We start from the raw sequence: 57,671 nt of genomic DNA, 5'->3' as shown, positions 1-57,671 counted from the left end.
CGAGATGACCGTCGCCAGGCTCTCGGCGGGCGCGGTCGGCGTCACGGCGATCCTCCTCGCCACGCTGGTCCAGCACCGCAACCTGCAGCCCCTGGTCACCCTCTCCTTCTGCCTCGGCGCCTCCGCGATCGCGCCCGCGCTCGTCTACGGACTCTTCTGGCGCCGGTACACCCGTACGGGCCTGATGTGGACCCTCGTCGGCGGCAGCCTCTCCGTCCTCGTCCTCATGACCGGCACCAACCTCGTCTCCGGCTCCCCCTACTCGGCCTTCCCGCGCGCCGACTTCAACTGGTTCCCGTTCACCACGACCGGCCTCGTCTCCATCCCGCTGGGCTTCCTCGCGGGCTGGCTGGGCACGGTCGCCTCCGGCCGGGAGCGGGCGGCGGAGCAGCGTCGGCAGTACGAGGCGGTGGAGGGCTGGATCCTGGCGGGGGCGGTGCGTCGGGATCGGGACGGGGGCGCCTGAGGGGGTGGGGGTTCGGGATTCGTCGGCGGTGCGGGTCCGGTGGGGGAGCTGGTCCGGTGGGGAGTTGGTCGCGCAGTTCCCCGCGCCCCTGAAAACCCAGGCGCCCCTGCGGGCCTGAAAGACCAGGCCCTTCGGCCTGAAAGCCGACGGCCCTGCGGGCCTGATAAGCACGGGCGCTGCCCCGGCTTTTCAGGGGCGCGGGGAACCGCGCGAGAAGCCCCACCGGACCCGCACCCGACCACGCACCCCGAGAACCCCGCCCCCTAGTCCGTCAGCGCCGACAGACTGTCCCGGATGCAGTCCATCTGCGCCCGCACCTCGTCCCACCTCTCCCCGTGCTCCCGCAACACCCGCTCCGTCTCCCGGGCCACCCACTCCTCCCGCCGCCGCGCCTCCGCCAGCGCCTCCGCCGCCCGCTCCTCCGCGTCGTCCTGCATCCGCACGGCATCCGCCTCCGCCGCCGCGAAGTCCCGCTCCGCCTCGGCGAGGGCGGCCTCCGCCCGAGCCACCCGATCGGCCAGCCCCGCGTCGAACGCGGCCTCCCGTTCGGCCACTTCCCGCTCGATACCGGCCACCCGCTCGTCGTACTCCTTGGCCAGCTCCGTGAGCATCCCCTCGGTGCGCTCCCGCACCTCCCGCAGCGCGGCCAGCGCCTCGCCCCGTCCCTCCTTCACCCCGCGCCGGGCCTCGATCCGCAGTTCGTCGGCCTCGGCCCGGGCGGCCAGCACCACCTGCCGGGCCCGCTCCTCGGCCTCGCCCCGCACCTCGTCGGCGTACGCCCGCGCCGCCTCCCGCAGCCGCAGCCCCGCCTCCTCCGCCTCGGAGACGGTCCGCCGGGCACCCTCCCGGGCGCGCTCGCGCACGGCCGCGGCCTCCTCGACGCCGAGGGAGAACAACTGCCGGGCCCCCTCGCCGAGCGCCTCGTAGGTCTGCGGGGGCAGCCCGGCGACCTCCTCGCGCAGCTGGGCGAGGTCCAGGCCCATGTCCCGGGCCAGCACGGTCAGCCGGGCGGCCCGCTCCCACGCGGCGTCCCGGTCCCGTGAGAGGGCCGCCGTGTGGGCGTCGACCTGGTCGGTGCGGTAGCCGCGCCGTACGACGTCGAACTCGAAGCCATGGGGTGCCGTCGGTGCGCTGCTCATGCTGGGCCCTCTCCGCCGGACGCACACGAAATGATGATTTCGCGCACATCTTGATGTATCGGACAGAAAGGTTCATAACGCGACACTCCGTGCGGGGGTCACGGGAGGACCGGCCGGGACGAGGCAGGAGCGGCGACCCCGGCAGGGGCGGCGGGCGCACACGAAGGGCCCGGCCGGTCGTCCAGACCGGGCCGGGCCCTGTGCACACACGCGTGGCGCGGCGGCCGTCAGCCGCGACGGATCACAGCAACCCGTCCCACATCTGCTCCAGCAGCACCGACCACCAGCTCTCCGGCGAGGCGAGCGCCGCCGGGTCGAGGGCGGCGAGCTGCGCCTGGAAGTCGACGGTCCAGCGGCCCGCCTGCTCCTGGTTGAGCCCGAACCGCAGCCGCCACATACGGCCGAGCAGGGCCAGGCAGCGCGCGAACTCCGGCAGACCGGTGTTCACGAACTGCGGCGGCACGGGCGCACCGCCCGGCCCCGCCTCCACCGGCACGGCCACGATGTTCGCCGTGCCGTACTGCACGCACAGCGCCTTGCCGAAGTCACTGCCCATCACCAGGTACGAACCCGCGTCGGCGGCCGGCTGCACCCCCCGCTCCTGCGCCAGCTCCGCCAGCGTCGGCACCGGACGGCCCGGCTGGGCCTGCGCCCAGAAGAACGGGCCCATGTCGACCGGCAGTCCGGCCACGACCAGCGTATGCGCCACGATCGGCGGCACCCCCTGCCGCGACACCGCCTGCTGGTCGAACCGGAACACCCCCGGCCCGAACGCCGCCGCCAGCTCCTGCCCGATCGCCTCCGGCGGGACCGGCGGCGCCGGCTGCACCGGATGCAGGGGCGCCCGCACCGGCGCGTGCCGGGCCGGACCGTCCGCCACCTGGTGCAACTCGCCCTGGTGCGCGATGAGCTGGGCCATGCCCTGCTGCCGGCTCGCATGGTCCTTGCCGTACGGGGCGATGGACGTGATGCGGGCGTTCGGCCACTGCTCACGGATCATCCGCGCGCAGTACGCCCCCGGCAGCTCGCACGACTCCAGCTCCGTGTGCAGCTCCAGCACCGCCTCCGGCGGGATGTTCATACTGCGCAGCTCATGGAAGATCTGCCACTCCGGGTGCGGCGTACCGGGCGCCGAACGCCGGATCACCTGCTGCTCGGAGCCGTCCGGCGCCCGGAACCGCAGCACCGCCTGGTAGCCGGGCCCGACGGCCGGCTGACCGACGGGCGGCTGCGGATAGCCGTACGCCGGCGGGGCACCCATCGGCGGACCGGGCACCGGCCCCGGACGGCCGGGCATCCCGGGATGGGCCCCCGGCGGCATCCCGGGCGCACCCGGACCGCCTACCGGCGGCCCGGCCAGCATCGTCTCGGCGTGGTGCACGGGCCCGGGACCTCCAGGGCCGCCGGGCTGACCGGGAGCACCGGGGTGACCAGGAGCGCCGGGCACACCGGGAGCACCCGGCCGGCCCGGAGCCCCGGGCGGACCCGGCGGCAGCGGCGCACCCGGACCGCCCACGGCGGGCCCGGCGAGCATCGTCGCCGCATGGTGCATACCGCCGGCGGGCGTGCCCCCGGGCGGGTTCGGCACCCCCGGGGCGCCGGGCGCGCCCGGACCGCCGGGCTGTCCCGGGGCACCGGGAAGACTCTCCGGCCCGTTCGGGCCGAGGGCGGAGACCAGCTGGGTCGGCACGTACCCGCCCGCCGGGGTGCCCGGCGCACCGGGCCCGGACGGCGGCGGCGTACCGCCCGGAGCACCCGGCGTACCGGGCGGAGCCGGAGGCGGCGGCACACCGGGCCCACCGCCCCGGCGCGGCGGCGGTGCCGCCTTGCTCGTGGCGGCGTCGGCGATGTCACCGGCGTGAGGCGCCGGCGCACGCCCCGGCGGCGGCGTCCCCGGACCCTGCGGACCTCCCGGCCCCTGCGGATACCCGTACGCCTGCCCGCCCGGCGGCGGCGTCCCCGGACCCGACGGCGATTGCTGCTGCTGTGGGCCGTCCGGCGTGCCCGGCGCGGAGCCGGGGCCGCCCAGGACCGGCGACACGGCCGTCCGGGGAAGCCGGCTGCCGCCGGAGATCAGCGCGGTCTGCGCGTCCGGCAGCGCGTTGGGCACCGGAGCGTCGTCCTCGTCGCTCACCTCGGTCAGCTGCCGTGCGAACACCGTCTCGGGCAGCGGCACCGAACGGTCGTCCCCGGCATCGGCGTTGGTGTCCGTGCCCGCCCACGGGGTCGCCCCGTCGGGCGCCCCCGGCACCGCGTCCTGCGGCTCGGCGTCCCTCGGCGGCGGCACCGCGTCCCGCACCTCGTCCTCCGCCGCCGCGGCGGGCCACGGCGTGGCGTCGGCCGGCGCGTCGGACACCCCGCGACCGGCCGAGGGCGCCTGCCCCACCGGCCCCGCCAGCGTCTCGGGCAGCGAACCACCGCCCCCGGACGCCCCGCCGACGCCCACCGGGCCGGACCCGCCCGTACCGTCGGCCGCCGCGGCCGCACGGGACCCCGCGCCGTCGGAAGCACCGCCCCCGGCCCCCGCACGGTGGTCCGGGATCCCCATCCGGTCCGCCGCTTCCTGCAGCCACTCCGGCGGAGTCAGCAGGAACGACGTCTGGTTCAGATCCACCCGGGCCGCGGGCGCCGGCGCGGCGGCCGGAACCTCGTCCGCCCGGCCGTACTCCTCCTCGAACCGGCGGATCACCTCACCCACCGGCAGCGAAGGCCACAGCGTGGCGTCCCCGCTGTCCCGGGCGATCACCAGCCGCTGCGCGCCGCCGTCGGACCGCGGACCGTCCGCGCGGTCCTCGGCCCACACCACGAACCCGAGATCGAACTCCCGCACCCGCACCTCACGGTGCTGATAGGCCGGCAGATCACCATTGATCCACTCCTCGGCGCGCTGCTGCGCCTGAGCGAACGTCACCATCGAAAACTCACTCCCCCACCGCGGACGCGGCAGCGCCCGCCGCGACCGGCACGGCCTGCGCGAAGCCGCCGTCCACCATCAGGTTGGCCACCGTCTCCAACTCCGGCGGATTGCCCGCCAGCCGGGACAGGAACGCGTCGAAGTCCGCACCGGCGGGGAGCAGCAGCCGCTCCACCCGCTCGGCCGGCGGCCACGACGGATCGACGTCACGGGCGTCGTCGTACGCACAGAACCAGACCGACCCGATCCGGTCGCCCTTCACCTTCACCGCGAGGATCCCGCCCTGCGCGAACGCGACGGCCAGGTAGTCCTTGGTGAGATGGTCCCGCAGACACTTGTTGACGTACACCAGGTCGTTGACCGCGGCCTCGTCCCGCACCGTGAAGAACGGCTGGTCGACCAACAGCCCCAGCTCCGCGTCCAGCGCCGCCCCGACGGGGGCGCAGCCACCCGCCGCCTTCAGGAACGACCGGTACGCGCCCGGCAGCCGATACCCGAGATCCTCCTCGACCCCCTGCACCTGCGCCTCGGTCACCGCCACCGCAGACGACTTCGGCAGCCCGAAGTGCGCCGGCCGGGTCTCCTGCAACGGCCGCGTGCCCCGCTTGTGCTGGTCCACGCGCGTCGTCGCGATACCGCCGTGATGCCGCAGCAGCGCCTTCACCTCGACCGGCACCAGCTCCAGCCGCCGGCCGCCCGGCGCGTGGTGCCACGTCCAGCCGTGCGGCGTCGCCACCGGCGGGATCGTGTCCCACAGTTCATGTCCGGTCGCCGCCAGCGCCGCGTTCGCGGACACGTAGTCCGTCAACCGGAGCTCGTCCACGCCGAACCCCTCCGGAGGATCGGCGATCTCCGCCGCGGCACGCGCGTAGGGCGAGAAGTCCGGAAAGCCGTGCGCGTCAACACGGACACCCCTCGGATGACGCGCTGCCCGGACGGGATCCGGGAACTGCACGACCTGCCCGGCGTAGGCCGCGTTCGGCGGCGCGGCTTGCTGCCCGAGCCGACCTGTCGTCATGGCGGTAGCCCCCTGCGGCGTTCTGTGTGACCTGCTCTGGCTGCGATGATGTCGCTCTGTCGTACCGCTCTCCGGAGCGGAAAAGGCCCTGCTACGGCCCGTTCCGCCCGCCCTCGATCGCAAGACCGAAAGGATCGCGGTGGTCGACAGCCTATGCGGTACGGCGACACCGGTCACCGGGCCTCCGCTACCGTGACCAGCCGTCACACCACCCTCACGGAACGCCGAAGCCCGGGCGTGTCGAACTGCCCCAGCTTCCGCACGGGCCACGCCGTTTGGCACTCTGTGTCCCCTGGCGGGGTAGGTCACAGGAGGGGATCACGTTCATGAGCGCGACGCAGGCGGGACCTTCGGGCGACCCCCGCATCGGCTGGAGCACCGCGGAACAGCCGCACGCCCCCGCCCTCCTCCACCGCCGCGACGGCATCCTGCCGACCGTGGCCGCCGCCCTCTCCGTACGCGGCGAGACCCTCACCGGCACCGCCGCCCGCGGCGACCACGCCCCACCCCTGCACCCCCTGGTCCAGGAGTTCCTCGACTCCCTCGCCAGCGCCCAACGCGACCGCTTCACCGGCCGCTGCGCCGAGGCCATCCTCATCTCCCGCCACATCACCACCGCCGACGCGGCCCGCAGCAGGCGCGCCGCCCGCAGACCCATGTCCAACGGCGAGGCCCGCAAAGCCCTCAAGCAGGCCAAACTCACCACCCGCCACATCCGCGAGGACGGCGACCCCCTCCACGGCGCCTTCGCCACCCCCTGCCGCTCCTGTGCGGCCCTCAGCGCCCACTTCGGCGTCCGCGTCGTGGACCCGGCACAGGAGAACTGAGCGAGGTCCATCCCACCAGGACCCACCGGAAGCCTCCTGGCCAGGAACCTCTCCCCCCGGAGAACGCGTCAGAACACACGAAACCGCTCCGGGACAGCGGGCCACCTGATACGCCGGAACCCCGGCCCCCTCCCGACCCGAACGCGAACCACCGACGAACCCCCGACGAACAAAGGGCAGATGCACACCGACCGCACCTCCACCACCCGCTTCTCCGTCCCCGTCGACGCCGCCCTGCGCGCCGCCGGGTGGCAGCCCGGCCGCTGGGACATAAAGCAGGCCGAGATCTGGGCCGACACCCTGCGCGAGCACACCTCCCCGGCCGGACACCGCCACGCGGTCTTCCCGGCCGCCGTCGAGGCATGGGCCGAGTTCGGCGGCCTCCACCTCACCGCCCAGGGCCCCGGGCGCCGGCTCGCCCCCGCCGACCTCCACCTCGACCCGCTGCACGGCCTCCACATGGCCCGCACCCTCGGGGACCTCGGCCGCGCCCTCGACACCGAGGTCTGCCCCCTCGGCCACGAGACCGCCACCCGCTCCCTCGTCGCCATCGACGCCGAGGGCCGCACCTACGCCCTCGACCACACCGGCGACTGGTACCTCGGCCCCACCATCGACGCGGCCCTCACCACCCTGCTGACCGGCACCGACCCCACCCGCCTGACGGCACACTGAACACGAACCGACGACACCAGAGCCCCTCCGCGAACCCCTACGACGCCGGAATCACCGCCGACACCCGGAACCCCCCGGCCTCCGTGGGCCCCGACACGAAAACGCCCCCCAGCTCCGCCACCCGCTCCTTCATCCCGAGCAACCCGTTCCCCCCGCTCGGCAACCGCGCCGCACTCGCCGCACCCGGCACCGGCGGCGCCCCGTTCTCCACCTGCATCGCTATCTCCGCCGCCCGATGCGCCAGCCGCACCTGCGTCTTCGCCCCCGCCGCGTGCTTGTGCACGTTCGTCAGCGCCTCCTGCACCACCCGGTACGCCGTCTGCTCCACCTCCGCCGCGTACACCCGCACCTCCCCCTCCACCGACAGCTCGACCACCATCCCCGCCGCCGCCGACTGCCCCACCAGCGCCTCCAGCTCGGCCAGACACGGCCCCTCACCGGCCTCGTCCTCGGCCCGCGAAGCCGCGGCCGCCGCGGCGGCGCCCACCGCCGCCAACGGCACGGACACCGGCGCCGGCTCCGCCCGCGCCATCGACGAGAACCCCTCACCCGAGCGCAGCACCCCGAGCATCTCCCGCAGCTCGGTCAACGCCTGGCGCCCCATGTCCCCCACGAGCGCCGCGTTCCGCACGGCCTTCTCCGGATCCTTCCGCGCCACGGCCTGCAACGCCGCCGCGTGCACCACCATCAACGACACCCGGTGCGCCACCACGTCGTGCATCTCCCGCGCGATCCGGGTCCGCTCCTCGCCCCGGGCCCACTCCGCCCGCTCCTCCGCCCGCTCCGCGAGCAGCTGCAACTCCCGCTCCAGCGAATCCGCCCGCTCCCGCAGGCTCTCCATCAGCCGCCGCCGCGCACCGACGTACAACCCCAGCAGCACGGGCGGCGCGGTCAGCCCGATCGCCATCGTCGACGCCAGGAACGGCGCGAACGCCTCACCGCCCCCGACCGCCCCGTCCCCCTGCAGATCACTCTGCGTCGCCTGCACGAACCACACGATGAACACACCGGCGAACGCCATCCCCGACAACGCCCCGATGATCCGCCGCGGCGCCTCCGACGCCGCCAGCGTGTAGAGGCCCACGAGCCCCATCAGATAGCCCATCTGGGCGGGCGCCACGGCGATGAACACCAGCACGACGGCGACGGGCCACATCCGCCGCACCAGCAGCACGGAACCGGCGAGCGCCCCGAACCCGACCCCCACGACCTCCGGCAGCCCGGCGTTCCGCGCGAACGTGACACCCTCCACCGCGCACTCGACCGCCGACACCAACGCCAGCCCACCGTCGAGGAACGCCCCCCGACGCCGCTCCCACCACCACGGCCCGGCCCCGTCCCCCGTCCCGGCCGCGGTGTGGTCTTCCCCCGTCGTGGTCATGGCCCAAGCCTACGTTCGAGCGCCCCCGCTTTTCCGGCGAGTTTCCCGTACCGGCCTACACCACGCCACACATTCGAACAGAAGCGAAACAGCCCGGTATCCCTCGAACTGCTGAATCGCCCACCGTTCGATCCCGGAACCTCTCATTCCACCCGAACGGTATGCCCATGGCACATCCACAGAGCAAGTACGCCGACTTCGAGGCCCTGCGGGAGCGGGCAGTGGCCCTGCGCCGCGAGGGCCTGAGCCGCCGCCAGATCCGCGACCGCCTCCTCGTCCACAACAACGACATCCTCAACCGCCTCCTGGAGGGCGAACCCCCTCCCGAGTGGACCAAGCGCCCCAACGCCAAGGACGACCTCCGGGTCAGGGCGAGGGAGCTACGTCTGCAGGGCTGGACGGACGACCAGATCCAGGTCGAGCTGGGCTGCTCGAAGAGCTCGATCTCCCTGTGGGTACGCGATCTGCCGAGACCGGAGCGCAAGCGCACTACCGAAGAGGCGGCCGCGATCGCCCGACGAGGCTGGCAGGCGAAACTCGCCATCCGCGACGGGGAACGACAGCACACCAAGGACGTCGCCAGAAACGCGATCGGCGATCTCTCACCTCGCGAACTGTTCCTGGCGGGCGTGGCCCTCTACTGGGCCGAGGGCAGCAAGGACAAACCCTACGACCGCCGTGAGAACGTCACCTTCGTCAACAGCGACCCGGGCGTGATCGAAGTCTTCCTCGCATGGCTCGACCTGCTCGGCATCGAACGCGAGCGCCGACGCTTCTGCGTGATGATCCACGAGACCGCGGACGCGAAGGGGGCCGAACGATACTGGGCCGAACTCGTGGGTGCCGACCCGTCTGCGTTCAACAAGACGACGATCAAGAAACACAACCCGAAGACGGTCCGGAAGAACATCGGCGACTCCTGCAAGGGCTGCCTGGCGGTCAAGGTCCTGCAGGGCGCCGACTTGTACCGTCGCATCGAGGGCTCCTGGTACGGCATAGTGGTGTCCGCGCGAGAAGCCGATCGGCCGAATCGGACATAATGCGCAAGCCATCCCGGATCGTCTAAGGGCAGGACAAACGGTTTTGGTCCGTTGAATGAGGGTTCGAATCCTTCTCCGGGAGCCATAGCAAACAAATCCTCAGTTCGGGTCCTGCCCCCAAGCAAACCGGGTCAGGGCCCACTCACATTTCCCCCTCACGACGCCCCGGTATCCTGCGGATGACAACCCCCTCCTCATCCACAGCCGAAGGGCATCCCCGTGAGCGCAACCCGCCCGGCAGCCGTCGTCGTACTCGCAGCGGGTGAGGGCACCCGTATGAAGTCGGCCACACCCAAGGTTCTGCACAGCATCTGCGGCCGTTCGCTGGTCGGTCACGTCCTCGCCGCCGCGCGGGAGCTGGAGCCGGAGCACCTGGTCGTCGTCGTGGGGCACGCCCGCGAGAAGGTCACCGCGCACCTCGCTGAGGCCGACCCCGGCGTACGCACGGCCGTGCAGGCGGAGCAGAACGGCACGGGGCACGCCGTGCGGATGGGGCTGGAGGAGCTGGGCGGGGTCGTGGACGGGACCGTGGTCGTCGTCTGCGGCGACACCCCGCTGCTGACCGGGGCGACGCTGCGGGCCCTGGCCGCCACCCACACGGCGGACGGGAACGCGGTGACCGTGCTGACGGCCGAGGTCCCGGACGCCACCGGTTACGGCCGGATCGTGCGCGACGGTGCCTCCGGCGCCGTGACCGCGATCGTGGAGCACAAGGACGCCACCGAGTCGCAGCGCGCGATCCGGGAGATCAACTCCGGGGTCTTCGCGTTCGACGGGCAGCTCCTCGCGGACGCCCTCGGGAAGGTGCGGACGGACAACAGCCAGGGTGAGGAGTACCTCACGGACGTGCTCGGGATCCTGCGTGAGGCCGGGCACCGGGTGGGGGCCTCGGTCGCCGGGGACCACCGGGAGATCGCCGGGATCAACAACCGTGTGCAGCTCTCCGAGGCCCGGCGGATCCTGAACGACCGGCTGCTCACCGAGGCCATGCTCGCGGGTGTGACCGTGATCGATCCCGCGACCACGTGGGTCGACGTCACCGTCACGTTCGAGCAGGACGCGCTGATCCACCCGGGTACTCAGCTCCTGGGTGCCACGCATCTGGCCGAGGGCGCGGAGGTCGGGCCGAACACGCGGCTGAAGGACACGCGGGTCGGGGCCGGCGCGCGGGTGGACAACACGGTGGCGGATGGTGCGGAGGTCGGGCCGCAGGCGAGCGTGGGGCCGTTCGCGTACATGCGTCCCGGGACGCGTCTGGGGCTGAAGTCCAAGCTCGGCACGTACGTCGAGACCAAGAACGCGACCATCGGCGAGGGCACGAAGATCCCGCATCTGTCGTACGTGGGTGACGCCACGATCGGCGAGTACTCGAACATCGGTGCGGCGAGTGTGTTCGTGAACTACGACGGCGAGAGCAAGCACCACACGACCGTCGGGTCGCACTGCAAGACGGGCTCGGACAACATGTTTGTGGCGCCTGTCACGGTCGGGGACGGCGCGTACACCGCCGCGGGGTCCGTGATCACCAAGGATGTGCCGCCCGGTTCGCTGGCCGTGGCCCGCGGCCAGCAGCGGAATATCGAGGGTTGGGTGGCTCGTAAGCGTCCGGGGAGCGCGGCGGCCAGGGCCGCCGAGGCGGCTGCCCGGGAAGACGAAAGCGCAAGCTGACCGGAAACAGGTGCGCCAAGGACGTCGTACCGTGATAAGTGCACACCCGCACCCCAGCTGAGCGAGCGGCTTCCGCGTGCCTGGCTGAGAACCTCTGAGGAGACAGTGCTGTGACCGGGATCAAGACGACCGGCGAGAAGAAGATGATGTTCTTCTCCGGCCGCGCCCACCCCGAGCTTGCCGAGGAGATCGCCCAGCAGTTGGGTGTCGGGGTCGTCCCGACGAAGGCCTTCGACTTCGCGAACGGCGAGATCTACGTCCGCTACCAGGAGTCGGCGCGTGGTGCGGACTGCTTCCTGATCCAGAGCCACACGGCTCCGATCAACAAGTGGGTCATGGAGCAGCTGATCATGATCGACGCGCTGAAGCGCGCGTCGGCCCGTTCGATCACGGTGATCGTGCCGTTCTACGGTTACGCGCGCCAGGACAAGAAGCACCGTGGGCGTGAACCGATCTCGGCGCGGCTGATCGCGGATCTGATGAAGACGGCGGGTGCGGACCGGATTCTCGCGGTCGATCTGCACACGGACCAGATCCAGGGCTTCTTCGACGGGCCTGTCGATCACCTGTTCGCGCTGCCGCTGTTGGCGGACTACGTGGGCGCGAAGGTGGACCGGGACAAGCTGACGGTGGTGTCCCCGGACGCGGGCCGTGTCCGGGTGGCGGACCGCTGGTGCGACCGGCTGGGCGCGCCGCTGGCGATCGTGCACAAGCGGCGTGACAAGGACGTGGCGAACCAGGTGACCGTCCACGAGGTCGTGGGTGAGGTCAAGGGTCGGGTGTGTGTGCTGGTGGACGACATGATCGACACCGGTGGCACCATCTGTGCGGCGGCGGACGCGTTGTTCGCGCACGGCGCGGAGGACGTCATCGTGACGGCGACGCACGGTGTGCTGTCGGGTCCGGCGGCCGATCGGCTGAAGAACTCGAAGGTGAGCGAGTTCGTGTTCACCAACTCGCTGCCGACGCCGAACGAGTTGGAGCTGGACAAGATCACGGTGCTGTCGATCGCTCCGACGATCGCGAGCGCGGTGCGTGAGGTGTTCGAGGACGGTTCGGTGACGAGCCTCTTCGACGAGCAGTAGGGCTCACCGGCGTTCGCCGGAGATCGTTTTGGGTACGGCCTTCCTCTCCGAGTAGACTGCTGCAGTTGCTCGGCGAGGGAGGCCGTACCCGTGTGTACGGCGGTCCGTTATCGACGCGCTCTTCGTAGCAGGCCGATTGTGTGGCCGGGTGACCACCTTTCCCCCGTTCTACGAGGAGTGTTCATGTCCGAGGTAAAGCTCGCCGCGTCGACCCGTTCCGAGTTCGGCAAGGGCGCCGCCCGCCGTATCCGCCGTGACGCCAAGGTTCCCGGTGTTCTCTACGGTCACGGTTCCGACCCGCTGCACCTGACCCTTCCGGGTCACGAGCTGCTGCTCGCCCTGCGTACGCCGAACGTCCTGATCTCGCTGGACATCGACGGCAAGACCAGCGAGCTGGCGATCCCGAAGTCGGTGCAGCGTGACCCGATCAAGGGTTTCCTGGAGCACGTCGACCTGCTGCTCGTGAAGAAGGGCGAGAAGGTCAACGTCGAGATCCCCGTGCACACCGAGGGTGAGCTGGCGGCGGGTGGCAACCTGCTGGAGCACGTCCTGAACGCGCTGCCGGTCGAGGCCGAGGCCACGCACATCCCCGAGTCGGTCACGGTCTCCGTCGAGGGCCTGGTGGCCGGCGCGTCCGTCCTCGCGAAGGACATCACGCTGCCGAAGGGCACCACCCTGGCCGTCGACGGCGACGCCGTCGTCCTGCAGGTCCTGGCCGCGCAGGCGGAGGAGCCGTCGGAGGAGTCCGCCGAGGGTGACGAGGCCGCGGAGGCCTGAGCCCCCGCTCTGTCATCGGTTCGTCAGCCGCTGCTTCCCTCCGGGGGGCGGCGGCTGGCGCGTATCAAGGAGACATGCACGTGACGACCGATCCGAGTGCGCCCTGGCTCGTGGCCGGCCTCGGGAATCCCGGGCCCGAGTACGCGGCGAACCGGCACAACGTGGGGTTCATGGTGGCCGATCTGCTGGCCGAGCGGATCGGGGGGAGGTTCAAGCGGGCCGGGAAGGCGCAGGCGCAGGTCGTGGAGGGGCGGATCGGCCCACCCGGGCCGGCGAACCGCCGGGTGATCCTGGCCAAGCCGATGTCGTTCATGAACCTGTCGGGCGGGCCGGTGACGGCTCTGCGGGACTTCTACAAGGTGCCGGTGGCGAACATCGTCGCGATCCATGACGAGTTGGACATCGACTACGGCGCGCTGCGGCTGAAGCTCGGCGGTGGTGACAACGGTCACAACGGACTCAAGTCGATGACGAAGGCGATGGGCCCGGACTACCACCGGGTGCGGTTCGGGATCGGTCGTCCGCCGGGCCGGATGCAGGTCGCGGACTTCGTGCTGAGGGACTTTTCGGCCACCGAGCGCAGGGAGTTGGACTATTTCGTGGACCGGGCGGCGGACGCGGTGGAGTGCCTGGTGATCGAGGGGCTGGAGCGGGCACAGGGGACGTACAACTCCTGAGCTGATCCGGACAAGTCCCGATTCGTTCCCTCGTGGGCGCCGGCCTGCGGGAGTTGACCGACCGCGGGGGCATGGCCAATGATCCCCGCCATGCCCGCCACCAAAGCACCCGCTCACCGCGCCCGGCGCCGTCCGCGCCCGCGCGGCGGCCCGTCGGTCGCGCTGCGGTACGGGCGGCTGGCGGCGATGGGCGTGATCGCGGTGGTGATCCTGATCGCCGGGGTGTGGGGTTCCTGGGGCTGCGCGCAGCACGTGATGCTGAGCAAGGGGCGCGAGCAGGGCACGATGACGGTGTCCCGGTGCGTCGGTGAGACCTGCTGGGGGCCGTACGAGCCGGTGTCGGTGGGGTCGCGGGCCCGGGACCGGGTCGACATCGAGCGGTCGGTGGCGGTGGAGACGGGCGAGACGTACACCGTCGTCGTGAAGCCGGGCAGCGGTGATGTCGTACGGACGGGCCCGGCGGGCCTGCTCCACGCGTGGGTGCCGCTGGGTGGAGCTCTGTTGCTGGCGGCGGTGGTCGTGGCGGGTGGGCTGCGGATGGTGCGGTCGGCGTGGGTGCTGGGCGGGTTGGGCTTCGCGCTCATCACCGCGGCGTGGGTGGCGCTCTGATCGGGGCGGCGCAGGGCGGACTGTCGGCTGACGGCCGGTGGGGCTTCTCGCGCAATTCCCCGCGCCCCTGAAGGACCAGGCCCCTGCGGGCCTGAAAAGCACGGGGCGCAGCCCTGCTTTTCAGGGGCGCGGAGCTGCGCGAGAAGCCCCCACCGGGCCGCCCGCCGCGAACGAACTCTCCGAAGTCAGCCCGTGTTGCGCAACCCCGCGGCGACACCGTTGACCGTGAGCAGCAACGCCCGCGCGAGCAACGGATCCGCCTCCTCCCCCGCCGCGGCGGCGTCCCGCTGGCGCTTGAGCAGGGCGACCTGGAGGTAGGAGATCGGGTCGAGGTAGGCGTCGCGGATGGAGAACGTCTGCTGCAGCACGGGGTTCGCGTCGAGCAGCGTGTCCTCGCCGGTGACGCGCAGCACCTCGCGGACGGTCAGCTCGTGTTCGGCCCGGATCGTGTCGAAGACGTGCTTGAGCTCGTCGGGGACGAGGGTGTCGACGTAGTGCTGGGCGATCCGCAGGTCCGTCTTGGCCAGCGTCATCTCGACGTTGGAGAGGAAGTTGCGGAAGAAGTGCCACTGCTCGTGCATCTCGTCGAGCACGGTGTCCAGGCCGGCTTCACGCAGTGCCTTCAGGCCGGAGCCGACGCCGAACCAGCCGGGGACGATCTGCCGGGACTGGGTCCAGCCGAACACCCACGGGATGGCGCGCAGTCCGTCGAGGGAGACGCCCGAGCCGGGACGGCGGGAGGGCCGTGAGCCGAGGTGCAGGTCGGCGAGCTGGTCCACCGGCGTCGACGCGAGGAAGTACGTCGGCAGGTCCGGGTCCTCGACCAGCCGGCGGTAGGCCGCGTGGGCGGCGTCGCTGACCAGGTCCATGGCCGCGTCCCAGCGGGCGAGGGCGTCCTCGGACTGGCGGGGAGCGGTGTGCAGGGCGGAGGCCTGGAGGGTGGCGGCGACCGTCAGTTCCAGGTTCTCGCGGGCCAGGGAGGGGACGAGGTACTTGTCGGAGATGACCTCGCCCTGCTCGGTCACCTTGATCTCGCCCTCCAGGGTGCCCCAGGGCTGGGCGAGGATCGCGTCGTGCGAGGGGCCGCCGCCGCGGCCGACGGTGCCGCCGCGGCCGTGGAAGAGACGCAGCCGTACGCCGTACCGGTGGGCGACGTCACGCAGGCGGCGCTGCGCCCGGTGGATCTCCCACTGCGAGGTCGTGATGCCGCCGAACTTCGACGAGTCCGAGTAGCCGAGCATGACCTCCTGCACGTCACCGCGCAGGGCGACGAGCCGTCGGTAGGAGGGATCGGCGAGCATCTCCTCCAGGATCGTGTCGGCCGCCTTGAGCTCGTCGGTGGTCTCCAGCAGCGGGACGATGCCGATCCTGGCCCAGCCGGCGTGCAGGTCGATGAGGCCGGCCTCGCGGGCGAGGACGGTGGCGGCGAAGACGTCGTCGGCGCCCTGGCACATCGAGATGATGTAGGACTCGATGACCTCGGGGCCGAAGACGGAGAGGGCCTTCTTGACGGTCTCGAACACGCCGAGGGTCTTGGCCCCGGCGGCGTCCAGCGGTGCGGGGGTGGGGGCGAGCGGGCGGCGGGAGCGCAGTTCGCGGGCGAGGAGCTTGTGGCGGTACTCGCGGGGCATGTCCTCGTAGCGCCAGGACTCCTCGCCGAGCCGGTCGAACAGTTGACCGAGGGCGTGGTGATGGGCGTCGGCGTGCTCGCGGACGTCCATGGTGGCGAGCTGGAGGCCGAAGGCGGCCAGGGTGCGGATGGTGCGGTTCATCCGGCCGTCGGCGAAGAGGCCGCCGCGGTGTTCGCGCAGCGAGGTCTGGATGAGGGTGAGGTCGCGCAGCAGTTCGGCGGTGCCGAGGTAGTCGCGGCCGTCCTCGTGGGGGATGCCCCTGGCCAGGCGCTGCTTGGTGTTCTCCAGCTTCTGCCGGATGCAGGTGGCCTTGAGGCGGTAGGGCTCCTCCGCGTTGAGGCGCTTGTAGCGGGGGCTGATCTCGGGGAGGGCTTCGAGGTCGGCCCGCAGCGACGTCAGCAGTTCCTCGGTGGCGCCCGTGTAGCGGATGGAGTTGGAGAGGAAGCCGCGCAGTTCGTCGATGAGTTCGAGGGCGTCGTTGATGCCGTGTTCGTGCTGGAGGATGAGGACGTCCCAGGTCACCTGGGGGGTGACGTTGGGGTTGCCGTCGCGGTCGCCGCCGATCCAGGTGCCGAAGGTGAGGGGGCGGGTGGAGTCGGGGATGGTGACGCCGACCCGCTCCAGCTCGGCCGTGAGGTCCTCCAGGACGTCGCCGACCGCGCCGGCGTGCAGTTCGTCCAGGTAGTAGATGGCGTTGCGGGCCTCGTCGGCGGGCTCGGGGCGCACGACGCGCAGTTCGTCCGTCTGCCAGACGAGGTCGATGTTCTCGGCCAGCCGGGTGTCGTGGCGGCGGCGGTCGGAGTCGATGACGGGGGTCTCCAGCAGCGCGGCGATGCGCCGGAGCTTGTTGAGGACCGACCGGCGCGCCGCTTCGGTGGGGTGGGCGGTGAAGACGGGGCGGACGTTGAGGTTCCCGACGGTCTCGCGCACGTGTTCGGGGTCGGCGTCCTTCAGGCGATCGGCCGTACGGGCGAGCAGACCGCCCTCGGCGGCACGGCGTGCCCTCAGCTCACGGCCGCGGTGCACCTGTTCGGTGACGTTGGCCAGGTGGAAGTAGGTGGAGAAGGCGCGGACGAGCTTGGCGGCGGTCTCCAGCTCGGTGCCGCGCAGCAGGTCGGCGGCGGCTTCACCGTCCTCGCGGGTCAGGCGGCGGACGCGCTCGACCAGCTCCAGGAGTTCGGGGCCCTCCTGCCGTACGAGGGTCTCGCCCAGCAGATCGCCCAGGCGCCGGATGTCGGCGCGCAGCTCGCTGCTGACCGTGGTGGTCTGGTCGTCGGCACTGCTCACAGGTGCGGCTCCTTGCAGTGTTGAAGCTCGTCCGGAGGGGAACCCGGGCGGGGGCCCGGCGGCCGGCGAGCCCTCGGGGGCCCTGGCGTCCGGGCGGGATTCAGAGCGGACCGCGCTGTCCGACCGAGTCCAGGATAGGCGTCCGTGCGGGCGCCTCCGGCGACGGGTGCCACTTTTGCGGCACTGAGTGCCACCTGTCCATCGAGCGCGCCCGCTACACCTGGACGCGCAGAGAGGTGGACTCTTGCCGCCCGGCACCGCGCTGCCATACTTACGATGCCGTAGGTTACGGAACCGTAGGGAAAGCCGTCAGGTCGCCCTCGCACGCTGTCACCGTCGGCACTTCCCCCCTCCCTCCCTCCCTCCTCGACCCCCCAGGGGACGCCCATGAGCACAAGGCCCGATGTGATCGAAGACGCGCCGAACGCACACGGTTCGCCAGGTTCCGCGGCGGCCGGCACGCCCGCGCCGTCGGCCACGCTGGGCGGCGAACAGAAGCGTTCGATCGAGCAGATCACGCTGCTCCTCTTCATCACCGTCCCGTTCCTCGCACTCGTCGCGGCGGTGCCGCTGGCCTGGAACTTCGGGGGCGTGAGCTGGCTGGACCTCGGTCTGCTGGTGTTCTTCTACTACCTGGGGTGCCACGGCATCACGATCGGCTTCCACCGGCACTTCACGCACGGTTCGTTCAAGGCCAGACGCCCGCTGAAGATCGCGCTGGCGATCGCCGGCTCGATGGCCGTCGAGGGCCCGCTGGTCCGCTGGGTGGCCGACCACCGCAAGCACCACAAGTTCTCCGACGCCGAGGGTGACCCGCACTCGCCGTGGCGCTTCGGCGAGACGCTCCCCGCACTGCTGAAGGGCCTGTGGTGGGCGCACATCGGCTGGATGTTCGACGAGGAGCAGACCTCGCAGGAGAAGTACGCCCCGGACCTGATCAAGGACCCGGCGCTCCGGGCGATCTCCCGCCAGTTCATCTACTGGACGATGCTCTCCCTGGCCCTGCCGCCGCTGATCGGCGGTCTGGTCACGATGTCCTGGTGGGGCGCGTTCACGGCGTTCTTCTGGGGCTCGCTCGTCCGGGTGGCGCTGCTGCACCACGTGACCTGGTCGATCAACTCGATCTGTCACGCGGTCGGCAAGCGCCCCTTCAAGTCCCGCGACCGCTCGGGCAACGTGTGGTGGCTGGCCGTCCTCTCCTGCGGCGAGTCCTGGCACAACCTCCACCACGCCGATCCCACCTCCGCCCGGCACGGTGTGGAGCGCGGACAGCTGGACTCCTCCGCGCGGCTGATCCGCTGGTTCGAGGTGTTCGGCTGGGCGTACGACGTCCGCTGGCCGTCACGCTCGCGTATCGATTCCAGGCGCAAGACGGGTGAGGAAGGCTCCGAGCACCGGACGGCGGCCGCCGAGGCGGCATGATTGACGCCGTGGCGACCGACTCCAGCAGCACCCCGAGCAACGAGAAGCCGCGGCGTGTGCGCCGCACCCGGATGACGGGCGCCGAGCGCCGGGCGCAGTTGCTGGAGGTCGGCCGGGCCCTGTTCGCCGCGAAGGGCTTCGAGGCGACGTCGGTGGAGGAGATCGCGGCGAAGGCCGGGGTGTCCAAGCCGGTGGTGTACGAGCACTTCGGCGGCAAGGAGGGCCTGTACGCGGTGGTGGTGGACCGTGAGATGAGCCGCCTGCTGGACATGGTGACCAGCTCCCTGACGGCCGGTCACCCCCGCGAGCTGCTGGAGCAGGCCGCCTTCGCGCTCCTGGACTTCATCGAGGAGTACACGGACGGCTTCCGCATCCTGGTCCGTGACTCCCCCATCCCCCAGTCCACGGGATCCTTCGCGTCCCTGATCTCCGACATCGCCACGCAGGTGGAGGACATCCTCGGCCGCGAGTTCAAGAGCCGCGGCTTCGACCCGAAGCTCGCGCCGCTGTACGCGCAGGCCCTGGTCGGCATGGTCGCCCTGACGGGGCAGTGGTGGCTGGACGTACGGCGCCCGAAGAAGGCGGAGGTCGCCGCGCATCTGGTGAATCTGGCGTGGCACGGCCTGGACGGCCTCAACCAGAAGCCGCGGCTGATCGGGCACCGGAAGAGTTGAGCGGGGCGGGGGTGCGTTCTCGGGTGCGGGTGCGTGAGGGCTGGTCGCGCAGCTCCCCGCGCCCCTGAGAACCCCGCCCCGCGCCCCGTGCCGTCCAGGGGCGCGGGGAACTGCGCGAGAAGCCCCACCGGGCCGCACCCGCCGACGAGACCCGCGCCCCCGAGCTGTCAGGCGCCCTCGTCCACATCCCTCGCGCTGAGCGCCAGCTCGTTGTGCACCGTGAAGTACGGCCGCACCCGGGTCCGCCCCCGCCCCTCGTGCGTGAACACCCGCCCCGGCACCAGATCGGTCTTGCGCCGCTCCACCACGTCCCCGCCGATCCGCCCCACCGGCACACCCGCCACCCGCAGGTCCCACAGATCGTGCTCGACCGCGCGCCGGGCCATGACCTCGCCGTACGGAACGGTGAACCGTACCCCCCGCTCCCCCACGACGCGGGCGGTCACGGCGAAGTCGTACGCGGCGTCGGTCCGCGAGACGGCCCGGACCTCGGCCCCCTCCCGCACGGCGTCGGCGGCCCCGTAGAGCGTCGCGGTGACCGTCACCGACTCCTCGCCGACGTCGACGGTGTCGATCTCCGCGTGGGCCGGCCGCAGCCAGGTCCGCAGCGCGAGGAACCCGTCGGCGGTCGGGTAGGGGATCCACGCCCCCACGCCGCCCCGGCCGACGCTCGGTGGACGTCCGACGAGCGCGGCCTGCTCGACCAGCCGTGCGGTCAGCCGCAGCCGCTCGTTCGTGCCGCGCGGCGTGACGTAGCAGTCCCAGCGGCCCTCGGCGAGGGTGTGCTCCGCGGTACGGAGCACCGCCCGCACCTCGGTGCCGGGCGCGTCCGCGCTCGGCAGGACCGGGACGCTGATCTGCCGTTTTCCGGGGTCGCGGCGGAGCCGGGCGACGAGGTCGAGGGGCCCGGCAGGCAGCTCCGCCGGGTCGAGGCGGACGACGAGACCACCGTCGCCGGTGGCGCGGGCGTGCGCGGCGGGCGTGGAAGCGTTCTCCCCGCTGCCGACGGCGGACGCGGCCTTCGCGCGGCGGGGGCGTACGGCCCGGACGGCGAGCCGGCCCAGCCGGGCGATGCCGTCCCGGCGGCGGCGCCGGGAGCCGGCCAGTTCCTCGAAGAGGTTCTCGTAGCGGCGGGCGACGGCGGCCGGCGCGTACGCCTCGGCCTTCGCGAGCGCCTCCTTGCCGAGCCGTTCCCGCAGGGCCCCGTCGGCGACGACACGGTTCAGGGCGTCGGCGTAGGCGTCGACGTCCCCGTCGAGCGGGACGAGGACGCCGTCCCGGCCGTCGGTGATGATCTCGCCGGGGCCGTGCGGGCAGTCGGTGGCGACGACGGGCACCCCGCAGTGCATGGCCTCGACGATGGTCATGCCGAAGGACTCCATGTCGGAGGAGACGGCGGCGACGGCGCCCTTGGCCCACTCGGTCTCGATCGGTGAGACCGCCCCCATGAGGAAGACCCGGTCGTGCAGCCCGAGCCGGTCGATCTGCTCCCGCAGGTTTTCCTTCTGGGGGCCGCGCCCGTAGATGCGCAGGGTCCAGCCGGGGTGGTCGGCGGCCACCTTGGCGAAGGCGTTCACCAGCCGGTCGTACCGCTTGATGGGGATGAGCCGGCCGGCGGCGACGATGACCTGGGAGTCGAGGGTGGAGCGTGCGACGGCGGAGGCGCGGACACCGTTGGGCACGCACACGATGACGGTGCCGACGTGGGGCAGGGCGGCGCGGTACTGGGCGGCGTCGGCCTCGGAGACGGTGACGTAGGCGTCGAGTCCGGCGATGGCCTTCGTCTGGTCGGTGCGCAGCGGTTCGCGGTACTGGTCGAGGCTCAGGTGCTCCTGGCCGACGCGGAGGTAACGGCGGCGGCCGTCGCGGGCGAGGTAGCCGTTGAGGTCCGGGCGGGTGGCGATGACCACGTCGGCCTCGGTGCGGGCGAGGAAACCGCCGATGCGTTCGTCCTGGAGCCCGGTGTAGGGCAGGTTTCCGGTGGCCCCGCTGTACGGGAACATCGTGCCCGGCCGTGCGGTGAGCGGATGGTCGCCCTCGTAGCCGGGGGTTCCCTCCCGCAGGTCGATCAGTGAGGTCAGACGGACGCGGGGGTCGAACTCGAGTGCGGGTTCGGCGCGCGAGCGGTGGACGCTGACGACCTCGACGTCGTGCCGGTCGGCGAACGCGGACGACAGGTTCGCCGTCGAGCGGATGGTCCCACCGATACCGAAGGCGTTGTTGATCAGAAAAGCGATCTTCATATGTGTTTCCCCTGGAAACCGCCCGGGCGCGGGCAGCATCGCGCCCGCGCGACAAACGAAAGAATGAGGGAAAGAAAAGATGAATGAAGGGAGGAACGAGCGAAGGAGGGAATGGGGAAATGAACGGGCGTCGGGGCATCACCCGAACGGGAATCCACGAAGGGACGCGTACACGGACTCACGGCCCGGAAGCGCGTCGCGCGATGGCATCCCCGCCGGACGGCGAAAAGCCTATGCGGCTCGCGTCATGAAGCCCGTCAAACGCGCCGGGAGGCTCAGCGGATCCTCACCGGCACCGGATCACACCTGATCGCGGCGGGCTTGATCGCGAATACGTTCATCCGAAAGGAGAACCCGAGAATCATCTCGCCTGCTCTCGCAGCGAGGGCACTGACCGCAGACCGCGGAATTCCGAAAACCGCCCCTACCGACTACAGGGCTTCGATCGGGGCGGGCCGCAGCGGAATGGTTTCCAGCACGTCCGCCGCCATCCGTGCGGCCGGGCCCGCCGTCCGCGCGGCGATACGCCGGAACGTGTCCTGGGCCTGTCGCGCGGGCCATTCCGCGGGCAGATGCCGCACGGGCAGGCGCGGGTCGGTACGGATGACGCGCAGCCATTCGGCGACGAGCCGCAGCCGGGTGGCGATCGGGTCGGCGTCGGCCAGGTCGGCGGTGGTCCACCGTTTGTCGAAGGCGACGTAGCGCGCGGCCAGGCCTTCCAGGTCCCAGCTCTCGCGGATCATCAGGCCGACGTCGGTGAACGCGTCGGCCCGGGCGTGGAACACCTTCACGTGCGCGTCCAGGCCCAGCTCGGAGACGATCTCCCGTACGTCCACCCGGCCCGGCGCGATCCACAGACCGCTGTAGAGGGCGCCGAATCCGGACCAGGTGAGCCGGGAGCGCAGATCGTGCCGCTGACGCTGCCAGGACTCGGGGAGGGAAAAGCCGAGGAGGGTCCAGGTGCCGTCCCAGTCCTCGTTCACCGCGCCGTCGCGCCAGATGCGCTGTCCGCCGTCGCGCAGTATGTCTCCCGCGTGTGGGGTGAGCCCGAAGAACATCCTCCGGCCGTCCCGCTGCCGCCGCAGCAGTCCCCGGTTCACCATCCGTGTCAGGGTGGACCGAACGGCCTGCTCCCCCGTGCCGACCCGCCCCAGCACGTCGATGATGCTCCCCGAGTACACCCCGAGGTCGCCTTCTCCCAGGTCGAGCACGTGATTGCCGAAAAAGGAGAGCACCAACGACTGCGGCCGCAACTGCGCACCGGCGACATCGACTTCCAGGATCTCGTCCTCCACAGCGGTAAGGGTACGGGGGCTGAGCGGGCCTGGTCAGGGACCGGGCGCCGCGACCGCGGACGGGCGGCACCACCCGGTGCCGGAGCCCCTCGGCGCCGGGGTCGGCCGCGGACCCGGCCTATGGCGGACCCTGTGAGAACCGCCGCCCTCGTGCAGCAGCCGGGTGCGGCTAGGACAACGGGCCCGCCGCAATGGGGACCATCAACTGCCGAGCGCGCCTCACCACCGCAACCGGCGACCGCGCCCCGCAAAGGGGCGCGAGGAACTGCGCGAGAAGCCCCACCGGACCCGCACCCGCACCTCCCCCGCTAGAGCGCGGGCGCAGCCCACCCCGCATCCACCCCCCTACGAAGCCACCCCCTCCTTGGCCGCGCCCTCCCGGAGGGACACCTCGCCGAGTGAGTCCCGGTGGGTCTCGCGGACGAACCACACGGTCGCGGCGGTGATGGCCGCACCCCCGCAGATCAGCAGCGAGATCGGCGTGCTGGACCCCCCGTTGGCCGCCACCAGACTCCCCGCGATCATCGGCGAGAACCCGGCACCGATCAGCGTGGCGAGCTGGTACCCGAGCGACGCCCCGGTGTAGCGCACCTTCGTCCCGAACATCTCGGTGAGCAGCGCCCCCAGCGGCCCGTACATCACGGACTGGGCGAACCCGTGGCCGAGGACGACCGCGAGGATCAGCAGTCCGGGCGACCGGGAGTCCACCAGCGCGAGCACGGGGAAGGCGAGCGCGACGGAGGCGACGGCTCCGGCGAGGACGACCGGGCGGCGGCCGACGCGGTCGGAGAGCGCCGACGCGCACGGCAGCACGACCAGGGCGACGGACGCGGAGACGGTGAGCGCGGTGAGCACCTGCGGCCGGGGGTAGCCGATCCCGGTGGCGTACGCGATCAGGTAGCTGGTCAGCAGCGACTGTGCCGTGAACGCGCCGATACCGACGCACGCGGCCAGCACCAGCGCCCGCGGCCGGCGCAGCACGTCCACGATCGGCAGTCGCGCCTCGGTCCGGTCCTTCTTGACCTGGGCGAAGAGCGGGCTCTCGACGACCTTCAGCCGGACGAAGAGGCCGACGCCGAGCAGGACGACGCTGAGCAGGAACGGCACACGCCAGCCCCACGCGGCGAACTCGTCCCGGGGCATGGCCACGACGAAGGTCACCACGAGCGAGGAGAGCAGGGAGCCGAGGGGTGCTCCCATCTGCGTGAAGCTGGACCACAGTCCGCGCCGCTTCTCGCCGGCGTGCTCGACGACCATCAGCGTGGCTCCGCCCCATTCGCCGCCGATGGCGATGCCCTGGAGCACGCGCAGGGTGATCAGGAGGACGGGGGCCCAGACGCCGATGGTGTCGTACGTGGGCAGCAGACCGATGAGGAAGCTGGCGCCGCCCATCAGGCCCATGGTCAGCAGCAGCATGGACTTGCGGCCGAGCCGGTCGCCGAAGTGCCCGAAGACGATGCCGCCGAGCGGGCGGGCGACGTATCCGGCGGCGAACGTGCCGAACGCGGCGATCGTACCGACGGCCGGGTCGGCGCCCGGGAAGAACAGTTCGCCGAAGACGAGCGCGGCGACGGTGCCGTAGACGAGGAAGTCGTAGAACTCGACGGCCGTACCGAGCAGCCCGGACAGCGCGACGCGGCGCAACTGCTTGGCACGCAGGGCCTGTTCGGTTTGGTCGGGCTGGTCGGCGGAGACGGGGAGGGGGGACGGGGGCATGCGGTTCTCCCTGGAGCGAGGGGGGACGAGGGAGGGAACAACCGCGAAGGTAGGCGCGCACTTGCCTGCCGTCAATATTCTGCACAACATCGACATCGGCGCCACGCCGCCCCCGCCTCGGCATCGACACCGCACCGGCCCCTCCGCCCGCCCCGGCGCCTCAGTCCGCTTCCAGGAACTCCAGCCGGTTCCCCACCGGATCCTCGGAGTAGAACCGCCGGTGTCCCGGCAGCTCCTCGTCCCAGATCACGGGCACCCCGTGTCCGGCCAGACGGGCGGCGTAGGCGTCGATGCCCCGGACCCGCAACCCCGGGTGCGCCTTCCGGGGCGGCCGGAAGCCCGGCTCGACCCCGAGGTGCAGGATCGCGGCCCCGGCCCCGAACCAGCACCCTCCCCGCACCGCGAGCGCCGGCGGCTTCGGGATCTCCGTCATGCCGAGGACCCCGACGTAGTACGCCCGCAGCCGGTCCTCCGCGCCGGGCGGGGCGGCGAGGAGGACGTGATCGACGGCGGTGATCACCGGCCCGTCTCCGGCTTGCGGGCGACGACGAAGATGCGGCGGAACGGGAACGGCGTGCCGTGGGCGGTGGGCGGGTAGGCCGCGCGGAGGGCCGCCCGGTACTCGTCGACGAACGGCTCGGCGTCCGCGCCCAGTTCGGTGAGGACCGGCCGCAGTCCCGTACCCCTCACCCAGTCGAGCACCGGGTCCTCGCCCTGGAGGAGGTGGACGTACGTCGTCTCCCACGCGTCGGCCTCGCAGCCCAGGTCCGCGAGGGCGGCGAGGTAGCCGGCCGGGGTGTGGACCGCGTCGTCGTGGCGCAGGGTGTCGCCGAGCCGGTCCTTCCAGCGGGCGGAGTGGGCGAGTTCGCGCATGAGGCGGTGGCTCGGCGAGTCGAAGTTGCCGGGGACCTGGAAGGCGAGGGTGCCGCCGGGGGCGAGGGCGTCGACCCAGGCGGGGAAGCGGTCGAGATGCCCGGGCACCCACTGGAACGTGGCGTTGCTGACGATCAGGTCGTACGCCCTCCCGGGCACCCAGGTGCGGACGTCGGCCGCGGCGAAGTCGATACGGCCGCCGCCCGGGGTGGGCCCCTCGTGGTCGACGTGGGCCCGGTCGAGCATCTCGGGCGAGTTGTCGTACCCGGTGATGTGCGCGGTGGGCCAGCGGTCGGCGAGGAGGCGAGTGACGTTGCCGGGGCCGCAGCCGAGGTCGGCGATGCGGGGATGTGCGGCGGGCGGGTCGGGGACGTGGGCGAGCAGGTCGACGAAGGCGCGGGCGCGGTGGCCGGCGTGCCGCAGGTACTGCTGGGGGTCCCAGGTGGGGCTGGTGGCGGGCATGCAGGTACCTCCTCGTGGATCCATGTCGCTCCTCGCGGACTCCGGCGACATGCGTGCGGGGTGCCGGGTCCCGCTCCGGACGGGTGTCTTCACTCTCATCCGCAACTATCTCGAAGTCAAGAGACTTGACACTAACTGTCTTGATCTCAAGAGACTTCATGTCGACACAACCACTACACTGATCGTCATGGAGGACGAGGTCGATCGGCTGGTCGCAGCGTGGCGCCGGGAGCGCCCCGACCTCGACGTGGAGCCGCTGGAAGTACTCAGCCGGGTGAGCAGACTCGCCCGGCACCTGGACCGCGCGCGCAGGCTGGCGTTCGCCGAGCACCAGCTGGAGCCGTGGGAGTTCGACGTGCTGACCGCGCTGAGGCGTGCGGGGGACCCGTATCAGCTCTCGCCCGGCCAGCTGCTGACGCAGACGCTGGTCACGTCGGGCACGATGACGAACCGGATCGACCGGCTGACGAAGAAGGGCCTGGTCGAGCGGCTGCCCGACCCCAGTGACCGCCGGGGCGTGCTCGTCCGGCTGACGGACGAGGGCCGGGACCGCGCCGACCAGGCGCTCGCCGGGCTCCTCGACCAGGAACGGGCGATCCTGGCCGAGCTGTCCCGCGCCCAGCGGGGCGACCTGGCGGGCCTGCTACGCCAGTTGACCGCCCCGTTCGACAACATCCCCGGCTAGGTCGACCGGTCCGACCCCCGCCCGGCGCGCGAGCGCGACGGCGGCGAGCGTGGAGTGGACGCCCAGCTTGCCGAGGACGTTCTGCATATGGGTGCGGACGGTGTGCGGGGAGAGGAACAGGCGCTCGGCGACGGCCTTGCGCCCCAGGCCCGCCACCATGCACCGGAGCACTTCGCGCTCACGCGGGGTGAGGGACTCGACGAGCCGCTCACTCTCCGTGCGGTGCTTGCGCGCGGCCGTCAACTCCCGCAGGACGCCCGTGAGCAGCGCGGGCGGCAGATGCGTCTCGTCGCGCAGCACGCCCCGGATGACGGTGAGCAGCCGGGACAGCGAGCAGTCCTTGGCGACCCACCCGGACGCGCCCGCCTGGAGGGCCAGTGCGGCCCGGCGCGGATCGTCCTTCTCGGCGAGGACGACGGTCCGTACGCTCGGCTGACCCGAGCGCACGCCCGCCACGAGCGATATGCCGTCCACGAGCCCGTCCTCGCCGCCGTCCGAGACGGCGACGGGCACGGCTGCCGGACGCGCGCCGGGGGCGTGGACGTGGGCCCCCAGGTCGGCGTCGACCAGGAGCACGTCGAACCTGCGCCCCTCGGCCGCCGCACGGTCCAGGCAGCGCAGCGCGGCGGGGCCGCTGCCCGCCGCGGACACGTCGACGTCCGGCTCGGCGGCCAGGGCCGCGGCGAGCGACTCGGCGAAGATACGGTGGTCGTCGACGACCAGTACTCGGATGCGCACCACTGAAACCCCCACTGGTCGGGGGACGGCCGGCGCGAGTACGGCGCCCGAAGCGTGCCCCGGTGTACACCTGGGACGGGGCGTCGCTGCCGCACGGCCGCCGCCGTGCTGAACCGCTACCCCCACTCCGGGCGTCGTACCCGACTGTCTCGCCCCCTGATCAGCACCGGCCCCCACCGGCGCTGTTCATCAGAGTAAGGCCGGGCGGCAGGAGCGGAAGGTAATTTGCAGAACTGTTTGTCCGACACGTTTATGGTGTGCCACATGTTTCGTATCGAGACAGAAGTCGACAGAGAACGAAGCCAATTACTGCTTTCCCGGCTGCGCGCCAGTAACGTCGCCGCCTCGCCGGTCCTCCGCGGCCTGCGCGGGACCCCCGGTGAACGCGAGTCCCCGCTCCAGGTGTGGGCCCTGGACGGAGCGGGCGAGGTCGCCGGCGGCCTGGTCGGCCACACCTGGGCCACCTGGCTGCACGTCACCTACCTCTGGGTCGACGAGCGCCACCGGGGCGAGGGTCTCGGCTCGCGGCTGCTGGCGACGGCCGAACGGATCGCCGTCCGCGACCGGGCCTGCCGCTCCGTCCGCCTGGAGACCTGGGACTTCCAGGCCCCGGAGTTCTACAAGCGGCTCGGCTACGAGGTGGTGTGCGTGATCCCCGACTATCCGCCGGGGATCACCGAGTACACGCTGACGAAAAGGATCGGCTGAGGTCAGGAGAGCCGTCGGGCCCCCGCCGAAGGCACCGCCGTGAAGACTCGGGGAGCGGTGAAGCCGGCCGCGGCGAAGGCCTCCTCGACCGACTTCGTGACCGCGTCCGCGTCGCTCTCCTCGACGAGGACGATCGCGGAGCCGCCGAAGCCGCCGCCGGTCATCCGGGCGCCGAGGGCGCCGGCGGCCAGGGCCGTGTCGACGACGAGGTCCAGTTCGGGGCAGGAGATGCGGAAGTCGTCGCGCAGCGAGGCGTGGCCCTCGACGAGGACGGGCCCGATCGCCCGGGTCTCGCCGGACTCCAGCAGGGAGACCACGCGTTCGACGCGCTGGTCCTCGGTCACCACGTGGCGGACCAGGCGGCGGACCTCCTCCTCGTCGCCGAGGCGGTCGAGGGCCGCGTCGAGTTCGTCGTAGGCGACGTCCCGCAGCGCGTCGACGCCGAGCAGGGCGGCGCCCTTCTCGCAGCCGGCGCGGCGCTTGCCGTACTCGCCCTCGCTGTGGGAGTGCTTGACCTGGGTGTCGACGACGAGGAGCCGCATGCCCTCGGCGGCCAGGTCGAACGGGATCTGCCGCTGGGACAGGTCACGGGTGTCGAGGAACAGGGCGTGGCCCGTCTCGCAGCAGGCGGAGGCCGTCTGGTCCATGATCCCGGTCGGGGCGCCGACGTAGACGTTCTCCGCGCGCTGGCACAGGCGGGCCAGCTGCCAGCCCTTGAGGCCGAGGGCGTAGAGGTCGTTGAGGGCGAGGGCCACGACCACTTCCAGGGCCGCCGACGAGGAGAGGCCCGCGCCCGTCGGGACCGTCGAGGTGAGGTGGACGTCGGCGCCGGTGACGGCCGTGTGGCCGGCCTCGCGCAGGGCCCAGACGACACCCGACGGGTACGCCGTCCAGGCGCGGTCGGCCTCCGGGGTCAGCGCGTCGAGGGACAGTTCGACCACGCCGCCCTCGATGTCGTCGGAGTGCAGGCGCAGCAGGCCGTCCGTGCGCCGGGACACCGCCGCGATCGTGGTGTGCGGGAGGGCGAAGGGCATGACGAAGCCGTCGTTGTAGTCGGTGTGCTCGCCGATGAGGTTCACCCGGCCCGGCGCGGCCCACACTCCCTCCGGCTCCGCCCCGTACAGCTCCTCGAACCGCTCGGCGACGACGACAGCCTCGCTCATCCCCTGACCCTGACCTTTCCGTACTCAACCGACGAACCGGCTCGACCCGTGTGAACTGGCCGGGCCGGCACACTACTTGGCGCCCGTTGGGCGGTCCCGTCCTCTGTGGCCCGTCGGGCGGTGCCGCCCTGCTCGGCGTGCGCCTGGCTACTCGGCGTTCGCCTGCGCGAACTGCCACGCGTCCGCGACGATCCCGGCGAGGTCCGCGCGGGAGGGGTTCCAGCCGAGGCGTGCGCGGGCCGTGTCGGCGGAGGCGACCAGGGTCGCCGGGTCGCCGGCGCGGCGCGGGGCGACGACCTCGGGGATCGGGTGGCCGGTGACCTGGCGGACCGTCTCGATCACTTCGCGCACCGAGAAGCCGTTGCCGTTGCCGAGGTTGCAGATGAGGTGCTCGCCGGGCCGCGCGGCGTCCAGCGCCAGCAGATGGGCGTCGGCGAGGTCGGCGACGTGGATGTAGTCGCGGATGCAGGTGCCGTCGGGGGTCGGGTAGTCGTCGCCGAAGACGGAGATCGCCTCCCGGCGGCCCTGCGCGACCTGGAGCACCAGCGGGATGAGGTGCGACTCGGGGTCGTGGCGCTCGCCGCAGGTGCCGTAGGCGCCGGCCACGTTGAAGTAGCGCAGCGAGACGGCGCCCAGGCCGTGGGCGGCGGCCTCGCCGGTGATCATGTGGTCGACGGCGAGCTTGGAGGCGCCGTAGGGGTTGGTCGGCTTCGTGGGCGCGGACTCGACGATGGGGGTGGTCTCCGGCTCGCCGTAGGTGGCGGCGGTGGAGGAGAAGACGAGCTTGCGCACGCCGGCCTCGCGCATCGCGGCGAGCAGCGCCATGGTGCCGCCGACGTTGTTGTCCCAGTACTTCTCGGGCTTCACCACGGACTCGCCGACCTGCGAGAACGCGGCGAAGTGCAGCACGGCGTCGAACGTGCCGTCGAGCCACTTGGCGGCGTCGCGGATGTCGCCCTCGATGAAGGACGCGCCGGTCGGCACGCCCTCGCGGAAGCCGGTCGAGAGGTTGTCGAGGACGACGACCTCGTGGCCCGCCTCCAGCAGATGCTGGGCGACCACGCTGCCGACATAGCCCGCGCCACCGGTGACCAGGTACTTGCCGCTCATGAACTCGCTACCTCTCGCAGTCGCTCGGCCGCGCGCTCCGGCGGCACGTCGTTGATGAACACGTTCATGCCGGATTCGGAACCCGCGAGGAACTTCAGCTTGCCGGAGGTGCGGCGGATGGTGAAAAGCTCGAGGTGGAGCGCGAAGTCCTCGCGCTGGACGCCCTCGAAGTCCTCCAGCGTGCCGAACGGGGCCTGGTGCCAGGCCGCGATGTACGGGGTTGGAGGCTCACCCTCGCCGAAGATCCGGTCGAAGCGCCTCAAGAGTTCCAGATAGACCTGGGGGAATTCTGTGCGGGCGTCCTCGTCGAGCGCGAGCAGATCGGGCACCCGGCGCTTGGGGTACAGGTGCACCTCGTACGGCCAGTGCGCCGCGTACGGCACGAAGGCGGCCCAGTGCTCGGTCTCCAGCACCACGCGCTCGCCCTCCAGCTCGCTGCGCAGGACGGCGTCGAAGAGGTTCTCCCCGCCGGTGGCGTCCTTGTGGGCCGCCAGCGATTGCAGCATCAGCGCGGTGCGGGGCGTGGTGAAGGGGTAGGCGTAGATCTGCCCGTGCGGGTGCCCGAGGGTCACGCCTATCTCGGCGCCGCGGTTCTCGAAGCAGAACACCTGCTCGACGGCGGGCAGATGCGACAGCTCCGCCGTCCGGTCGGTCCACGCGTCCAGGACGAGACGGGCCTGCTCGTCGGTCAGGTCGGCGAAGGACGCGTTGTGGTCCGAGGTGAAGCAGACGACCTCGCAACGGCCGGAGTCGCCGGCCAGTGACGGGAAGCGGTTCTCGAACACCACGGCGTCGTACGACGAGTCCGGGATCTCGCTGAGCCGGTCGCCCTCGGAGGGGCAGAGCGGACATTCGTTCGCCGGGGGGTGGTAGATGCGGCCCTGCCGGTGCGAGGCGATCGCGACCGAGTCGCCGAGCAGCGGGTCCCGGCGCACCTCCGACGTGGTGACGGTGCGGTCCAGGGGTCGCTTGTCCACCGCGTCACGCACCGTGTCGTCGCGCAGGTCGTAGTAGATCAGCTCACGACCGTCGGCCAGCCGGGTCGAGGTCTTCTTCACGCCGGACTCCCCATCCCACCCATCAAACAGAACCAAACACATCAAAGCACAGGTTCCGACGTTCGTCACCATCACAAACAAACAAAGATCACCAGATGTCAACTGTAGGCTTCGCCGTCCGGCGGTCGGTGAGGACGAGCGTCACGGAGGATGGCTCTGTCGCCGACCTGGCCGCCGATCTTGGCGCAACGCGGTTGGCCCCCGCCGGGCGACCGGCGGGGGTCAACTGCGTTGTGGTCGTCTACTTGGTGGTGCGGTAGGCGCGGTGGATGGTCTGGGTCAGGGTGTTGCCGTCGGCGTCGGTGAGGGCGACGCGAAGGGAGACGGGGCCGGGCTTGGCGGGGCTGCGCAGCTTGAGCAGCTTGCCGTTCACGGCGGTGGTCTTCTTCCAGGTCCTGCCGTCGTCGTAGGAGACGGTGAAGGCCAGCTTGCGCAGCGTGCCGACCTCGGTGGCCGCGCCCTCCAGGCCGAAGGGCACGGTGAGGGTCGTACCGGCCTTGGCGGTACTGGCCGTCGACAGCTTGGGCGTGTAGCGGACGACCGTCAGCGGGAGCCGCCTGGCGGTGTCACCGGGGACGTGGGCCGAGGTGAAGGTCCAGGTGGCGGTCGTCCGCGTGCTGACCGCGTACTGCGCCGGAGCGCGGGAGACGTCCACGGCGAGCTTGTAGGTGCGCTTGCCCGCGGGAACCGTGTACGCGTCGCCGTTGAGCGCGTCGTTCACGGCGAAGATCTTCCGGCCGTCGGCATGGAGCGAGCTTCTGGCCTTGGTGTGATCGGAGGAGCCCAGGTTGCCGACGCCGTCGGAGAACAGCGGGACGTACGCCGTGAAGGTGTCGCCGACGCGTACCGCTTCGGGCCGGTCGAGGACGGCAGCGAGGGGGCCCGAGGGGAGGGTCGGGCCGAAGACGCCGGTGTTGAAGCGCTGGGTGTGGTCCTTGCCCGCCGCGTACGCCCTGGGGACGCCGGCCTGCGTGCTCTCCCACGTCGGCTCGCCCTCGGCGTCGGGGGCGCCGTACTGGCTGGCCTGGTAGAACCACTTGATTCCGTTGGGCAGCACGTAGTCGGTGCCGGTCAGCGGCAGACGACCCGCGGTCGAGTGCTGGTTGTAGAAGCCGCCGTACATCAGCGGTGCGGCGGCGATGGTCGTGGTCTTGCCCTTGACGGGCGCACCGACGACGACCTTGACCTTGGTGAGCTGGGCGCGCTTGACGTTCTTGGTGAAGCCGGACAGGTCGCCTGTACGGTTCCAGGCCAGCCGGTAGTTGACGGACTTGTGGGTCCAGATGCCGTGGTACATCGCGGACACCTCGGCGGCCGGCGCCGGGGCGCCGAGCTGTCCGACGCGGATGCTGCCGAAGGAGGGGACGTCGTACACAGAGGTGTACGGCTTGTTGTTGACGTCGACGTGGAAGAAGAACATGGCGCCCGCGGCTTCGGCCGCGCCGTCCGGCACGGTGATCTTGACGGGCTTCGTCTTCCGGGCGTCCATGACCAGGGTCGTGTCCTTGGTCAGCGCGAACTTCGGGTACAGCAGCACGGACCCTCCGGCGCTGACGGTGCGGAGCACGCCTTCCAGGGCGTAACGCCCCTTCGGCAGACGGATGGTGACCTCGCCGTCCTTCTCGTCGGAGGCCTCCGTCCAGATGTCGTTGTCCAGGCCGTAGATACTCGTCAAGGCGTCGCCGAGCGCCTTGCCCTTGAGGTCGAGGTGCTTGAGGGTCAGGTCGTACGACTCGACCTCGCGGACCACGCCCAGGGAGGTGCGCGCGCTCGTGGTGCCGTCGGCGGTGGTGGCGGTCAGTGAGCCGCCGAAGCTGCCTTCGGCCGTTCCCACGCGGGTGTCGGTGGTCACGGTGGCGGTCGCCTCACCGCCCGCCGGGACGGTGAGCCGCTGCGGGGAGACCGTGAACAGGCCCTCGGCCGCGGGCTTTCCGTCGTTGCCGTAGGCCTCGGTGGCCAGGTCGAGGGTGACCGGCCCGGTGCCCGCGTTGCGGTAGGTGACGTCCTTGGTGACCGGCTGGTCGTCGGTGTGGGGGTACGCCTGTGTCCCGAAGCCCAGCGCGGTCGGACTGCTGGTGAGACGCTGGTCGATCGCCCTGGCGACGTCCACCCGGCCGGTGCCCTGCGTGTACGCGGACGTCGCGGCGGTCGGCTTCGCGGAGGCGGTGAGGGCTGCCTTGATCTGCGGGCCCGTCCAGTCCGGGTGTTCCTGCGCCAGGATCGCCGCGGCGCCTGCCACGTGCGGGGTCGCCATCGACGTACCGCTCATGGAGACATAGCCGTCGGCGGCGGGGTCGCCCATGTTCCCTTCGGCGGCCTTGGCGGCGACGACGTCCACGCCCGGAGCGGTGACGTCGGGCTTGAGGAAGCCGTCGGCCGTGGGGCCTCGGCTGGAGAACTCGGCGGTGGCGTCCCGGCGGTCGACCGCGCCGACGGTGAGCGCGGAGGCCGCGCTGCCGGGGGTGCCGATGGTGCCTTCGCCCGGGCCCTCGTTGCCGGCGGCTATGACGAACAGGGCGCCGGAACTGGCCGACAGGTCGTTGACCGCCTGCTCGATGGGGTCGATACCGAGGGTGTCGGTGCCGCCCAGGCTCATGTTGACGACCTTGGCACCCTGTGCGACGGCCCACTGCATACCGGCGATGACGCCGGAGTCGTCGCCCTCGCCGGAATCGTCGAGCACCTTGCCGACCAGGAGCCGGGCGCCGGGCGCGACGCCCTCGTACGTCGCGCCTGAGGGAGAGGCTGCCCCGGAACCCGCGATCGTCGAGGCCACGTGCGTGCCGTGCCCCGCTCGGTCGACGGTGTCCGCGGCGGCGGAGAAGTTCTTCGCTTCGTCGACCCTGCCCTTGAGGTCCGGGTGCGTGGCGTCGATGCCGGTGTCGAGGACGGCGACCCTGACTCCCTTGCCGTCGAATCCCGCCGCGTGTGCCGCGGGCGCTCCGATCTGCGCAACGCTCCTGTCCAGGGTCGCCTTCACCTTCCCGTCCAGCCAGATCTTCCTGACCTTCGCGGAGCCGGTACCGCTGGTGAGGGTCTCCCACAGGTCCGCGCCCTCGGACTTGCGGGCGCGTACGGCGTCGCCGTTGATGCTCGGCAGGTCCCGCCGGACGGTCGCGCCCGCGCCGCGGAACGCGTTCGCCGACAGGGACGTGCCCTTGTCGTAGGTGACGATCAGCGGCAGGTCGGAGCGGCGGGCGTCGTCGTAGCGCGAACTCACCAGTCGCGTCACGTCGAACAGTCGCCGGTCGGCGGTCCCGTTCGCGATCAGCGGTTCGGCGTCGCGCGGCAGGACGTACGCGTGGCCCGCGGCCTGCTGGACGCGGAAGGCCATCCCCTCGCGGCCCTCGGCGGCCGTCACGCCGGTCACCTTGCCCTCGGCGTCGAGGGTCACCCGGTCGCCGGTGACGAGGGTGACGGTCCTTGCGGGGGCGCCGGTGCCGGTGGAGGGCGCGGCCTTGGCGCTGTCGGGCGTGCTCGCCAGCAGCCCCGCGCCGAGCGCCGCCGCCAGGGCGGCCGCCAGCGGGACGGTGGTGACCGCTCGTTTCCTGCGCTTGTGCGACTTCAACTCAAGCCTTTCGACATGGTTCATGGCGATTCACTCGCCGAATCGGGGCAGCATCGGGGCGCGGCGGAGCGACGCTGTGGCCGCTCGGCCGCGTACGGAGAGAGAACTGCGAGGAGGATCGGGTCGGACGAGGCGCTCGGACAGATGTCAGACGAGGCGCTTGCGACCCCAGAGGATGACGAACGCCGCGATGCCGGCGGTCAGGGCCAGCAGGATCGAGGCGCCGAGCCACTGCATGGAGGACATCTGGGAGATCGGGATGTAGTCGACCGACCAGCCCACGACCTGCGCCTTGTCCAGGCAGGCGTCGCGGGCCTTCTCCGTCTGCTCGGCACAGCTGCCCCAGCCGATGAGGTCGCCGGAGGCGGTGAGGTAGAACTCGTCCAACTGGTGGGCGCCCTCGGGCATGTTCGGCGCGGAGTCGTTCCCGACACCGTTGTGGGTGGTGACCGTGATGACGTTCCCGAGGGACATCCTGAAGTACGACCAGACCACCTGCAGCGCGACGGCGAAGCCCAGGGTGACGACCATGGACAGCAGGGTCCTGCGCAGCAGCATGCCGATCGCCACGCCACCGACGACGGTGAGCAGGGTGAGCGCCACGGGCACGGGTCCGCTGTTGTCGAACCCGGCCGGGTCGGCCCACGTCAGGGCATACGACGACGACCTGACCGGCGACCACCACCAGGTGAACGCGGCGGAGACCGCCGTGGTGCACACCACGACCACGAGCGCGCTCATACCGAGCTTGGTGGCGAGCCAGCGGACGCGGCTGGCGGACTGCGCGTTGACCAGCTTGGCGGTGCCGCTCTCCAGGTCGCCGGCGAGGAGCGGCCCACCGAGGAAGACACCGATCAGGACGGGCAGGAGCCCGAGCAGTCGGGCGGCCGAGTTGAGCGGACCCTGGTCGAACTTGTCCTCCCAGCCTGGCTTGAGGTCGGGATAGCCGTACCCGTCGAGGTACGTGATCATTTGCTGGCGTTGGTAGACGATCACCGCGACGGTGATCGCGGTGGCGGCCAGCATCGTCCAGTAGGCGGCGCGGTGCTGACGCCAGACGAGCCAGTTCATCCCGCTGAGCCGGAGGCCGCGGCCACGGCCGGTCTCCGCGGCGGCGGAGTCGTAGGAGGTGCTGTCGGTGCTGGTCATCGTGCTCATGCCGCCACCGCCTGCGGGGCGACGTAGGAACTGGGACTGATCAGCGGCGGGGCTTCGGGCGAGCGCAGATAGGCGAGCAGGAGCTCCTCCAGGTTCGGGGTGCCGGCCTCCCACGGGCCGCCGGTGACCGGTCCGTCGGGGCGTATCAGTGAGGTGAACTGCCGCCCGCTGGTGCGGGTCTCGACCACGGTGTGGTACGCCAGCTCCGGGGGCGTCCGCCCGTCGGAGTGGACCCCGGTCAGCACGGCGTGGGAGGTGCGCAGTTCGTCGACCTCACCGGCCAGGCGCAGCCCGCCGCCCGCGATGACCAGCAGGTAGTCGCAGGTGTTCTCCAGCTCGGCGAGCATGTGGGTGGACATCAGCACGGTGGTGCCGCGCTCGGCGGCTTCGGCCAGCAGGGTGCCCATCAGCTCGTGGCGGACCAGCGGGTCGAGGTCGGACATCGGCTCGTCGAGGAGCAGTAGGTCGGGACGCTTGCCGAAGGAGACGGCGAAGGCCACCCGGGTGCGCTGGCCGCCGGAGAGTGTGCCGATCTTCGCGTCGAAGGGCACGTTGCCCGCGCGGACGATGTCCTCGGCGGCCCGCTGGTCCCAGCCGGGGTTCAACTCTCGCCCCATCCGCAGAGTCTCGGCGACGGTGAAGCGCCGGAACAGGGGCTTCTCCTGGGCGAGGAACGCGGTACGCCGAGTGGCCTCCGCGGACTCCGGGGCCGCGCCGAACACGCGCACGGTGCCGGTGGTCGGCTTCAGCAGGTTGGCGGCGATGGCCATCAGCGTGGTCTTGCCGGCCCCGTTGGGACCCACCAGACCACAGATCCGTCCGGCCGGCAGCCGGAAGGAGCAGTCCCGCAGCGCCCAGCCCCGGCGGTACTTCCGGCCCACCCCGCGGGCTTCTATCGCGGACGTGTCCGCCGGCCCCCCGTAGCCCGTCTCATAGCTCGTCATGCGTGTCCCCTTGGTCCCATTGTTGCTGTTGTCGCCGTTCACGCGTGTCCGGCGGCAGGCTCGGTCCCGGCGTACCGCTGCTCCATCACCGACGTGACCAGAGCGGTCACGTCGTCCTGCTCAAGACCCGCCTCGCGGGCCCGGTCCATCCAGCTCTCCAGCTCGCCGCGCAACGGCGAATCCGCCGCCGCCTGCGGACGAGCCAGCGACTGACGCACGAACGTCCCCACTCCCGCCCGCGCTTCGACCAGCCCCTCCCGCTCCAGCTCGCGGTACGCCTTGAGCGTGGTGTTGGGGTTGACCGCGGAGGTCTGGGCGACCGCCTTGGCCGTGGGCAACTGGTCGCCGGGCCCGAGTACGCCGAGCCGCAGCGCCTGCTTGGTCTGCTGAACGATCTGCTGATAGGCGGCGACCCCGCTCCGCCTGTCGATGCGGAACTCCAACGCCTTCACCACCATTTCACTAGTCGACTAGTGAAATGATGATGGGGCACCGATCGCGAACCTGTCAAAGCCCACAGGTCGGGGCGCCGGGACGGCCCGTCAGGCCGCCATCGGCCCATCGGGCACCTCGACCGGTTCGATGACGCCGTAGGCACGCCCCTGACCTCACCCGTCCGAGACTCCGAGCGACCGACCGGCACCGGCTCCACCGACCCGGACGCGCCCCTGGACCCCCCCCTCCCTTTGTGCTCAGCTCACCCGCGTCCTGGAGCCCGCCGAAGCGGATCACATCACCGTGCGCGTCATCCCCTTCGACCTGGACGGCTCCGCCGGGGCCACGAGCGGCATGACCTACGGGGGCGGGCCGGTCGCCAAGCTGGACACGGCATTGCGTGACACCCCCCATGGCACGGCCTTCATCGATGCCGAGGCCCAACTCGGCGCACTTCGAACGCTTCTCCGTGGAGTAGAAGCCGTGTCACTGGCCCCCGAGCGTTCGCGCGACTTCATCCACAGGCTGGTGAAGGAACTGTGAGGCAGCCCATGACGGCCCCCGACAACTGAACGACGTGGAGCAGTTCGGCTCGATCACACCGGGCGACCTCGGGCTGCGCGACGACGTCCTGGGACCGCTCAACGCGGCCGTCGAGAAGGCCGCCGGTGAGCACGGGGACACCTTCGTCGGCCTCTCCGACTCCACCCGGAACCACAGCGTCTGTGACGCGGGCAGGTGGGTCGAGGGCCTCTTCACCAGCCTGGAGCCGTTCCAGGTGGCCTTCGTCCACCCCAACGCCAAGGGCCACGCGAACGCCGCCGACCACCAGGTCTCCGTGGCGATCCTGAACGCCGTGGGCGTGAACTGATCCGCATCCGGCATCCCCGGGGAGCCGCATCGGGCCGACAGCCTGATGCGGCTCCCTCATGCCGTCGCGGCGCCCGAACCCGGCCGGCCAGGCGCCGCCGCCCTACGCCTCCGCCCCCGCCCCCGCCCCCGCCCCCGCCCCCGCCCCCGGCGGACCGTGCGGCACCGGCCCCGCCCGGTCCAGCAGGCCCGTGCGGGCCGCCAGGGCCGCCGCCTCCAGGCGGGAGCCCACCCCCAGCTTCATCAGCACGCGCTGGACGTGCGTGCGGGCCGTCGACGGGGCGATGCCCATGCCCGCCGCGATGAGGCGGGTGTCCTCGCCGTCCGCGACCCGCACCAGGACCTCGACCTCGCGCGGGGTCAGCATCTGGAGCAGCCGCTGGCCCTCGTCGTCCGGCTGGGCCGCCGGGTTGAGGAGTTCGCCGAACGCGCTCTGCAGCAGTTGCGGCGCCACCGCCGCCTCCCCCGCGCGGGCCTTCATGATGGCCCGCTCGACGCCCTCGATGCGTTCGTCGTGCCGCACGTAGCCGGAGGCCCCCGCGGCGAACGCGGCCGCGATGCCGCGCGGGTTGGGCACCGGGCCGAGCACCACCACCGCCACCTGCGGGCGTTCGCGCTTGATCTTCACCACCGGGTCGAAGATCCCCGGCTCGGCGGGTGCCGCCGTGCCGAGCAGGCACACCTCGGGTGCCCTCGTGATCACCAGATCCGCCGCGCCCGCGGCCGGCGCCGCCGCCGCGAGCACCCGGTGCCCGCGCAGCTTCAACGCCGAGGCCAGCGCCTCGGCCAGCAGTCGGTGATCGTCGACCACCATGAGCCGGACTCCCATCGAGTCACCCCACCCCCCAGTCCCCCCAGATGGTTGCCAACTATGGCCGCCCACTGGTCCTCACGGACAGAAGCCCCCCGACTTCCCCGTCGGCTCCCCGCTGTTCATGCCCCCGGAAGCTACACGCTTGTTCGACGTTGCGCTCCCCCTACCGGAGAGAAGTGCCCGGATTACCGAAATTCCCTCCCATTCGAGAGGGATGCGGGATACGTGCACGGCCCCGCCCCTGAGCTGGGGCGGGGCCGACGACGGAGATCGAGGGGGCGCGTGGGGTTACTTCACCCCGAAGCCGAGCGCCGTGTACTCCTTCTCGTCCTTCGAATACGGCTTGCTGACCAGTTCCGAGCCGATGAACCACCGTCCGTCGGTGTAGAGCATCTCGCTCAGCGTGGGCGTCATCCCGCTGATCGCGCGGAGCACCGACTCGGAGGACGGGGTCTCCAGGAGCTTGGTCTGCTTCAGCGTCTTGCCGTCGATGGAGACGATCTGGGCGCCCTTGTCGTACGGGCCGTCCTTGTAGGCGATGATGTTCGGCCCGTCCATCCGGATCGGGAACAGGTCGTAGTCGTCGCCCGCGTCGACCCGGTCGCCGGTGGACTTCCCCGTGGCGAGCGAGAAGGAGACGATCTCGTTGGTGGAGCTGTACGAGCCGGTGCCGTCGTGGTTCTTGGTCGGCATGTACACCTTGTCGTTGCCGACGTAGATGCCCCGGCAGGCCCAGACGCCGCGGACGGGGCACTCGTAGTCGTACTTGTCGTCCGGGATGGAGATCTTGGCGCGCAGCTTGCCGCTGTCGTCGAGCGAGAAGATGTCGGTCGTACCGGTCAGCGGGACGTCGCTGCCGGTCACCACGCCGAAGACCACCGGCTCGGTGGAGATGATCTTGGCGCGCTGGATGCCGGAGGGCACCTTGTAGGTCCACTTGACGCTGCCCGACCTCGGGTCGAGCAGCTGGATCTGGAAGGTCTCGCTGCCGTAGTCGCCGCACTTGCGGACCGCGATCAGCTGGGCGCCGCCCGCGTAGCCCTCGTCGGTGCACTCGCCGACCTTGGGCGACCACAGCACCTTGCCGGAGTTGACGTCGAACGCGGCGCCGCCGCCGTAGCCGCCGGCCGCCGCGACCGTCGTACCGGAGATGGTGACCTCGCCGAACGGCACCTTCTCGCCGCTCGTGTCGGCGCTCTTGGTCCACACCTCCTTGCCGGTCTCGACGTTGAACGCGGTGACCTCGGTGCAGGGCTGGCGGTCGTCGTTGTTCTTGCGCTTGGCCGACTCGGTCACCACGACGGCGATGCCCTCGGTGGTGATCTCACGCGAGCCCGCGCAGGTCTGACCGGCCAGGTCCAGCGTCCACTTGGTCTTGCCGCTGTCCGGCTCATAGCCGACGATCTTGTTCAGGGCCGACTTGGCGTAGGTCGTCTTCGTCAGCCAGGAGCCCTTGACGCTGTCGATGGTCAGCTTTTCCTTGACCTCGTGCGCGGGCACCTGGAAGAGGATCTTCGCGGCGGCGCTGCCGGGCGCTTTCTCCTGCGCCTCGGTCGGCACCTCCACGCCACCGGACGAGGAGCCGCCGGACGCCGACGAGCCGCCGTCGTCCCCCTTGGTGTCGTCCTTGCCGCCGGTCGTGCCCTCCGAGCTGGCGGTGTCGTTCTTGCCGCTGTCGTCGTCCCCGCTGGTGGAGGCGTAGAAGACACCGCCGCCGACGATCAGCGCGATGGCCGCGACGGCCGCCGTGATGATGATCGCCGTGGAGTTGACCTTCTTCTTGCCGGCCGGCTGCCCCACCTGCGGGTGCATCGCCATGGTCGGCGGCTGGTAGCCGTAGGGGGCGGGCGGGGGCTGCTGTCCGTAGGGACCGGGTGGCTGCTGCCCGTACGGGCCGGGCTGCGGCTGGCCGTAGGGGCCCGGCTGGCCGGGCTGGCCCGGGTAGCCGTAGCCGGGCTGCGGCGGGGGCGTCTGCGGGTAGCCGTAGCCGGGGCCCTGTGCGGGCGGGGGGCCCTGCGGGGGCTGGGCCGGCGGGGTCTGCTGCGCCGGGGGTGCCTGCGGGGAGCCGTAGCCCTGGCCCGGCGCGGGCGGGCCCTGCGGCGGCGGGGTCGGGGCGCCGAAACCGCCGGGCGGCGGGGGCGTGGGCGCGCCGAAACCGCCCTGGGGCGGGGTGTCCTGCGGGGGCTCGGCGGGCGGCTGTCCCTTGTCCAGTGACGGGGGCTCGGCGGGCGGCTGGTTCGGGGGCGGGCCGGGCGGCTGGTTCGGGGGCGGGCCCGGCGGCTGGTTCGGCGGGGGCGGCGGCTGCGTCATGACGTGAATACCTCGAAGCGGATAGCGGAGGACGGAAGAGGGACGAAGGGGGAGGTCGACCGGGTCACGGCGGAGCCGGGCGGCGGTGGCGGCCACGGAGCACGGGACGGGTACGGTTCGCCGTCCGCGTCGGCGGCCGGCACGGCGCCGGTCCGTGGCCCGCGGCGGGCGCGCGCGTCACTTGCCGTAGGCCAGCATCAACTTCTCCTTCGCGTCGTCGACTCCGGTCAGCAGGGTGGTGGAGATGTAGAAGCGCCCGTCCACGTAGTCGACGGCCTTCGAGTAGAAGGAGCCCTCGATCTCCGCGGCGCTCGCCGGCATCTGGAGGAGCCTGGTCGCCTTGGGGCCGCTGCCGGCGGCCGGGACGGACACCACCTGGCCGCCCGCGTCGCGCGTGGGCTCCACGTACGCGAGGAGCTTGCCTCCCTCGGCCCTGAGCGGGACGATCTCCGCGTCGGCGGAGGGCGACTTCAGGCGCCACTTCTCCTTGCCGGTCGCGAGGTTCAGGGCGACGACCTCGTTCGTGCCGTCCTTCTCCTCGGTCGGCAGGTAGAGCGTGTTCGCGTCGGCCGCGACGGCCGTGCAGCCCGCCAGGTCACGGGTGAGGATGCCGCCGTCGCAGTCGGGCGCGAACGAGTCGTCGGAGTCGACCTGCGAGCGGGTCGAACCGTCGGCCTTGAGGGTGGAGATGTTCCAGGTGTTCTCTTCCTCGTTGGTGAGGTAGAGCACGATCGGGTCCACCGAGTAGGCGTGTTCGACCTTCCAGCCCTTGGGGATCTTCCGCGTCCACTTGGCCTTGCCGGTCCTCGGGTCCAGTTCCTGGACCTCGTCGTGCTCCTTGTCGGTGGTCACCGCGCAGGAGGAGACGGCGATCAGCCGCGTGCCGCCCGCGAACCCGGCCGGGTAGCAGGACTGGCCGTAACTCTTCTTGTCGAACAGCTTCTTTCCGGTGTTGACGTCGTACGCCGTCCCGGACTGCGAGCGGCCCACCATGAGCGTGTCCCCGGTGACGGACAGGCCGACGCTGATGGCGCTGTCGAACAGCTCGCCCTCCTCCACCTCCGCCGACCAGCCCTTGTCACCGGTGTTCAGGTCGATCTGCTGGAGCTGGTCGCACTCGGCGTTCTTCGAGGTGTTCTTCTGGTACGCGACCACGACCCGGTCGTCGGCGGTCGCCTTCGGGGTGACCGCGCAGATCTTGCCGGGGAACTCGATCGGGTCCCAGGCGGGGTCCCCGTCGGACACGTTGTAGCCGAACAGCTGCTTGTACGCGGGCTTCACCGCGACCTTGTCGGTGACCCACAGGCCGGGGGCGCTCGCGCCGGAACCGGGGGCGTCGGGGGCGCTCTTGTACCAGAGCACCTTCGCCTCACCGGCCTTGACGTCCGCGTTGAGGTCGGAGATGTCGAGGTCCTCGCCGCCGTCGCCGCTGCCGTCACCCTCGTTGACGGGCCCGGACGGCGCGTCCGAGGGCTTGTCGTCCTCGCTCGGGCCCGTGCTCTCCTTGGCCACCGGCTTCTTCTCGTCGTCGTCCCCGAGACGCGTCACCGCGAACACCGTGCCGCCGATCACGAGCAGCGCGGCCACGGCAGCGCCGATGATCATCGCGGGCTTGCCCTTGAACGGGCTCTTGGAACCACCGCCACCGGCCGGCGGCGGGGTGGGCGAGCCCGGGTACTGCGCCTGCGGGTAGCCGTAACCGGCCTGCGGCGCCGGGTTGTACGGGCCGGGCTGCGCGTAGGGGCCGGACTGCGGCGGCTGCCCGTACGGGCCGGGCTGGGTGTACGGGCCGGGCTGCGCGGGCTGCTGCTGCTGGGGGTAGCCGTAGCCGGGGCCCGGCGCGGGCGGGCCCTGCGGCGGGGGCGTCTGCGGGTAGCCGTACGGCTGTTGCGGCGGTTGCGGTTGTGACGGCGGCGGCGGTCCCTGCGGTGCTCCGTAGCCGCCCTGCGGCGGCTGATCGGGTGGCTGAACCATCAGCGCTTTCCCCCTGTTCGCTGCTTTCGAGCCACCCGTGGTCACGCGTGGTGTCGCTTCTCAGACTGTGAAGACTCTTCTCAGACGGCTCTTTCTATCACTGCGACGCGCCTTCGCACGGGGCCGGTCGCTCCCCTGTTCCCAAGGGAGAACCGGCCCGTAATGCCTCCGTTACGCTCCTTCACGCCCCCTTCACGGGACGCACGCCCCATACCCCGCAAGCCCTCCGCGCCCCGAAAGGGGCACCGGGAACTGCGCGAGCAACCACGATCAACCCGCACCCGGCATCGAACGTCAGCCCTCACCGCGTTCCCCCGCACCCTCGCGGAGCGCTACGCGTCGTCGGCCAGTTCAAGCCACCGCATCTCCAGTTCCTCCTTCTCCCCGGCCAGCGCCCGCAGTTCGGCGTCCAGCTCCCCCACCTTCGCGAAGTCCGTCGCGTTCTCGGCGATCCGCGCGTGCAACTTCGCCTCCTTCTCGGAGACCTTGTCCAACTGCCGCTCGATCTTCTGCAGTTCCTTCTTCGCGGCCCGCGCGTCGGCGGCGTTGCGCTGTGCGGCTTCGCCGGCGGCGGGCTTCACGGCGATCCCGGCGGAGGCCGCGGCGGCCTCCTCCATGGCGTGCCGCCGCTCGATGTACTCGTCGATCCCGCGCGGCAGCATCCGCAGCGCCGCGTCCCCGAGCAGGGCGAACACGCGGTCGGTCGTGCGCTCGACGAAGAACCGGTCGTGGGAGATGACGATCATCGAGCCGGGCCACCCGTCGAGCAGGTCCTCCAGCTGGGTGAGGGTCTCGATGTCGAGGTCGTTCGTCGGCTCGTCGAGGAAGAGGACGTTGGGCTCGTCCATCAGCAGCCGCAGCAGCTGCAGCCGGCGCCGCTCACCACCACTGAGGTCGCTGACCGGGGTCCACTGCTTCTCCTTGTTGAACCCGAAGGTCTCGCAGAGCTGTCCCGCGGTCATCTCGCGCCCCTTGCCGAGGTCGACGCGGTCGCGGATCTGCTGCACGGCCTGGAGCACCCGCAGGTTCGGGTCCAGCTCGGCGACCTCCTGGGAGAGGTAGGCGAGCTTGACCGTCTTGCCGGTGACGATCCGGCCGGCGGCCGGCTGCTTCTCCCCCTCGCTGCGCGCGGCCTCGGCCATGGCCCGCAGCAGGGAGGTCTTGCCGGCGCCGTTGACGCCGACGAGGCCGATGCGGTCGCCCGGCCCCAGCTGCCACGTCAGGTGCTTCAGCAGCACCTTCGGGCCGGCCTGCACGGTGACGTTCTCCAGGTCGAACACGGTCTTGCCGAGCCGGGAGGAGGCGAACTTCATCAGCTCGCTGGTGTCGCGCGGCGGCGGCACGTCCGCGATCAGCTCGTTGGCCGCCTCGACGCGGAAGCGCGGCTTCGACGTACGGGCCGGGGCGCCGCGCCGCAGCCAGGCCAGCTCCTTGCGGACCAGGTTCTGCCGCTTGGTCTCCTCGGTGGCGGCGATCCGCTCGCGCTCGGCGCGGGCGAAGACGTAGTCGGAGTAGCCGCCCTCGTACTCGTAGACCGAGCCCTTCTGCACGTCCCACATCCGGGTGCACACCTGGTCCAGGAACCACCGGTCGTGGGTGACGCAGACGAGCGCGGACCGGCGCTCCCGCAGGTGGTTCGCGAGCCAGGAGATGCCTTCCACGTCGAGGTGGTTGGTGGGCTCGTCGAGGACGATCAGGTCCTGCTCCTCGATGAGCAGCTTGGCGAGCGCGATGCGCCGCCGCTCGCCGCCGGAGAGGGGGCCGATGACGGTGTCGAGGCCCTGCGGGAAGCCGGGCAGGTCGAGGCCGCCGAACAGCCCGGTGAGTACGTCCCGGATCTTGGCGTTGCCCGCCCACTCGTGGTCCGCCATGTCCCGGATGACCTCGTGGCGGACGGTGGCGGCGGGATCGAGGGAGTCGTGCTGGGTGAGCACGCCGGCGTGCAGGCCGCCGGAGTGGGTGACCCGGCCCGTGTCGGCCTCCTCCAGCTTGGCGAGCATCCGGATCAGGGTGGTCTTGCCGTCCCCGTTCCGCCCCACGACGCCGATCCGGTCCCCTTCGGAGACGCCGAGCGAGACCCCGTCGAGCAGGGCGCGGGTGCCGTACACCTTGCTGACGTTCTCGACATTGACCAGGTTGACGGCCATTACTCTCCTGCCACGGGGACGATCGACCCTCCAGGGTAGTCGGCGGGGCGGAGGGGGCGTGACGGGCGCCCGGGCCGGGGCGAGCGGGACGTCCCCCGCGTCCGGCAGCGGCCCGCCCGCGGCGACGGCGGCGACCGCCGGGGTCAGCCAGAACCTCACGAAGGCCCAGCGGTGCCTGGCCTGCCCCACGAGGTGCCGAGGGACACTGCGGGTCCGGTGGGGCTTGTCGCGAGGCCGCGCGCCCCGGGGGCGTGTCCACCCGGGGCGCACGGCGTTCGTGCGAGACCCGGGCGGCGCCGGTGTGGTTCGTGCACGGCGTGATGCCGTCGGTGTCTCGGCGAGGAAGACGGCCGGGACGGCGTTCGCGTTGGCCGGCCGGCGCGACTCTTCCGCGCCGGCTCACGCGGGACGGGCTCCCGCCGGGCCCCCGCGCCCCGCGCGCTCCACCAGCAGCCATCCCCCGAGGGTCATCGCCACCGCCGCCGGCGCGCTCACCGGCACGGCGATCAACAGCGCCGTACGCCCCTCGAACAGGCCGCCGAAGCCGACCATCGACAGCCCCAGCACCCCGAAGAGGCAGAGCACGACCCCGAGGGCGGCGGCCGCTCCGGCGTACGCAGTCGGCCCGTGCGCGCTCCCGCGCGGGCGCGGGACGGTGGCGTGCGCCGCGGGCCGCTCGAAGCGCCGGAAGGCCGCGACGAGCACCGCCGTCAGGACGGCCGCGGCCGCGATACGCGGGGGCAGCTGGGCCCACCAGGCGCCCGCCGCGGGCGCGGGCAGCGGCACCCGCAGCGCGAGCAGCACGCCGTAGACCCCGAGCATGGCCGACAGGTGCCACAGGAACGCGGTCATCGAGACGCCGTTGGCCGCCACGACCGCCCGCCACACCCTCGGCCGCTCCAGCCACCGCCCGGCCGGTCCGCGCAGCCACTCCACCGCGCCGACGAGCCACAGCCCGTGGCACAGCAGCGCGAAGGTCGGCGGCGCCATGTTGGACACCTTCTCGCCCGGCATCCCGACCATCGACAGCGGATACGGCCCGTACGCCACCAGCAGCGCGGCCCCCGCGAGCCCGGCCCCGGCGAGCAGGTACGGCCGGGTCAGCCGCCCGTCGGCGCGCAGGAACCCGAGCTGGTGCACCGCGAGCCACACGAAGGCGAAGTTGAGGAACTCGACGTACGGCACGTCGAGGGCGAAGCGCAGCACGTCGACGGCGCCCGCCGCCGCGACCAGCGCCCCGAACGCGGCCCACCCGTACCTCTCGTGCAGCCTGAGCAGCGGCGGGGTGAAGGCGACCATCGCGAGGTAGATGCCGATGAACCACAGCGGCTGCGCGACCAGCCGCAGCGCCACGTCGAGCAGTCCGCCGCCCCGACCCGCGAGCTGGAGGAGGACGGCCGCGACACCCCACACCCCGATGAACACCATGGTGGGCCGCAGGAGCCGCTGGAGGCGGGCGCGGAGGAAGGCGGGGTACAGCGAGTCGCCGTCCGGGTGGCGGCGGCTGAGCGAGCGGTAGGACAGGGCGTGCGAGAAGCCGCCGACGAAGAAGAACACCGGCATGATCTGCAGGGCCCAGGTGAGGATCTGCAGGCCCGGCTCGACGGCGAGGAGGTTGCCCACCTCGACCCGGCCGCCCTCCCCGCCGCCGGTGGTGACCGCCGCCATCAGCCAGTGGCCGAGGACGACCGTGCCCAGGGAGGCGACGCGGAGGAGGTCGACGTACCGGTCACGGGTGGACGGGGTGGCGGCGGCGAGTTCGCTGGCGCTCGCACCGGCATGCACGGTTGCACTCATGGGAGTACGGTCGCGCCGGCGCCCGGTCGGGCGTCAGCGCTCCCGTACTCAACTGCCCTCTGAGTACCTAGGCCTGGGCGTTACGGACCACGGTCGCCCCCGGCGCGGGTGAGACGGCGACCCTCGCCGTCCGGCACGTGCCGGACGCGAGCAGCCCTTCGGCGACGGTGCGCGCCGCGTCGGCGTCCCCGGCGAGGAAGGCCGTGGTCGGGCCCGAACCGGAGACGAGCGCGGCGAGCGCGCCGGCCGCGCGGCCCGCGGCGAGGGTGTCGGCCAGCTTCGGGAAGAGCGAGAGCGCCGCGGGCTGGAGGCCGTTGGAGTCCGGCAGGAAGGCCGCGAGCGCGTCGGCGTCCCCCTTGGCGAGCGCGTCCAGCAGCACCTGGGAGGCGACGGGCTCGGGGACGACGTCGTCCGCGTGCAGCCGGTCGAACTCGCGGTAGACGGCGGGCGTGGAGAGCCCGCCGTCGGCGACGGCGAACACCCAGTGGAAGGTCCCGCCCACGTCGAGGGTCCGGAGCTGCTCGCCCCGGCCGGTGCCGAGGGCCGCCCCGCCCACCAGACTGAACGGCACGTCACTGCCCAACTCGGCGCAGATGTCGAGGAGTTCGTCGCGCGAGGCGTGCGTGCCCCACAGCGTGTCGCAGGCGAGGAGCGCGCCGGCCGCGTCGGCGCTGCCGCCGGCCATACCGCCGGCGACCGGGATGTCCTTGGCGATGTGCAGATGGACGGCCGGCTCGACGCCGTGGCGTTCCGCCAGCGCGAGCGCGGCCCGCGCGGCCAGGTTCGTCCGGTCCAGGGGGACCTGGTCGGCGCCGGGGCCCTCGCAGGTGACGGTCAGCTCGTCGGCGGGGGTCGCGGTGACCTCGTCGTACAGCCCGACGGCGAGGAAGACGTTGGCCAGGTCGTGGAAGCCGTCGGGCCGGGCGCCGCCGACCGCGAGCTGCACATTGACCTTGGCGGGGACGCGAACGGTGACGCTCACGACTGGTGGTGCTCCTCGGTGTGGTTGCTGTCGTAGGTCCTGGTGCCGGTGCTGGTCCCGGTGCCGGGGGTGTCCTCGGTGACGCGGTGCTCGGCGATGGCGGCGAACTCCTCGACGGTCAGCGACTCACCGCGGGCCTGCGGGGAGACACCGGCGGCGACGAGGGCGGCCTCGGCGGCGGCCGCGCTGCCGGCCCACCCGGCGAGGGCGGCCCGCAGCGTCTTGCGCCGCTGGGCGAACGCCGCGTCGACGACCGCGAACACCTCCCGCTTGGCGGCGGTGGTCTTGACCGGCTCGGTCCGGCGGACCAGCGAGACGAGCCCGCTGTCGACGTTCGGCGCCGGCCAGAAGACGTTCCGCCCGATCGACCCGGCGCGCTTGACCTGCGCGTACCAGTTCGCCTTCACCGACGGCACGCCGTACACCTTCGAGCCCGGCCCGGCGGCGAGCCGGTCGGCGACCTCCGCCTGGACCATCACGAGGGTGCGCTCGATGCTGGGGAAGGTGTCCAGCATGTGCAGCAGCACGGGGACGGCGACGTTGTACGGAAGGTTCGCGACGAGCGCCGTGGGCGGAGGGCCGGGAAGCTCGGTCACCTGCATCGCGTCCGAGTGCACGAGGGCGAAGCGGTCGGCGCGGGTGGGCATGCGGGCGGCGATGGTGGCGGGGAGCGCGGCGGCGAGGACGTCGTCGATCTCGACGGCCGTGACCCTGTCCGCCGTCTCCAGCAGGGCGAGGGTGAGCGAACCGAGACCCGGGCCCACCTCGACGACCGTGTCCTGCGGGCGGACGTCCGCGGTCCGCACGATCCGGCGGACCGTGTTGGCGTCGATCACGAAGTTCTGGCCGCGCTGTTTGGTGGGGCGCACGCCGAGCGCTGCCGCGAGTTCACGGACGTCTGCGGGGCCGAGGAGGGCGTCGGGGGGGCTGCTCACGGCACCCAGGGTACGGGGCGGGGTGGGGTGCGTTGTCGGGTGCGGGTGCGGTGGGGGCTGGTCGCGCGGTTCCCCGCGCCCCTGAGAAGCAGGGGCTGCGCCCCGTGCTTCTCAGGCCCACAGGGGCCGTTGTCTTCAGGCCCGCAGGGCCTGGGCTTTCAGGCCCGCAAGGTTTGGGCTTTCAGGCCCGCAGGGGTTGGGCTTTCAGGGACGCGGGGAACTGCGCAACCAGCCCCACGCACCCGCACCCGCCCACGAACCGAACCCCCACCCCCCAAGGCGCCCAGACCAGGCACCGCACCCCTCACCCCCGCAGCCGCGCCCCACAGTGCGGCCAAGGACTCGCCCCCCGCTGCACATACAGCTTCTTCGCCCGCAGCGTCTGCTCACTCGCCGACGCGTCCTGCGGCCGCCCGCTGCCGCCGAGGCTCTGCCAGGTCTGCGTGTCGAACTGGTACAGCCCCCCGTAGGTCCCGGAGGGGTCCACCGCGTTCGCCCGCCCCCCGGACTCGCACGCCGCGAGCCCCGACCAGTTCAGCCCTTCCGCCCCCGCCACGGACGTCGGCATCGCCTTCGTCCCGACCTTCACGATCTGGTCCCGCGGCTCCCGCACGACCTCCGTGCGGAGCAGCCGCGGCCGCTGCCGGACCCCGTTGACCGTGCGGAGCGCGTACGTGATCCGGCGGGTGCCCGGCCGCCCGGGCCGCTCGACGACCTCCGTGCCCCGGAAGAGGGACGGGTCCTCGGTGCGGTGCACCCGGAACGGGATCGGCACCTCGCGCACCTCCGTGGACGCCGTCACCCGCAGCACGGTGACCGTCTGTCCGTCCCGGGGGAAGCTCGACCACTCGACCGAGGTGGTGTCCTCGCCGCGCAGGGTGACCCCGGCCTGCTCCACCGCCTCCCCCACGGTCGCCGCGTTCGTCCGGATCGTCCTCGTCCGCCCGTCCGCCATGATCGTGACGGTGCGTTCGGTACGGACGTCCAGCTCCAGCCCCTGACGCCCGATCCGCCGGGAGCGCGAGGTCGAGACGTACGCGCCCTCCGCGCGCACCCCGAACTGCTGGAGCGCCCCGTCCACCGTGCGGGCGGTCGTCCAGACCTCGCGCCGCCGGCCGTCCAGGGTGAGGGCGACGGGCCGCCCGTAGTGGACGGCGACCTCGTCGCCGCTGCTCAGCGCGGTACCGGGAGCGGGGACGACGACATCGTGGGCGCCGAACGCGACGCCCTCGTCGGCGAGCAGCTCGGAGACGTCGTCGGCGAAGGTGTGCAGGGTACGCGGCCGTCCGTCGACGGTCAGCTCGATCGCCTTGTCCTTGGCGACGAACGCGGAGGTCCCGCCCGCGAGGAACGCCACCACCAGCGCCTGTGGGACCAGCCGCCGCAGCGAACCGGGCCGGTCGGCGGCCCGTCTGCGCCGCACGGCCCGCCGTGAGCCGCCCCGGCCGCCCTCGGCGGCCGCACCGGCCCCGGGGAACGACGCGCCCGGCTCCGCGAGCCGGTCGGGGACGGTCCGGGCGGCCTGGGCGGCGTAGGCGGGCCGGTACGTGTCCACGTAGACCCCGTACGGCAGGGTCTCCGCCTCGTACGGGGGCGTTCCGGCGCCGTACGGCAGCGTCAGGGCCTCGGCCCCGTACGACTGTGTTCCCGCCTCGGCCCCGTACGCCGGTGTCCCGGTCCCGTAGGGGAGTGTCCCGGCGTCGTGCGCGACCGGCGGGCGGCCCGAACCGTCGGGGCCATGGCTCTCGTAGGTCTCGTACGACGACTGCACGTTGCTCACGACGACACGCTCCAGAGGGGATCCGGGTCCGGGTCGGGCGACGTGAACCTAGCGGACTTCGGTCACCCTCCAAAGCAACGTGGTCACGCAGTGTCGCGACACGGGACACTGATCATCTTTTTGGGTCCCCCGGACGGCCTACGGAGCGTGATCCGTCAGTAATCGAACGCCCTCGCCGTGTTCGCCGCGATCGCCGTCGCCAGCGCGTCCTCGCCGATGCCCCGCACCGCGGCCATCGCCCGGACCGTGACCGGAATGAGATACGGCGCGTTGGGCCGTCCGCGGTACGGCGCGGGGGTCAGGAAGGGCGCGTCGGTCTCGACGAGGACGAGTTCGAGGGGGGCGACGGCGAGCGCGTCGCGCAGCGGCTGGGCGTTCTTGAAGGTCATGTTCCCGGCGAAGGACATGAACCAGCCGTGCTCGGCGCAGACCTCGGCCATGGCGGCGTCGCCCGAGTAGCAGTGGAAGACGGTCCGTTCGGGAGCGCCCTCCTCCTTCAGGACCCGCAGCACGTCGTCGTGGGCGTCGCGGTCGTGGATGACCAGCGCCTTGCCGTGCCGCTTGGCGATCTCGATGTGCGCGCGGAAGGACCGCTCCTGGGCCGCCTTGCCCTCCGGTCCGGTCCGGAAGTAGTCGAGGCCCGTCTCCCCGACGCCCTTGACCTGCGGCAGCGCGGCCAGCCGGTCGATCTCGGCGAGCGCGTCGTCGAGCGCCGTGTCACCCCCGGGGGTCCGCGCGCCCTGCCGGGACCAGCCGTCCGGGTCGCCGTGCACGATCCGCGGCGCCTCGTTGGGGTGCAGGGCGACCGTCGCGTGCACGGCCTCGTGCCGGGCGGCCGTCTCGGCGGCCCAGCGGGAGCCCTTGATGTCGCAGCCGACCTGGACGACCGTGGTCACCCCGACGGAGGCGGCCTTCGCGAGGCCCTCCTCGACCGTGCCGGACTGCATGTCCAGATGGGTGTGCGAATCCGCGACCGATACCCGCAGGGGCTCGGGGAGCGGGGGCGCGGCGTTCCTGTCTTTCTTGCCGGACGCGTTGCCGGAGTCGTTCGAAGGCATGCCCCGATCCTACGAATCGCACGATCGGGGCATGCGCTCCAGGCTCGCTGGGGGAGGATCAGCTCGCCTTGCGGTGGAACGGGTGCAGCAGGTCGGAGAAGTGCCAGTGGTGGTGCTCGCCGGGCTCCGCCGCCCCGTCGTCCGCCGCGTCCCCCGCCGCCGGGCGCGGCTTCGGGACGTGGCGCCGGTGCTCGGCGTCCCGGACCGACGACACCTGGCCGGCCCGCATGATCCGTACGACATGACCGTCGCAGTTCTGGCACGCCGGCCGCGAGAGCGGGGACGGCACGACCTTGCCGTCGGCCACGTACATCACGAAGTCGCGGCCCTGGGCGTCGTTGTGGTGCTCGATCTCGTACGACTGCTCCCAGCCGTGCCCGCAGCGCATGCAGGCGAACGAGTAGGACTCGTGAACGACGGCGGTGGCGGTGTCGCGCAGCACTGCGCGCTCTGCGATCTCGGTCATTGCCAGCTCCTCTGGTCCGCTGGACGCTGAGGACGAGTACGTCCTCACCACCCCATAGGACTCCTCCGGGGACCTGGAGTGCACCCCACCTGCCGACTGTTGAAGCCGTTTTGGCCCGCCCTTGTGGGAATGCCGTCCGCGCGAGGGCTGCGCTTTGCTCTGCTTTGCCGGGGCATGGGGCGCGGGGGCGTGTAGTGCGGGGGCATGTAGTGCAGGGGCATGTAGTGCAGGGCGCGTCGGGTGGTGGGGGGGCGGGTACGTCGGCGGGTGCGGGTCGGCGGGGCTTCTCGCGCGATTCCCCGCGCCCCTGAGGCCCAAGGCCCTGCGGGCCCGGAAGCCCCGGCCCCCGTGGGCCTGAAGGCGGCCGGTGACGGCGCTGGAAAGGACGGGGCGCAGCCCCTGCTTTTCAGGGACGCGGGGAACCGCGCGACCAGCCCCCACGTACCCCGCACCCGACAACGCACCCCGCCACCCCACCCCACGCCCCCTACGGCGCAGTCCTCTTCGCCGCGACCACCGCGTCGAAGACCTCCCGCTTGGGCAGCCCCGCCTCCACCGCCACCGCGGCGATCGCCTCCTTGCGCCGCTCCCCGGCCTCCTCCCGGACCCGGACCCGCCGCACCAGCTCCGCCGCGTCCAGCTCCTCCGGCCCCTTCTCCGGCGCCCCCTCGACCACGACGGTGATCTCGCCGCGCACCCCGGCCGCCGCCCACTCGGCCAGCTCCCCGAGGGGCCCCCGCTTGACCTCCTCGTACGTCTTGGTCAGCTCACGGCACACGGCGGCCCTCCGCTGCGCGCCGAACGCCTCGGCCATCGCCGTGAGCGTGGCGTCCAGACGGTGGGGGGCCTCGAAGTAGACGAGCGTGCGGCGCTCCTCGGCGACCTCGCGCAGCCGCCCCAGCCGCTCCCCGGCCTTGCGCGGCAGGAACCCCTCGAAGCAGAACCGGTCGACGGGCAGCCCCGACAGCGCGAGCGCGGTGAGCACGGCGGAGGGACCCGGTACGGCGGTGACGCGGATGTCCTTCTCCACGGCCGCGGCGACGAGCCGGTACCCGGGGTCGGAGACGGACGGCATGCCCGCGTCCGTGACCAGCAGCACCCGCGCCCCGCCCACCAGCGCCTCGACGAGTTCCGGCGTACGCGCGGCCTCGTTTCCCTCGAAGTAGGAGACGATCCGCCCGCCCGGCTGCACGTCGAGCGCCTGGGTGAGCCGCCGCAGCCGTCGGGTGTCCTCGGCGGCGATCACGTCCGCACCGGCCAGTTCCTGAACGAGCCGGGGCGGCGCGTCCGCGACATCACCGATGGGGGTACCTGCCAACACAAGGATTCCAGTCACACCCCCATCCTCCCAGGGGCGGGGCCGTCGGCGGGGCTCGGGACCACCGGCGGCGCGCTGCCCGGATTCCCGTCCCACGGGAATCCCACAGCGGTGTTCCCTACGATGGCGCGGTGACCAGTACCGCGTCCTCCACGGACACCCGGCAGGACCAGGCCACCGAAGACCAGCGGCCGTCGTGGCAGCACCGCCTGCGCCGATTCGGCTACGCGGCGCCTCCGAGAGGCGACGTCCGCACCCGGCTGGTGCCCCCGTACACCCGTCCGGGGGCACGGGTGTGGGCCGCGCTCGGGCTGCGCGAGAAGGGCGCGGCGCGCCTGGTCCGGTGGTCGGCGTGGGGCGGTCCGCTGCTGGTGACGCTGTTCGCCGGGCTGACGCGGTTCTACAACCTGGGCAGCCCCAGGGCGGTGATATTCGACGAGACGTACTACGCGAAGGACGCGTGGGCGCTCGTCCACCGCGGGTACGAGGTCAACTGGGCGAAGAACGCCAACGAGCTGATCCTCCAGCACAACGGGAACGTGCCCATCCCGACGGATGCGGCCTACGTGGTCCACCCGCCGGTCGGCAAGTACGTGATCGGTCTGGGCGAGCTGATGTTCGGGTTCGACCCGTTCGGCTGGCGTTTCATGACGGCCCTGCTCGGCACGCTCTCCGTACTGATGCTGTGCCGCATCGGCCGCCGCATCTTCCGCTCGACGTTCCTCGGCTGCCTGGCGGGCGCGCTGATGGCGGTGGACGGTCTGCACTTCGTGATGAGCCGCACCGCGCTGCTGGACCAGGTGCTGATGTTCTTCGTGCTGGCCGCGTTCGGCTGCCTGGTCGTCGACCGCGACAAGGCACGGCAGCGCCTGGCCGCCGCCCTCCCCCGGGACGGCGACGGGGTCGTACGCCCCGATGTCCTCATCGCGGAGACGACCCGCCTCGGGTGGCGCCCCTACCGCTGGCTGGCCGGTCTCTGCCTGGGCCTGGCCCTCGGCACCAAGTGGAACGCCCTGTACTTCCTGGTGTTCTTCGGGATCATGACGGTGCTCTGGGACTACGCGGCCCGCAAGGTCGCCGGGGCCCGCCGGCCGCTGATCGCGACGCTCCGGCGCGACCTGGGCCTCGCGTTCCTGTCCACGGTCCCGGTCATGATCGCCACGTACCTGGTCTCCTGGACGGGCTGGATCCTCTCCCCCGACGACGGCAGCGGCGGCTACTACCGCAACTGGGCCGCGACCGAGGGCAAGGGCGGCTGGTTCACCTGGCTCCCGGACTGGCTGCGCAGCCTGTGGCACTACGAGCACGCGGTCTACGAGTTCCACATCGGGCTGTCGTCCCCGCACACGTACCAGTCGAACCCGTGGAGCTGGATCGTCCTGGGCCGCCCGGTCTCGTACTTCTACGAGTCCCCGCCCCCCGGCAACGACGGCTGCGCGATCGACACCGCCGACAAGTGCGCCCGCGAGGTCCTCGCCCTCGGCACGCCCCTGCTGTGGTGGGCGGCCGCCTTCGCGGTCCTCTACGTCCTGTGGCGCTGGTTCTTCCGCCGCGACTGGCGCGCCGGCGCGATCGCCTGCGGCGTGGCCGCCGGTTACCTGCCCTGGTTCATGTACCAGGAGCGCACGATCTTCTTCTTCTACGCCGTGGTCTTCCTCCCGTTCCTCTGTCTGGCCGTCACGATGATGATCGGCGCCATCCTCGGTCCCCCCGGCGCCCCGGAACGCCGCCGCGTGGCCGGCGCGGCGGGCGCCGGCGTCCTGGTCCTCCTGATCGCCTGGAACTTCATCTACTTTTGGCCCCTGTACACCGGGCAGCCCATCCCGATCGATTCGTGGCGGTCGCGGATGTGGCTGGATACCTGGGTGTGATGGCCGGATGCAGCGCGCCCGGCTCCGTCGGGCTAACGATCAGGGCACACACAGGAATCATTTTTCCCACGCGTTACCCCGGCGTGCCTACAGTGAGCCTCGGCAAGCGGTTTCTGAACGCGTTCAAAGGGGGAGTCGCGTCATGCGCAAGGGGGTCAAGGGCGCCATAGTCGGCGGAGTGCTCGCGGCGATGGTGGGCGTGGCCGGGTACGGCGGGTACAACTTCGTGACGGCGCTCGACGGGGACGGCGGGAGTCCGCAGAAACGGACCGGGCCGCCGGACGCGGACGAGGTCCGGGAGACGACGGAGAAGTTCTTCGCGGCCTGGGAGAAGGGCGATCCGTCGGCGGCGTCGTCGTACACCAACGACGCGCTGGACGCGGGGAAGGTCTTCGACAGCTTCACCGGCGTCGCACGCATCGACCACGTGCGGATCGAGCCGGGCGAGCCCACCGGCAGCGGCGGCCGGACCGTCCCGTTCTCCGTCCGGGCGACCGTGTCGTACAAGGGCAAGAGCAAGGACCTCGCGTACAAGAGCCGGCTGACCGTCGTGCGCGGGAAGACGACCGGGCGGGCCCTGGTCGACTGGCGGCCCTCCGTCGTGCACCCCGAGCTGAAGAAGGGGGACACGCTGTTCACCGGGGAGGCGGCGGCGCCGCCCATCGAGGCCGTGGACCGCCGCGGCAAGGTGCTGACGAAGGAGAAGTACCCCTCCCTCGGGCCGATCCTCGACACCCTGCGCGACCGGTACGGCGCCGAAGCGGGCGGCACCCCCGGCATCGAGCTGGGCATCCACCACGCCGCCGCGGAGGCCGGCGACACCACCCTGCTGACCCTCACCAAGGGCAGGGCGGGCAAGCTGCGGACCACGATCAGCGCGGGGACGCAGGCGGCGGCCGAGCGGGCGGTCACGAAGCACCCCGAGTCGTCCGTGGTCGCCGTGCAGCCCAGCACCGGCCAGGTGCTGGCCGTCGCCAACCACCGCGACGACGACTTCAACGCGGCGTTCCAGGGGGAACTCCCGCCCGGCTCCACGATGAAGATCATCACCGCCGCGATGCTCATCGACAACGGCGTGACCTCGATGAACGGCCCCGCGCCCTGCCCCGACACGGCGACCTGGATGAGCCAGACCTTCAAGAACCTGCCCGGCCTGAAGGCGAACGAGACGCCGAGCGCGACGCTCGCCAACAGTTTCGAGCGGTCCTGCAACACGGCCTTCATCAAGCTGATCGACGAGAAGCCGCTGTCCGACGAGTCGTTGACCCAGGAGGCGCAGGAACGGTTCGGGATCGGCCGGGACGACTGGAAGACGGGCATCGTCTCCGTGGACGGCAAGGTCCCGCCCTCCGGTGGGCCGAACCGCGCCGCCAACGCCATCGGCCAGGGCGACGTCCTGATGAACCCGCTGAACATGGCGTCGGTGACCTCCACGGCGATCACGGGCACCTTCCGGCAGCCGTATCTGGTGTCCCCGGAGCTGGACGACCGGCAGCTGGCCACCGCGAAGGGGCTGTCGGCGAGTACGTCCGCGCAGTTGAAGCAGATGATGAGGCTGACCGCGACCCAGGGGACGGCCGCGACCGTCATGTCCGGGCTCGGCGGTGACATCGGAGCGAAGACCGGCTCCGCGGAGATCGACGGGCAGGCCGTGGCGGACAGTTGGTTCACCGGGTTCCGCGGGGACGTAGCCGCGGCGGCGATGGCGGAGGGCGGTGGCCGCGGCGGCGAGGCGGCCGGTCCGATCGTGGTGGAGGTGCTCAAGGCCGGGGGGTGAGGCGGGTTCCTCACAGGGTGCGGGTTCCTCACGGGGTGCGGGTTCCGTGCGGGGCACGGGTTCCGTGCGGGGTGCGGGTTCCGTGCGGGGCACGGGTTCCGTGCGGGGTGCGGGTTCCGTGCGGGG

Annotated in this window: 45 protein-coding genes, 1 tRNA gene and 1 pseudogene (1 of these 47 only partly in view); 18 read left to right on the top strand and 29 right to left on the bottom strand. The window is 71.9% G+C overall.

The features are described 5' to 3' along the window. Positions 1–466, top strand: partial view of a cation acetate symporter gene (locus tag ACFU5F_RS17645; RefSeq protein WP_383887802.1) — the end only. It extends 1,199 nt beyond the left edge of the window; 466 of the gene's 1,665 nt are visible here — the last part of the coding sequence; the start codon falls outside the window, past its left edge; it ends in the stop codon at positions 464–466. 263 nt (positions 467–729) lie between these two features. On the opposite strand, the gene ACFU5F_RS17640 is transcribed toward ACFU5F_RS17645, so the two are convergent. The 3 genes from ACFU5F_RS17640 to ACFU5F_RS17630 form a co-directional block, all read right to left on the bottom strand. Beyond that, complete coding sequence (locus ACFU5F_RS17640) at positions 730–1,605, bottom strand: cellulose-binding protein (protein ID WP_383887800.1); 876 nt, start codon at positions 1,603–1,605, stop codon at positions 730–732. Between the two features lie 241 nt (positions 1,606–1,846). Beyond that, positions 1,847–4,519, bottom strand: a complete 2,673-nt coding sequence (locus ACFU5F_RS17635) for an SUKH-4 family immunity protein (RefSeq protein ID WP_383887798.1) — start codon at positions 4,517–4,519, stop codon at positions 1,847–1,849. Between the two features lie 7 nt (positions 4,520–4,526). Next, on the bottom strand, positions 4,527–5,537 hold the full coding sequence (locus ACFU5F_RS17630) for an HNH endonuclease (RefSeq protein ID WP_383887796.1): 1,011 nt from the start codon (positions 5,535–5,537) through the stop codon (positions 4,527–4,529). A 326-nt stretch (positions 5,538–5,863) separates the two neighbouring features. Between ACFU5F_RS17630 and ACFU5F_RS17625 the strand changes: the two genes are divergently transcribed. Further along, on the top strand, positions 5,864–6,364 hold the full coding sequence (locus ACFU5F_RS17625; RefSeq protein ID WP_383887794.1) for a YwqJ-related putative deaminase: 501 nt from the start codon (positions 5,864–5,866) through the stop codon (positions 6,362–6,364). Positions 6,365–6,544: 180 nt separating this feature from the next. Then, positions 6,545–7,039 carry an SUKH-3 domain-containing protein gene (locus ACFU5F_RS17620; protein ID WP_383887792.1) on the top strand — a complete coding sequence of 165 codons (495 nt, stop codon included), beginning with the start codon at positions 6,545–6,547 and terminating at the stop codon, positions 7,037–7,039. Positions 7,040–7,076: 37 nt separating this feature from the next. Here ACFU5F_RS17620 and ACFU5F_RS17615 read toward each other — a convergent pair whose 3' ends face one another. Next, on the bottom strand, positions 7,077–8,420 hold the full coding sequence (locus tag ACFU5F_RS17615; protein ID WP_383887790.1) for a sensor histidine kinase: 1,344 nt from the start codon (positions 8,418–8,420) through the stop codon (positions 7,077–7,079). 167 nt (positions 8,421–8,587) lie between these two features. Here ACFU5F_RS17615 and ACFU5F_RS17610 point away from each other — a divergent pair, with 167 nt between their 5' ends. The 7 genes from ACFU5F_RS17610 (at position 8,588) to ACFU5F_RS17580 (ending at position 14,276) form a co-directional block, all read left to right on the top strand. Continuing rightward, on the top strand, positions 8,588–9,460 hold the full coding sequence (locus tag ACFU5F_RS17610) for a hypothetical protein (protein ID WP_383887788.1): 873 nt from the start codon (positions 8,588–8,590) through the stop codon (positions 9,458–9,460). Positions 9,461–9,471: 11 nt separating this feature from the next. Further along, a tRNA-Gln gene (locus ACFU5F_RS17605) sits at positions 9,472–9,545 on the top strand. Positions 9,546–9,679: 134 nt separating this feature from the next. Continuing rightward, positions 9,680–11,128 (top strand): bifunctional UDP-N-acetylglucosamine diphosphorylase/glucosamine-1-phosphate N-acetyltransferase GlmU, encoded by a 1,449-nt coding sequence (gene glmU, locus ACFU5F_RS17600; protein WP_383887786.1) that lies wholly within the window; start codon positions 9,680–9,682, stop codon positions 11,126–11,128. A gap of 110 nt (positions 11,129–11,238) precedes the next feature. Further along, positions 11,239–12,213: a ribose-phosphate diphosphokinase gene (locus ACFU5F_RS17595; protein ID WP_013003028.1), complete on the top strand. Its 975-nt coding sequence runs from the start codon at positions 11,239–11,241 to the stop codon at positions 12,211–12,213. A 183-nt stretch (positions 12,214–12,396) separates the two neighbouring features. Continuing rightward, the gene (locus ACFU5F_RS17590) at positions 12,397–12,990 is read left to right on the top strand and encodes a 50S ribosomal protein L25/general stress protein Ctc (protein ID WP_383887784.1); all 594 of its coding nucleotides are present in this window, start codon (positions 12,397–12,399) and stop codon (positions 12,988–12,990) included. Between the two features lie 74 nt (positions 12,991–13,064). After that, positions 13,065–13,667: an aminoacyl-tRNA hydrolase gene (gene pth, locus ACFU5F_RS17585; protein WP_383887783.1), complete on the top strand. Its 603-nt coding sequence runs from the start codon at positions 13,065–13,067 to the stop codon at positions 13,665–13,667. Between the two features lie 78 nt (positions 13,668–13,745). Beyond that, positions 13,746–14,276, top strand: a complete 531-nt coding sequence (locus ACFU5F_RS17580) for a hypothetical protein (protein ID WP_383887781.1) — start codon at positions 13,746–13,748, stop codon at positions 14,274–14,276. Positions 14,277–14,461: 185 nt separating this feature from the next. Here ACFU5F_RS17580 and ppc read toward each other — a convergent pair whose 3' ends face one another. Continuing rightward, positions 14,462–17,194, bottom strand: a complete 2,733-nt coding sequence (gene ppc / locus ACFU5F_RS17575; RefSeq protein WP_383887779.1) for a phosphoenolpyruvate carboxylase — start codon at positions 17,192–17,194, stop codon at positions 14,462–14,464. 387 nt (positions 17,195–17,581) lie between these two features. Between ppc and ACFU5F_RS17570 the strand changes: the two genes are divergently transcribed. Next, a complete protein-coding gene (locus tag ACFU5F_RS17570) occupies positions 17,582–18,616 on the top strand; it encodes an acyl-CoA desaturase (protein WP_383887777.1) in 1,035 nt (344 codons plus the stop codon). Next, positions 18,613–19,290, top strand: a complete 678-nt coding sequence (locus ACFU5F_RS17565; protein WP_037724988.1) for a TetR/AcrR family transcriptional regulator — start codon at positions 18,613–18,615, stop codon at positions 19,288–19,290. The genes ACFU5F_RS17570 and ACFU5F_RS17565 overlap by 4 nt, the downstream gene beginning before the upstream one ends. Before the next feature lie 167 nt (positions 19,291–19,457). Here ACFU5F_RS17565 and ACFU5F_RS17560 read toward each other — a convergent pair whose 3' ends face one another. The 5 genes from ACFU5F_RS17560 to ACFU5F_RS17540 all read right to left on the bottom strand — a co-directional run bounded on the left by ACFU5F_RS17560 (position 19,458) and on the right by ACFU5F_RS17540 (position 25,879). After that, positions 19,458–21,533 (bottom strand): glycosyltransferase family 4 protein, encoded by a 2,076-nt coding sequence (locus ACFU5F_RS17560; RefSeq protein WP_383887775.1) that lies wholly within the window; start codon positions 21,531–21,533, stop codon positions 19,458–19,460. Positions 21,534–21,964: 431 nt separating this feature from the next. Continuing rightward, positions 21,965–22,828: a PaaX family transcriptional regulator C-terminal domain-containing protein gene (locus ACFU5F_RS17555; protein ID WP_383887773.1), complete on the bottom strand. Its 864-nt coding sequence runs from the start codon at positions 22,826–22,828 to the stop codon at positions 21,965–21,967. A gap of 345 nt (positions 22,829–23,173) precedes the next feature. Then, entirely contained in the window at positions 23,174–24,544 is a 1,371-nt protein-coding gene (locus tag ACFU5F_RS17550) for an MFS transporter (protein WP_383887771.1), read from the bottom strand. Between the two features lie 160 nt (positions 24,545–24,704). Next, the gene (locus tag ACFU5F_RS17545) at positions 24,705–25,064 is read right to left on the bottom strand and encodes a glyoxalase (protein WP_383887769.1); all 360 of its coding nucleotides are present in this window, start codon (positions 25,062–25,064) and stop codon (positions 24,705–24,707) included. Continuing rightward, the gene (locus ACFU5F_RS17540; RefSeq protein ID WP_383887767.1) at positions 25,061–25,879 is read right to left on the bottom strand and encodes a trans-aconitate 2-methyltransferase; all 819 of its coding nucleotides are present in this window, start codon (positions 25,877–25,879) and stop codon (positions 25,061–25,063) included. Before ACFU5F_RS17540 ends, ACFU5F_RS17545 begins: the two co-directional genes overlap by 4 nt. A gap of 187 nt (positions 25,880–26,066) precedes the next feature. On the opposite strand from ACFU5F_RS17540, the gene ACFU5F_RS17535 reads away from it, so the two are divergent. Further along, positions 26,067–26,564: a MarR family winged helix-turn-helix transcriptional regulator gene (locus ACFU5F_RS17535; RefSeq protein WP_013003018.1), complete on the top strand. Its 498-nt coding sequence runs from the start codon at positions 26,067–26,069 to the stop codon at positions 26,562–26,564. On the opposite strand, the gene ACFU5F_RS17530 is transcribed toward ACFU5F_RS17535, so the two are convergent. Next, positions 26,523–27,305, bottom strand: coding sequence for a LuxR C-terminal-related transcriptional regulator (locus ACFU5F_RS17530; protein WP_383887765.1), 783 nt, complete (start codon positions 27,303–27,305; stop codon positions 26,523–26,525). The two genes, ACFU5F_RS17535 and ACFU5F_RS17530, sit on opposite strands and share 42 nt — an antisense overlap. Before the next feature lie 261 nt (positions 27,306–27,566). Between ACFU5F_RS17530 and ACFU5F_RS17525 the strand changes: the two genes are divergently transcribed. Beyond that, entirely contained in the window at positions 27,567–28,010 is a 444-nt protein-coding gene (locus ACFU5F_RS17525; RefSeq protein ID WP_383887763.1) for a GNAT family N-acetyltransferase, read from the top strand. A 2-nt stretch (positions 28,011–28,012) separates the two neighbouring features. On the opposite strand, the gene galK is transcribed toward ACFU5F_RS17525, so the two are convergent. The 7 genes from galK to ACFU5F_RS17490 all read right to left on the bottom strand — a co-directional run bounded on the left by galK (position 28,013) and on the right by ACFU5F_RS17490 (position 37,469). Continuing rightward, positions 28,013–29,173 (bottom strand): galactokinase, encoded by a 1,161-nt coding sequence (galK, locus tag ACFU5F_RS17520; RefSeq protein ID WP_383887761.1) that lies wholly within the window; start codon positions 29,171–29,173, stop codon positions 28,013–28,015. Between the two features lie 147 nt (positions 29,174–29,320). Continuing rightward, complete coding sequence (gene galE / locus ACFU5F_RS17515) at positions 29,321–30,283, bottom strand: UDP-glucose 4-epimerase GalE (protein WP_383887759.1); 963 nt, start codon at positions 30,281–30,283, stop codon at positions 29,321–29,323. Beyond that, positions 30,280–31,341, bottom strand: a complete 1,062-nt coding sequence (gene galT / locus ACFU5F_RS17510) for a galactose-1-phosphate uridylyltransferase (protein ID WP_383887757.1) — start codon at positions 31,339–31,341, stop codon at positions 30,280–30,282. Before galT ends, galE begins: the two co-directional genes overlap by 4 nt. A gap of 241 nt (positions 31,342–31,582) precedes the next feature. After that, a complete protein-coding gene (locus ACFU5F_RS17505) occupies positions 31,583–34,933 on the bottom strand; it encodes a S8 family serine peptidase (RefSeq protein WP_383887755.1) in 3,351 nt (1,116 codons plus the stop codon). Positions 34,934–35,056: 123 nt separating this feature from the next. Next, entirely contained in the window at positions 35,057–36,067 is a 1,011-nt protein-coding gene (locus ACFU5F_RS17500; RefSeq protein ID WP_383887754.1) for an ABC transporter, read from the bottom strand. Next, positions 36,064–37,011, bottom strand: a complete 948-nt coding sequence (locus tag ACFU5F_RS17495; RefSeq protein ID WP_383887752.1) for an ABC transporter ATP-binding protein — start codon at positions 37,009–37,011, stop codon at positions 36,064–36,066. Before ACFU5F_RS17495 ends, ACFU5F_RS17500 begins: the two co-directional genes overlap by 4 nt. Positions 37,012–37,049: 38 nt before the next feature. Beyond that, on the bottom strand, positions 37,050–37,469 hold the full coding sequence (locus tag ACFU5F_RS17490; protein ID WP_383887750.1) for a GntR family transcriptional regulator: 420 nt from the start codon (positions 37,467–37,469) through the stop codon (positions 37,050–37,052). Between the two features lie 229 nt (positions 37,470–37,698). Here ACFU5F_RS17490 and ACFU5F_RS17485 point away from each other — a divergent pair. Together ACFU5F_RS17485 and ACFU5F_RS17480 are read left to right on the top strand one after the other, a co-directional pair. After that, positions 37,699–37,989, top strand: a pseudogene (locus ACFU5F_RS17485) (Scr1 family TA system antitoxin-like transcriptional regulator); the annotation flags it as partial. A gap of 34 nt (positions 37,990–38,023) precedes the next feature. Then, positions 38,024–38,317, top strand: a complete 294-nt coding sequence (locus ACFU5F_RS17480; protein WP_383887748.1) for a hypothetical protein — start codon at positions 38,024–38,026, stop codon at positions 38,315–38,317. Positions 38,318–38,419: 102 nt separating this feature from the next. On the opposite strand, the gene ACFU5F_RS17475 is transcribed toward ACFU5F_RS17480, so the two are convergent. From ACFU5F_RS17475 to rsmI, 11 genes are all read right to left on the bottom strand, one after another. After that, positions 38,420–39,145 carry a LuxR C-terminal-related transcriptional regulator gene (locus tag ACFU5F_RS17475; protein ID WP_383887746.1) on the bottom strand — a complete coding sequence of 242 codons (726 nt, stop codon included), beginning with the start codon at positions 39,143–39,145 and terminating at the stop codon, positions 38,420–38,422. Between the two features lie 273 nt (positions 39,146–39,418). Continuing rightward, positions 39,419–41,440: a PQQ-binding-like beta-propeller repeat protein gene (locus ACFU5F_RS17470; protein WP_383887744.1), complete on the bottom strand. Its 2,022-nt coding sequence runs from the start codon at positions 41,438–41,440 to the stop codon at positions 39,419–39,421. A 177-nt stretch (positions 41,441–41,617) separates the two neighbouring features. Beyond that, positions 41,618–43,414, bottom strand: coding sequence for a PQQ-binding-like beta-propeller repeat protein (locus ACFU5F_RS17465; protein ID WP_383887743.1), 1,797 nt, complete (start codon positions 43,412–43,414; stop codon positions 41,618–41,620). A 332-nt stretch (positions 43,415–43,746) separates the two neighbouring features. Further along, positions 43,747–45,561, bottom strand: a complete 1,815-nt coding sequence (locus ACFU5F_RS17460; RefSeq protein ID WP_383887741.1) for an ABC-F family ATP-binding cassette domain-containing protein — start codon at positions 45,559–45,561, stop codon at positions 43,747–43,749. Between the two features lie 399 nt (positions 45,562–45,960). Beyond that, on the bottom strand, positions 45,961–47,358 hold the full coding sequence (locus ACFU5F_RS17455) for an acyltransferase family protein (protein ID WP_383887739.1): 1,398 nt from the start codon (positions 47,356–47,358) through the stop codon (positions 45,961–45,963). A gap of 67 nt (positions 47,359–47,425) precedes the next feature. Then, on the bottom strand, positions 47,426–48,340 hold the full coding sequence (locus tag ACFU5F_RS17450; RefSeq protein ID WP_383887737.1) for a 4-(cytidine 5'-diphospho)-2-C-methyl-D-erythritol kinase: 915 nt from the start codon (positions 48,338–48,340) through the stop codon (positions 47,426–47,428). Then, complete coding sequence (gene rsmA, locus ACFU5F_RS17445; RefSeq protein ID WP_383887735.1) at positions 48,337–49,275, bottom strand: 16S rRNA (adenine(1518)-N(6)/adenine(1519)-N(6))-dimethyltransferase RsmA; 939 nt, start codon at positions 49,273–49,275, stop codon at positions 48,337–48,339. The genes ACFU5F_RS17450 and rsmA overlap by 4 nt, the downstream gene beginning before the upstream one ends. Before the next feature lie 304 nt (positions 49,276–49,579). Next, positions 49,580–51,055, bottom strand: a complete 1,476-nt coding sequence (locus ACFU5F_RS17440) for a ubiquitin-like domain-containing protein (RefSeq protein ID WP_383887733.1) — start codon at positions 51,053–51,055, stop codon at positions 49,580–49,582. A 155-nt stretch (positions 51,056–51,210) separates the two neighbouring features. Further along, entirely contained in the window at positions 51,211–52,113 is a 903-nt protein-coding gene (locus tag ACFU5F_RS17435; RefSeq protein WP_383887731.1) for a TatD family hydrolase, read from the bottom strand. 58 nt (positions 52,114–52,171) lie between these two features. Further along, a complete protein-coding gene (locus ACFU5F_RS17430; RefSeq protein ID WP_383887730.1) occupies positions 52,172–52,579 on the bottom strand; it encodes a hypothetical protein in 408 nt (135 codons plus the stop codon). 487 nt (positions 52,580–53,066) lie between these two features. Continuing rightward, entirely contained in the window at positions 53,067–53,915 is an 849-nt protein-coding gene (rsmI, locus tag ACFU5F_RS17425) for a 16S rRNA (cytidine(1402)-2'-O)-methyltransferase (RefSeq protein ID WP_383887728.1), read from the bottom strand. A 113-nt stretch (positions 53,916–54,028) separates the two neighbouring features. On the opposite strand from rsmI, the gene ACFU5F_RS17420 reads away from it, so the two are divergent. Both ACFU5F_RS17420 and ACFU5F_RS17415 read left to right on the top strand, forming a co-directional pair. Next, positions 54,029–55,768, top strand: a complete 1,740-nt coding sequence (locus ACFU5F_RS17420; RefSeq protein WP_383887726.1) for a dolichyl-phosphate-mannose--protein mannosyltransferase — start codon at positions 54,029–54,031, stop codon at positions 55,766–55,768. A 142-nt stretch (positions 55,769–55,910) separates the two neighbouring features. Beyond that, positions 55,911–57,545 (top strand): penicillin-binding transpeptidase domain-containing protein, encoded by a 1,635-nt coding sequence (locus ACFU5F_RS17415; RefSeq protein WP_383887724.1) that lies wholly within the window; start codon positions 55,911–55,913, stop codon positions 57,543–57,545. Positions 57,546–57,671: the final 126 nt, after the last annotated feature.

This window comes from Streptomyces sp. NPDC057438 (genome assembly GCF_042802995.1).
Taxonomy (GTDB): domain Bacteria; phylum Actinomycetota; class Actinomycetes; order Streptomycetales; family Streptomycetaceae; genus Streptomyces.
Note: the sequence above shows the minus strand (reverse complement) of the source record. Positions and strands in the feature narration are given on the sequence as shown.

Excerpts from the sequence above, each read along its gene's own strand:
- ACFU5F_RS17640 (WP_383887800.1), bottom strand. The coding sequence starts at position 1,605 with ATGAGCAGCGCACCGACGGCACCCCATGGCTTCGAGTTCGACGTCGTA.
- ACFU5F_RS17635 (WP_383887798.1), bottom strand. The coding sequence starts at position 4,519 with ATGGTGACGTTCGCTCAGGCGCAGCAGCGCGCCGAGGAGTGGATCAAT.
- ACFU5F_RS17630 (WP_383887796.1), bottom strand. The coding sequence starts at position 5,537 with ATGACGACAGGTCGGCTCGGGCAGCAAGCCGCGCCGCCGAACGCGGCC.
- ACFU5F_RS17625 (WP_383887794.1), top strand. The coding sequence starts at position 5,864 with ATGAGCGCGACGCAGGCGGGACCTTCGGGCGACCCCCGCATCGGCTGG.
- ACFU5F_RS17620 (WP_383887792.1), top strand. The coding sequence starts at position 6,545 with ATGCACACCGACCGCACCTCCACCACCCGCTTCTCCGTCCCCGTCGAC.
- ACFU5F_RS17615 (WP_383887790.1), bottom strand. The coding sequence starts at position 8,420 with ATGACCACGACGGGGGAAGACCACACCGCGGCCGGGACGGGGGACGGG.
- ACFU5F_RS17610 (WP_383887788.1), top strand. The coding sequence starts at position 8,588 with ATGGCACATCCACAGAGCAAGTACGCCGACTTCGAGGCCCTGCGGGAG.
- ACFU5F_RS17590 (WP_383887784.1), top strand. The coding sequence starts at position 12,397 with ATGTCCGAGGTAAAGCTCGCCGCGTCGACCCGTTCCGAGTTCGGCAAG.
- pth (WP_383887783.1), top strand. The coding sequence starts at position 13,065 with ATGCACGTGACGACCGATCCGAGTGCGCCCTGGCTCGTGGCCGGCCTC.
- ACFU5F_RS17580 (WP_383887781.1), top strand. The coding sequence starts at position 13,746 with ATGATCCCCGCCATGCCCGCCACCAAAGCACCCGCTCACCGCGCCCGG.
- ACFU5F_RS17570 (WP_383887777.1), top strand. The coding sequence starts at position 17,582 with ATGAGCACAAGGCCCGATGTGATCGAAGACGCGCCGAACGCACACGGT.
- ACFU5F_RS17565 (WP_037724988.1), top strand. The coding sequence starts at position 18,613 with ATGATTGACGCCGTGGCGACCGACTCCAGCAGCACCCCGAGCAACGAG.
- ACFU5F_RS17560 (WP_383887775.1), bottom strand. The coding sequence starts at position 21,533 with ATGAAGATCGCTTTTCTGATCAACAACGCCTTCGGTATCGGTGGGACC.
- ACFU5F_RS17550 (WP_383887771.1), bottom strand. The coding sequence starts at position 24,544 with ATGCCCCCGTCCCCCCTCCCCGTCTCCGCCGACCAGCCCGACCAAACC.
- ACFU5F_RS17540 (WP_383887767.1), bottom strand. The coding sequence starts at position 25,879 with ATGCCCGCCACCAGCCCCACCTGGGACCCCCAGCAGTACCTGCGGCAC.
- ACFU5F_RS17535 (WP_013003018.1), top strand. The coding sequence starts at position 26,067 with ATGGAGGACGAGGTCGATCGGCTGGTCGCAGCGTGGCGCCGGGAGCGC.
- ACFU5F_RS17525 (WP_383887763.1), top strand. The coding sequence starts at position 27,567 with ATGTTTCGTATCGAGACAGAAGTCGACAGAGAACGAAGCCAATTACTG.
- galK (WP_383887761.1), bottom strand. The coding sequence starts at position 29,173 with ATGAGCGAGGCTGTCGTCGTCGCCGAGCGGTTCGAGGAGCTGTACGGG.
- galE (WP_383887759.1), bottom strand. The coding sequence starts at position 30,283 with ATGAGCGGCAAGTACCTGGTCACCGGTGGCGCGGGCTATGTCGGCAGC.
- ACFU5F_RS17505 (WP_383887755.1), bottom strand. The coding sequence starts at position 34,933 with ATGAACCATGTCGAAAGGCTTGAGTTGAAGTCGCACAAGCGCAGGAAA.
- ACFU5F_RS17500 (WP_383887754.1), bottom strand. The coding sequence starts at position 36,067 with ATGAGCACGATGACCAGCACCGACAGCACCTCCTACGACTCCGCCGCC.
- ACFU5F_RS17495 (WP_383887752.1), bottom strand. The coding sequence starts at position 37,011 with ATGACGAGCTATGAGACGGGCTACGGGGGGCCGGCGGACACGTCCGCG.
- ACFU5F_RS17490 (WP_383887750.1), bottom strand. The coding sequence starts at position 37,469 with ATGGTGGTGAAGGCGTTGGAGTTCCGCATCGACAGGCGGAGCGGGGTC.
- ACFU5F_RS17475 (WP_383887746.1), bottom strand. The coding sequence starts at position 39,145 with ATGGGAGTCCGGCTCATGGTGGTCGACGATCACCGACTGCTGGCCGAG.
- ACFU5F_RS17470 (WP_383887744.1), bottom strand. The coding sequence starts at position 41,440 with ATGACGCAGCCGCCGCCCCCGCCGAACCAGCCGCCGGGCCCGCCCCCG.
- ACFU5F_RS17465 (WP_383887743.1), bottom strand. The coding sequence starts at position 43,414 with ATGGTTCAGCCACCCGATCAGCCGCCGCAGGGCGGCTACGGAGCACCG.
- ACFU5F_RS17460 (WP_383887741.1), bottom strand. The coding sequence starts at position 45,561 with ATGGCCGTCAACCTGGTCAATGTCGAGAACGTCAGCAAGGTGTACGGC.
- ACFU5F_RS17455 (WP_383887739.1), bottom strand. The coding sequence starts at position 47,358 with ATGAGTGCAACCGTGCATGCCGGTGCGAGCGCCAGCGAACTCGCCGCC.
- ACFU5F_RS17435 (WP_383887731.1), bottom strand. The coding sequence starts at position 52,113 with ATGCCTTCGAACGACTCCGGCAACGCGTCCGGCAAGAAAGACAGGAAC.
- ACFU5F_RS17430 (WP_383887730.1), bottom strand. The coding sequence starts at position 52,579 with ATGACCGAGATCGCAGAGCGCGCAGTGCTGCGCGACACCGCCACCGCC.
- ACFU5F_RS17415 (WP_383887724.1), top strand. The coding sequence starts at position 55,911 with ATGCGCAAGGGGGTCAAGGGCGCCATAGTCGGCGGAGTGCTCGCGGCG.